The sequence below is a fragment of the Acidisoma silvae genome (genome assembly GCF_020618775.1).
GTDB classification, from domain to species: Bacteria; Pseudomonadota; Alphaproteobacteria; order Acetobacterales; family Acetobacteraceae; genus Acidisoma; species Acidisoma silvae.
This window is the reverse complement of record NZ_JAESVB010000015.1, coordinates 1-54,284: the sequence shown is the minus strand read 5'-3', so window position 1 is coordinate 54,284 and position 54,284 is coordinate 1. Positions and strand designations below refer to the sequence as shown.

At 58.9% G+C, this 54,284-nt stretch carries 60 protein-coding genes and 1 tRNA gene (1 of these 61 running past the window's edge); 34 read left to right on the top strand and 27 right to left on the bottom strand.

Going from position 1 to position 54,284, the window contains the following annotated elements:
* Window positions 1-51: the final stretch of a hypothetical protein gene (locus ASILVAE211_RS20715; protein WP_227323270.1), read on the top strand. Its footprint begins 201 nt before the window's first position; only the last 51 of its 252 coding nucleotides appear in the window; its start codon lies off the left edge, out of view; its stop codon occupies window positions 49-51.
* A 133-nt stretch (window positions 52-184) separates the two neighbouring features.
* On the opposite strand, the gene ASILVAE211_RS20710 is transcribed toward ASILVAE211_RS20715, so the two are convergent.
* Window positions 185-736, bottom strand: coding sequence for a 2,4'-dihydroxyacetophenone dioxygenase family protein (locus ASILVAE211_RS20710; RefSeq protein ID WP_227323269.1), 552 nt, complete (start codon window positions 734-736; stop codon window positions 185-187).
* A gap of 269 nt (window positions 737-1,005) precedes the next feature.
* Here ASILVAE211_RS20710 and ASILVAE211_RS20705 point away from each other — a divergent pair, with 269 nt between their 5' ends.
* Window positions 1,006-1,215 (top strand): cold-shock protein, encoded by a 210-nt coding sequence (locus ASILVAE211_RS20705; protein ID WP_227323268.1) that lies wholly within the window; start codon window positions 1,006-1,008, stop codon window positions 1,213-1,215.
* An 801-nt stretch (window positions 1,216-2,016) separates the two neighbouring features.
* On the top strand, window positions 2,017-2,940 hold the full coding sequence (locus tag ASILVAE211_RS20700) for a class I SAM-dependent methyltransferase (RefSeq protein ID WP_227323267.1): 924 nt from the start codon (window positions 2,017-2,019) through the stop codon (window positions 2,938-2,940).
* Between the two features lie 136 nt (window positions 2,941-3,076).
* On the opposite strand, the gene ASILVAE211_RS20695 is transcribed toward ASILVAE211_RS20700, so the two are convergent.
* From ASILVAE211_RS20695 to ASILVAE211_RS20685, 3 genes are all read right to left on the bottom strand, one after another.
* Window positions 3,077-3,442, bottom strand: coding sequence for a hypothetical protein (locus tag ASILVAE211_RS20695; RefSeq protein WP_227323266.1), 366 nt, complete (start codon window positions 3,440-3,442; stop codon window positions 3,077-3,079).
* Window positions 3,443-4,935: 1,493 nt separating this feature from the next.
* Entirely contained in the window at window positions 4,936-5,592 is a 657-nt protein-coding gene (locus ASILVAE211_RS20690) for a DUF4062 domain-containing protein (RefSeq protein WP_227323265.1), read from the bottom strand.
* Window positions 5,589-6,401, bottom strand: coding sequence for a TIGR02391 family protein (locus tag ASILVAE211_RS20685; protein ID WP_227323264.1), 813 nt, complete (start codon window positions 6,399-6,401; stop codon window positions 5,589-5,591). Before ASILVAE211_RS20685 ends, ASILVAE211_RS20690 begins: the two co-directional genes overlap by 4 nt.
* 389 nt (window positions 6,402-6,790) lie before the next feature.
* On the opposite strand from ASILVAE211_RS20685, the gene ASILVAE211_RS26390 reads away from it, so the two are divergent.
* The gene (locus ASILVAE211_RS26390) at window positions 6,791-8,047 is read left to right on the top strand and encodes a tyrosine-type recombinase/integrase (RefSeq protein WP_227323263.1); all 1,257 of its coding nucleotides are present in this window, start codon (window positions 6,791-6,793) and stop codon (window positions 8,045-8,047) included.
* Here ASILVAE211_RS26390 and ASILVAE211_RS26520 read toward each other — a convergent pair.
* The 5 genes from ASILVAE211_RS26520 to ASILVAE211_RS20655 form a co-directional block, all read right to left on the bottom strand.
* Window positions 8,022-8,225, bottom strand: coding sequence for a KTSC domain-containing protein (locus ASILVAE211_RS26520; protein WP_227323262.1), 204 nt, complete (start codon window positions 8,223-8,225; stop codon window positions 8,022-8,024). The genes ASILVAE211_RS26390 and ASILVAE211_RS26520 overlap by 26 nt on opposite strands.
* A gap of 24 nt (window positions 8,226-8,249) precedes the next feature.
* Window positions 8,250-9,056, bottom strand: coding sequence for a hypothetical protein (locus ASILVAE211_RS20670; RefSeq protein ID WP_227323261.1), 807 nt, complete (start codon window positions 9,054-9,056; stop codon window positions 8,250-8,252).
* Window positions 9,057-9,158: 102 nt separating this feature from the next.
* Window positions 9,159-10,469: a hypothetical protein gene (locus ASILVAE211_RS20665; RefSeq protein ID WP_227323260.1), complete on the bottom strand. Its 1,311-nt coding sequence runs from the start codon at window positions 10,467-10,469 to the stop codon at window positions 9,159-9,161.
* A gap of 755 nt (window positions 10,470-11,224) precedes the next feature.
* Window positions 11,225-12,442, bottom strand: coding sequence for a type I restriction endonuclease (locus tag ASILVAE211_RS20660; RefSeq protein ID WP_227323259.1), 1,218 nt, complete (start codon window positions 12,440-12,442; stop codon window positions 11,225-11,227).
* Window positions 12,443-12,561: 119 nt separating this feature from the next.
* Window positions 12,562-12,792, bottom strand: a complete 231-nt coding sequence (locus tag ASILVAE211_RS20655) for a helix-turn-helix domain-containing protein (protein ID WP_227323313.1) — start codon at window positions 12,790-12,792, stop codon at window positions 12,562-12,564.
* A gap of 144 nt (window positions 12,793-12,936) precedes the next feature.
* Between ASILVAE211_RS20655 and ASILVAE211_RS20650 the strand changes: the two genes are divergently transcribed.
* The 12 genes from ASILVAE211_RS20650 to ASILVAE211_RS20595 all read left to right on the top strand — a co-directional run bounded on the left by ASILVAE211_RS20650 (window position 12,937) and on the right by ASILVAE211_RS20595 (window position 19,035).
* Window positions 12,937-13,161 (top strand): hypothetical protein, encoded by a 225-nt coding sequence (locus tag ASILVAE211_RS20650; protein WP_227323258.1) that lies wholly within the window; start codon window positions 12,937-12,939, stop codon window positions 13,159-13,161.
* Window positions 13,158-13,505 carry a hypothetical protein gene (locus tag ASILVAE211_RS20645; protein ID WP_227323257.1) on the top strand — a complete coding sequence of 116 codons (348 nt, stop codon included), beginning with the start codon at window positions 13,158-13,160 and terminating at the stop codon, window positions 13,503-13,505. Before ASILVAE211_RS20650 ends, ASILVAE211_RS20645 begins: the two co-directional genes overlap by 4 nt.
* Window positions 13,502-13,723, top strand: coding sequence for a hypothetical protein (locus ASILVAE211_RS20640; protein ID WP_227323256.1), 222 nt, complete (start codon window positions 13,502-13,504; stop codon window positions 13,721-13,723). The genes ASILVAE211_RS20645 and ASILVAE211_RS20640 overlap by 4 nt, the downstream gene beginning before the upstream one ends.
* Window positions 13,720-14,004, top strand: coding sequence for a hypothetical protein (locus tag ASILVAE211_RS20635; RefSeq protein WP_227323255.1), 285 nt, complete (start codon window positions 13,720-13,722; stop codon window positions 14,002-14,004). The genes ASILVAE211_RS20640 and ASILVAE211_RS20635 overlap by 4 nt, the downstream gene beginning before the upstream one ends.
* Window positions 14,001-14,366, top strand: a complete 366-nt coding sequence (locus ASILVAE211_RS20630) for a hypothetical protein (protein ID WP_227323254.1) — start codon at window positions 14,001-14,003, stop codon at window positions 14,364-14,366. The genes ASILVAE211_RS20635 and ASILVAE211_RS20630 overlap by 4 nt, the downstream gene beginning before the upstream one ends.
* A complete protein-coding gene (locus tag ASILVAE211_RS20625) occupies window positions 14,363-14,620 on the top strand; it encodes a hypothetical protein (RefSeq protein WP_227323253.1) in 258 nt (85 codons plus the stop codon). The genes ASILVAE211_RS20630 and ASILVAE211_RS20625 overlap by 4 nt, the downstream gene beginning before the upstream one ends.
* Window positions 14,617-15,558: a hypothetical protein gene (locus ASILVAE211_RS20620; protein WP_227323252.1), complete on the top strand. Its 942-nt coding sequence runs from the start codon at window positions 14,617-14,619 to the stop codon at window positions 15,556-15,558. Before ASILVAE211_RS20625 ends, ASILVAE211_RS20620 begins: the two co-directional genes overlap by 4 nt.
* Before the next feature lie 118 nt (window positions 15,559-15,676).
* The gene (locus ASILVAE211_RS20615; protein ID WP_227323251.1) at window positions 15,677-15,943 is read left to right on the top strand and encodes a DNA-binding protein; all 267 of its coding nucleotides are present in this window, start codon (window positions 15,677-15,679) and stop codon (window positions 15,941-15,943) included.
* A gap of 126 nt (window positions 15,944-16,069) precedes the next feature.
* Complete coding sequence (locus ASILVAE211_RS20610) at window positions 16,070-16,267, top strand: hypothetical protein (RefSeq protein WP_227323250.1); 198 nt, start codon at window positions 16,070-16,072, stop codon at window positions 16,265-16,267.
* Complete coding sequence (locus ASILVAE211_RS20605; protein ID WP_227323249.1) at window positions 16,264-16,542, top strand: hypothetical protein; 279 nt, start codon at window positions 16,264-16,266, stop codon at window positions 16,540-16,542. The genes ASILVAE211_RS20610 and ASILVAE211_RS20605 overlap by 4 nt, the downstream gene beginning before the upstream one ends.
* The gene (locus ASILVAE211_RS20600; protein WP_227323248.1) at window positions 16,535-17,530 is read left to right on the top strand and encodes a hypothetical protein; all 996 of its coding nucleotides are present in this window, start codon (window positions 16,535-16,537) and stop codon (window positions 17,528-17,530) included. The genes ASILVAE211_RS20605 and ASILVAE211_RS20600 overlap by 8 nt, the downstream gene beginning before the upstream one ends.
* Window positions 17,530-19,035 (top strand): primase-helicase family protein, encoded by a 1,506-nt coding sequence (locus ASILVAE211_RS20595; protein ID WP_227323247.1) that lies wholly within the window; start codon window positions 17,530-17,532, stop codon window positions 19,033-19,035. Before ASILVAE211_RS20600 ends, ASILVAE211_RS20595 begins: the two co-directional genes overlap by 1 nt.
* Before the next feature lie 941 nt (window positions 19,036-19,976).
* Here ASILVAE211_RS20595 and ASILVAE211_RS20590 read toward each other — a convergent pair.
* Window positions 19,977-20,141: a hypothetical protein gene (locus ASILVAE211_RS20590; RefSeq protein WP_227323246.1), complete on the bottom strand. Its 165-nt coding sequence runs from the start codon at window positions 20,139-20,141 to the stop codon at window positions 19,977-19,979.
* Between the two features lie 253 nt (window positions 20,142-20,394).
* Here ASILVAE211_RS20590 and ASILVAE211_RS20585 point away from each other — a divergent pair, with 253 nt between their 5' ends.
* The 6 genes from ASILVAE211_RS20585 (at window position 20,395) to ASILVAE211_RS20560 (ending at window position 23,468) form a co-directional block, all read left to right on the top strand.
* The gene (locus ASILVAE211_RS20585; protein ID WP_227323245.1) at window positions 20,395-20,925 is read left to right on the top strand and encodes a hypothetical protein; all 531 of its coding nucleotides are present in this window, start codon (window positions 20,395-20,397) and stop codon (window positions 20,923-20,925) included.
* The gene (locus tag ASILVAE211_RS20580) at window positions 20,922-21,347 is read left to right on the top strand and encodes a hypothetical protein (protein ID WP_227323244.1); all 426 of its coding nucleotides are present in this window, start codon (window positions 20,922-20,924) and stop codon (window positions 21,345-21,347) included. Before ASILVAE211_RS20585 ends, ASILVAE211_RS20580 begins: the two co-directional genes overlap by 4 nt.
* Window positions 21,348-21,527: 180 nt before the next feature.
* A complete protein-coding gene (locus ASILVAE211_RS20575; RefSeq protein ID WP_227323243.1) occupies window positions 21,528-21,773 on the top strand; it encodes a hypothetical protein in 246 nt (81 codons plus the stop codon).
* A 21-nt stretch (window positions 21,774-21,794) separates the two neighbouring features.
* Window positions 21,795-21,992, top strand: coding sequence for a hypothetical protein (locus ASILVAE211_RS20570; protein ID WP_227323242.1), 198 nt, complete (start codon window positions 21,795-21,797; stop codon window positions 21,990-21,992).
* Window positions 21,993-21,994: 2 nt separating this feature from the next.
* Window positions 21,995-22,915 carry a hypothetical protein gene (locus ASILVAE211_RS20565; RefSeq protein ID WP_227323241.1) on the top strand — a complete coding sequence of 307 codons (921 nt, stop codon included), beginning with the start codon at window positions 21,995-21,997 and terminating at the stop codon, window positions 22,913-22,915.
* 94 nt (window positions 22,916-23,009) lie between these two features.
* Window positions 23,010-23,468, top strand: a complete 459-nt coding sequence (locus tag ASILVAE211_RS20560; protein ID WP_227323240.1) for an HAD domain-containing protein — start codon at window positions 23,010-23,012, stop codon at window positions 23,466-23,468.
* Window positions 23,469-23,641: 173 nt separating this feature from the next.
* On the opposite strand, the gene ASILVAE211_RS20555 is transcribed toward ASILVAE211_RS20560, so the two are convergent.
* The 3 genes from ASILVAE211_RS20555 to ASILVAE211_RS26515 all read right to left on the bottom strand — a co-directional run bounded on the left by ASILVAE211_RS20555 (window position 23,642) and on the right by ASILVAE211_RS26515 (window position 25,857).
* The gene (locus ASILVAE211_RS20555; protein WP_227323239.1) at window positions 23,642-24,322 is read right to left on the bottom strand and encodes a hypothetical protein; all 681 of its coding nucleotides are present in this window, start codon (window positions 24,320-24,322) and stop codon (window positions 23,642-23,644) included.
* Window positions 24,323-24,533: 211 nt separating this feature from the next.
* Window positions 24,534-25,400, bottom strand: coding sequence for a DUF4231 domain-containing protein (locus ASILVAE211_RS20550; RefSeq protein WP_227323238.1), 867 nt, complete (start codon window positions 25,398-25,400; stop codon window positions 24,534-24,536).
* Between the two features lie 10 nt (window positions 25,401-25,410).
* Entirely contained in the window at window positions 25,411-25,857 is a 447-nt protein-coding gene (locus ASILVAE211_RS26515; RefSeq protein WP_227323312.1) for a TIR domain-containing protein, read from the bottom strand.
* 190 nt (window positions 25,858-26,047) lie between these two features.
* Between ASILVAE211_RS26515 and ASILVAE211_RS20540 the strand changes: the two genes are divergently transcribed.
* Entirely contained in the window at window positions 26,048-26,251 is a 204-nt protein-coding gene (locus ASILVAE211_RS20540; protein WP_227323237.1) for a cold-shock protein, read from the top strand.
* Between the two features lie 34 nt (window positions 26,252-26,285).
* Here the strand turns inward: ASILVAE211_RS20540 and ASILVAE211_RS20535 are convergent, their stop codons facing one another.
* Window positions 26,286-27,071 carry a bestrophin-like domain gene (locus ASILVAE211_RS20535; protein ID WP_227323236.1) on the bottom strand — a complete coding sequence of 262 codons (786 nt, stop codon included), beginning with the start codon at window positions 27,069-27,071 and terminating at the stop codon, window positions 26,286-26,288.
* A gap of 355 nt (window positions 27,072-27,426) precedes the next feature.
* On the opposite strand from ASILVAE211_RS20535, the gene ASILVAE211_RS20530 reads away from it, so the two are divergent.
* Entirely contained in the window at window positions 27,427-27,612 is a 186-nt protein-coding gene (locus ASILVAE211_RS20530; protein WP_227323235.1) for a hypothetical protein, read from the top strand.
* A gap of 279 nt (window positions 27,613-27,891) precedes the next feature.
* Here the strand turns inward: ASILVAE211_RS20530 and ASILVAE211_RS26510 are convergent, their stop codons facing one another.
* The 4 genes from ASILVAE211_RS26510 to ASILVAE211_RS20515 form a co-directional block, all read right to left on the bottom strand.
* Window positions 27,892-28,062, bottom strand: coding sequence for an Rmf/CrpP family protein (locus ASILVAE211_RS26510; protein WP_406566083.1), 171 nt, complete (start codon window positions 28,060-28,062; stop codon window positions 27,892-27,894).
* A gap of 813 nt (window positions 28,063-28,875) precedes the next feature.
* Complete coding sequence (locus tag ASILVAE211_RS20525) at window positions 28,876-29,505, bottom strand: glutathione S-transferase family protein (RefSeq protein ID WP_227323234.1); 630 nt, start codon at window positions 29,503-29,505, stop codon at window positions 28,876-28,878.
* Between the two features lie 319 nt (window positions 29,506-29,824).
* Window positions 29,825-29,901, bottom strand: a tRNA-Arg gene (locus ASILVAE211_RS20520).
* A 52-nt stretch (window positions 29,902-29,953) separates the two neighbouring features.
* Window positions 29,954-30,958, bottom strand: a complete 1,005-nt coding sequence (locus ASILVAE211_RS20515; RefSeq protein ID WP_227323233.1) for an alpha/beta fold hydrolase — start codon at window positions 30,956-30,958, stop codon at window positions 29,954-29,956.
* 46 nt (window positions 30,959-31,004) lie between these two features.
* Between ASILVAE211_RS20515 and ASILVAE211_RS20510 the strand changes: the two genes are divergently transcribed.
* The 4 genes from ASILVAE211_RS20510 to ASILVAE211_RS20495 all read left to right on the top strand — a co-directional run bounded on the left by ASILVAE211_RS20510 (window position 31,005) and on the right by ASILVAE211_RS20495 (window position 36,878).
* The gene (locus tag ASILVAE211_RS20510; RefSeq protein ID WP_227323232.1) at window positions 31,005-31,208 is read left to right on the top strand and encodes a zinc-finger domain-containing protein; all 204 of its coding nucleotides are present in this window, start codon (window positions 31,005-31,007) and stop codon (window positions 31,206-31,208) included.
* A 24-nt stretch (window positions 31,209-31,232) separates the two neighbouring features.
* Entirely contained in the window at window positions 31,233-34,034 is a 2,802-nt protein-coding gene (gene polA / locus ASILVAE211_RS20505; RefSeq protein WP_227323231.1) for a DNA polymerase I, read from the top strand.
* Window positions 34,035-34,310: 276 nt separating this feature from the next.
* Window positions 34,311-34,856, top strand: a complete 546-nt coding sequence (locus tag ASILVAE211_RS20500) for a hypothetical protein (protein WP_227323230.1) — start codon at window positions 34,311-34,313, stop codon at window positions 34,854-34,856.
* Between the two features lie 531 nt (window positions 34,857-35,387).
* Entirely contained in the window at window positions 35,388-36,878 is a 1,491-nt protein-coding gene (locus ASILVAE211_RS20495; RefSeq protein WP_227323229.1) for an MFS transporter, read from the top strand.
* Between the two features lie 67 nt (window positions 36,879-36,945).
* On the opposite strand, the gene ASILVAE211_RS20490 is transcribed toward ASILVAE211_RS20495, so the two are convergent.
* Complete coding sequence (locus ASILVAE211_RS20490; protein ID WP_227323228.1) at window positions 36,946-37,365, bottom strand: GNAT family acetyltransferase; 420 nt, start codon at window positions 37,363-37,365, stop codon at window positions 36,946-36,948.
* Between the two features lie 33 nt (window positions 37,366-37,398).
* On the bottom strand, window positions 37,399-38,364 hold the full coding sequence (locus ASILVAE211_RS20485) for a LysR family transcriptional regulator (protein ID WP_227323227.1): 966 nt from the start codon (window positions 38,362-38,364) through the stop codon (window positions 37,399-37,401).
* Between the two features lie 121 nt (window positions 38,365-38,485).
* Between ASILVAE211_RS20485 and ASILVAE211_RS20480 the strand changes: the two genes are divergently transcribed.
* Window positions 38,486-39,337 (top strand): alpha/beta fold hydrolase, encoded by an 852-nt coding sequence (locus tag ASILVAE211_RS20480; protein WP_227323226.1) that lies wholly within the window; start codon window positions 38,486-38,488, stop codon window positions 39,335-39,337.
* 143 nt (window positions 39,338-39,480) lie between these two features.
* Here ASILVAE211_RS20480 and ASILVAE211_RS20475 read toward each other — a convergent pair whose 3' ends face one another.
* Window positions 39,481-40,050, bottom strand: a complete 570-nt coding sequence (locus ASILVAE211_RS20475) for a TetR/AcrR family transcriptional regulator (protein WP_227323225.1) — start codon at window positions 40,048-40,050, stop codon at window positions 39,481-39,483.
* Between the two features lie 116 nt (window positions 40,051-40,166).
* Between ASILVAE211_RS20475 and ASILVAE211_RS20470 the strand changes: the two genes are divergently transcribed.
* Window positions 40,167-41,195, top strand: coding sequence for an NADP-dependent oxidoreductase (locus ASILVAE211_RS20470; RefSeq protein ID WP_227323224.1), 1,029 nt, complete (start codon window positions 40,167-40,169; stop codon window positions 41,193-41,195).
* Window positions 41,196-41,331: 136 nt separating this feature from the next.
* Window positions 41,332-42,207: an MBL fold metallo-hydrolase gene (locus ASILVAE211_RS20465; protein WP_227323223.1), complete on the top strand. Its 876-nt coding sequence runs from the start codon at window positions 41,332-41,334 to the stop codon at window positions 42,205-42,207.
* 96 nt (window positions 42,208-42,303) lie between these two features.
* Here ASILVAE211_RS20465 and ASILVAE211_RS20460 read toward each other — a convergent pair whose 3' ends face one another.
* The 4 genes from ASILVAE211_RS20460 to ASILVAE211_RS20445 all read right to left on the bottom strand — a co-directional run bounded on the left by ASILVAE211_RS20460 (window position 42,304) and on the right by ASILVAE211_RS20445 (window position 47,421).
* Window positions 42,304-43,659 (bottom strand): APC family permease, encoded by a 1,356-nt coding sequence (locus tag ASILVAE211_RS20460; RefSeq protein WP_227323222.1) that lies wholly within the window; start codon window positions 43,657-43,659, stop codon window positions 42,304-42,306.
* 62 nt (window positions 43,660-43,721) lie between these two features.
* The gene (locus ASILVAE211_RS20455; RefSeq protein WP_227323221.1) at window positions 43,722-45,062 is read right to left on the bottom strand and encodes an aspartate aminotransferase family protein; all 1,341 of its coding nucleotides are present in this window, start codon (window positions 45,060-45,062) and stop codon (window positions 43,722-43,724) included.
* Window positions 45,063-45,106: 44 nt separating this feature from the next.
* Window positions 45,107-46,621: an amidase gene (locus ASILVAE211_RS20450; RefSeq protein WP_227323220.1), complete on the bottom strand. Its 1,515-nt coding sequence runs from the start codon at window positions 46,619-46,621 to the stop codon at window positions 45,107-45,109.
* Window positions 46,618-47,421: a GntR family transcriptional regulator gene (locus tag ASILVAE211_RS20445; protein ID WP_227323219.1), complete on the bottom strand. Its 804-nt coding sequence runs from the start codon at window positions 47,419-47,421 to the stop codon at window positions 46,618-46,620. Before ASILVAE211_RS20445 ends, ASILVAE211_RS20450 begins: the two co-directional genes overlap by 4 nt.
* A gap of 236 nt (window positions 47,422-47,657) precedes the next feature.
* On the opposite strand from ASILVAE211_RS20445, the gene ASILVAE211_RS20440 reads away from it, so the two are divergent.
* Window positions 47,658-48,245, top strand: coding sequence for an RRP8 family class I SAM-dependent methyltransferase (locus ASILVAE211_RS20440; protein WP_227323218.1), 588 nt, complete (start codon window positions 47,658-47,660; stop codon window positions 48,243-48,245).
* Between the two features lie 72 nt (window positions 48,246-48,317).
* Entirely contained in the window at window positions 48,318-48,692 is a 375-nt protein-coding gene (locus ASILVAE211_RS20435; protein ID WP_227323217.1) for a hypothetical protein, read from the top strand.
* Window positions 48,693-48,753: 61 nt separating this feature from the next.
* Here the strand turns inward: ASILVAE211_RS20435 and ASILVAE211_RS20430 are convergent, their stop codons facing one another.
* Window positions 48,754-49,452: a hypothetical protein gene (locus ASILVAE211_RS20430; RefSeq protein ID WP_227323216.1), complete on the bottom strand. Its 699-nt coding sequence runs from the start codon at window positions 49,450-49,452 to the stop codon at window positions 48,754-48,756.
* 156 nt (window positions 49,453-49,608) lie between these two features.
* On the opposite strand from ASILVAE211_RS20430, the gene ASILVAE211_RS20425 reads away from it, so the two are divergent.
* Window positions 49,609-50,271: a hypothetical protein gene (locus ASILVAE211_RS20425; RefSeq protein ID WP_227323215.1), complete on the top strand. Its 663-nt coding sequence runs from the start codon at window positions 49,609-49,611 to the stop codon at window positions 50,269-50,271.
* Between the two features lie 109 nt (window positions 50,272-50,380).
* Here ASILVAE211_RS20425 and ASILVAE211_RS20420 read toward each other — a convergent pair whose 3' ends face one another.
* Window positions 50,381-54,130, bottom strand: coding sequence for a glycosyltransferase (locus ASILVAE211_RS20420; RefSeq protein WP_227323214.1), 3,750 nt, complete (start codon window positions 54,128-54,130; stop codon window positions 50,381-50,383).
* Between the last annotated feature and the right edge of the window lie 154 nt (window positions 54,131-54,284).

The following is a 54,284-nucleotide window of genomic DNA, read 5'->3' as shown; positions in this document are numbered from 1 at the left end:
GGCGGTCTGTCGAAGCAAAACAAATCGACGCTGACCGGGGCCTCAAACTAAGTCTTCTGGCTGAGTGGTCAATGAAAGCCCGGTCGGGTCAGCGGCCGGGCTTTCGTCGTTCTGGAAAAAAGCGAGTTTCCGGCAGGAACGATAGCGGATCATGCTCTTTTAATTGGACTGGGCGTCGCTGCTGTCAGCGAATGAACTGGTCCACGAAGTCAGCGCCCAGACCCACGCTCTCGTAATGGGCGCGGCACATATCGATCTTGGTAAAGACGTCTTCATAGCCGATGTTGTTGCCCCATGGGTCGACGTAATACATGCAGCCATTGACCTGGAAATAGGTGATCATTTCCGCCACGCCCTCATCGACCACCAGCGTATGCGTCTCGCCCGGCGGTTCGAAAGCGTAGGATCCTTCGCTCGCAACCCAGTCATGTTCCAGGTAGCGCCAACTGCCCTTGAGAACGAAGGCATGAACAGGCCCGGGATGGCGGTGGCGGCTGAGAACGCCCGATTTGCGGACGCGCAGCAGATTCATCCAATAGCCGCCGGACCGATTGAGGCAGAGCGGCCGGAAGGACACGCTTTCGGCCTGGGGTACCCATAGGCGCTCATCCTCGGGAATGGCGGGGGCGACCACAAGATCGGGCAGAATGCCGCGGGGCTGTGGCTTTTGATAGGGCATGCGGCGCAGGGTTTCCGCGTCCAAAGCCTGGTCTTGGGTCGGTTCTGAACGGTCCATTGACGGCTTCCCTGGTGCTTTTTGGGGCGTGACGATCCCAGACTATGGGAATCATATCCGCAATACCGATACTGAGGCCCTGTCCCCTTCTGTCAACGCCGGCTGGGCTTCATGGGCCATTGCCGACATAGCGTCTGGCAGAAACAATTTTATTTTGAACGGGGCTGGCGCTGCTTTGGCCACAATAGCTATTGACGGGCACCGCTCAAAATATGAGCGTGCCAGCCCCCCCTCATGGGGGCTTGTTAATGGTCTACTAGGAAAACGTCATGGCGATCGGCAGTGTTAAGTGGTTCAACGCGACCAAGGGTTTCGGCTTCATTCAGCCCCAGGATGGCGGCGCAGACGTCTTCGTGCACATTTCTGCGGTGCAGCAGGCAGGCCTTTCCGGCCTGAATGAGGGCCAGCAGGTCAGCTTCGATGCGGTGAAGAACAGCCGCAGCGGCAAGGTTGCCGCCGAGAATCTGAAGGCTATCTAAGTCCAGACTATCCCCGGCGCTTGGCGAAAGCCGAGCGCCGGCTCTCTGGAGCACGTTCTTGCTTGATGAGAGCGTGGTTCACTACCGCCGTGAGAGGGCGGTGTCCTTCCCTTGGCTTGAAGATTCGAAGGGTCGCCGGGCGACAGCGATTGCCGGGGCTGATCCGGGTGGCGAGGCGGTTGCCACGACGGAAAAGCGTCGCGACGGCCAAAAGTGGACGAACTCGCTGTAATACAAGCACAATTATCCACCGTTCAACCGGGTTACCCACAGACTTATCCCTAGAAACTGGGGATAACACGCGGTCGTGCGTTCATGGCCTTCGGCCGAGCGCCAGCAAGCGCAGACCGATCCGATCGGGCGGAGGGTAGACGGCCGGGCGCGCTGATCGCCGCGCCAGTCACTGGATCACCGACTGCGATGATCTCTGATCTGAATCACGCCGGCCGCCAGAAGGCCAAGGATGGGATACAAAGAGAGCAGAAGCAAAAGAGCCCGAAAGAGGTTCATTTTTGTTTTTCCTCCACTTTTCGAGCGTGAAACTTTTCGACGGTTCTTTCTATATCGAACTGAGATGTCTCGCTGTTGTGATCGAAAAGATCGGCTTGGTCTTTTGCTGCGGTGCGACAGGCGCGATGCTTGCGCCAAGTATCTGCGCGCTCTGGACAAGCTTACAGCGTTGCCCTTCCTGATCGCGCATGTTTAGCTTTGATCATGAATGTCCAAGTGGTCGGCGTAATAATCAGCGACGGCAATCCAGATCCGGCGCTGTTCGCCGGCGCCGCCGGGCGCTGAGTGGCAATGCCGGCTGACATCGCAGCGGCGTTTCACTGGCTGCTGGGCCGCGCCGCCACGGCGGATGAGGCGCAAGCCTGGGCGGCGGTGCCGGAAGCAGTCCTTCGGGAACGGCTGATGGCAACGCAGGCCTTCGCGACAGCATTGCCATCGTCCGCCATCCGCATGCGCGACGAGCGTCAGGCGGTCGAATGGGACGTGTCGTTGGATATCGTGGCCGGGCTGCTGGCACAGGTGCAGGCGCATTGGACGCGGCTGGGCGAGACGATGCCGCATTGGTCGGTGGCGGCGGAGCCGGCCTTCCTGCCGGACCAGATCGATGGCAATCGGGCCGCGTTTCTGGCCTCCGGTGTGCAGGATGTGGCACATCTGGTGGCGATTTTGGCTCGCCATGGCTGGCAGCCGGGTGCTTTTCCGCGGGTGATGGATTTCGGCTGCGGCGTGGGGCGAATGACCGCGCCGATGGCGGATGTATTCGGCGCGGTCGCTGCGTGTGACGTGTCGCCGAGCCATTTGGCGCTGGCACGCGTCGCCTGTGGCAGCCGGGTGCAGTTCAGCCTGGTGAACGCACTGGATTTCGGCATGGCGGCGCCGTTCGATCTTTGGTTCAGCACGCGAACCTTGCAGCACAATCCGCCGCCGGTCGCGGCGCTGATCCTGCGCCGGGCGTTCAGCCTGCTGGCACCGGGTGGCGTGGCGGTGTTCCAGCTGCCGACGGCTCTGGTCGGGTATTCCTATGACAGTGCCGCGGCGCTGTCGGGCTCGAAGCCGGAGGAGGTCTTTCCGATCCATGTGCTGCCGCAGGCCGCGGTCTTCGCGCTGGCGGCGGAAGCGGGGTGCAGTCTGGTCGAAGTCCTGGAGGATTCAATCGTCTGGCCACCGACGCTGTGCCGTTCGAATAGCTTCGTCATCCGAAAGCCGCGAAGTTAGTTATCGGTTAAGCCCGGCCCTTGTCTAAAAGCGTTCGATGCTGACACCGCCGGGTGGTTTCTTTTTCTCAGTAATCAGGCGCCGCCCGCCCGAAGCACCCTGTTATGCCAGACTGGCTCATAGGGCTCCTGCCAGCTCAGGTGAAGACGGTCGTAAAATCTGGACGCAATTTGAATCGCTTTGGCACAATCGGTATATTCTGGGCGACCGGCATACGCGGGTCACGAGAGATTGGCATACGAAGAATGAAATTTCTTATACTGACCAAACAATCACCACCGTCGAAGCTAAATGAAAAAGGCGTTGCCCACCCAGGTGAGGAAACGTCAGTGGTAAGCTGGCCGCCGAGGAGCATCTGGCTTCTAAGGGGGATATCTTTCTGAATTTTATGAGGATTAAAGAATTGTTCCCGCATCATTAACCCACTGGGCAAAAGTGTAATCTGGTAGCCAAACTTAGAAACCATCGCTAAATAGGCAAGAATTAGGGCTGCTATTATCATGGGTTCGGAAGGCCTTCCCCGGAACGCAGCGCCAGTTGCCATTTCTCTAATCGGCCGGTCAAAATGCTTGCCCTTCCAACTATTGCAGCCGTTCTTATGTAAAAGGCTCCCTTTATATCTGAGCGGCTTTTTACACAGAAGGAGGTTCCCCGATCTAACGTTTGTGGGGGTGCTGGGATTTTGCCTTACATGTAAGGGATCGAGCTTTACAGCCTGCTGTGGAATAAGGTGTTCAAGGTCGAAATGTTCACGCTCGAGAAATCGACCGCATGTGCAGCACATGAGGAGATTGGTATCGAGTAAGCGTGGAACGTAACGAGCCAAGTCATTTCTCATAGAGAGCCAGAGATTGTCTGTTATCCCTGGCCGCATTACATTCGGCGCCACTTCCATCTAATATTGGTTCCTAGAGTTGGCGTGTCGGCCGATGGCCAGTTTGCAGGCAGCGCATTTGATGAAAATGCTTTTGCGTCCTAGACCGTGGGAAAGATGCCGTGACCAGCGAGGAGGCGCACAAGAGGTTCTGCTAGGGCTTTCTTAAGCCTGTTTTGAAATCCACCAGAACCGTATTGAGTCATATATCGAACGACCTTACCAAGTTCTTCATCATTCAAATCCACGGTTAGGTTTCCGTCAGCGAGCTAGGCTCGAAGCACCTCATGAAGCTTTTGGTGCCCACCCTCCCCATGGGGTTCTAGGAGATAAGCTGCCTGATCTTCTTTTAAAGTAAGAGTTACATGCTTGGGCTCTCTGGTCATATTGGCCTCCCTAAATCGTTCGGTTTCGCGAATCGCGCATTCCGATATTATTCTGGATTAAGAAGGTAGTGAGTCAGCTAGCCCCATTTGGGTTTAAAATGAGGGATCTCCTCACAAAATACGTACGTCCCGTTCTAAATCCCAAACGCAGCCACCAGGAGCGAAATTCTGCGGGCGGCGGGTCTTGGCACGCAGTTTTTCAGCAGGAAAATGGTCCAGCCACTTGCTGCGTAGCTGTGACACATCTCAACGTAGGCTTCGCTGGCCGTGTAAGGCGATAGTCTTTCGTTGCTGATAAAAAGCGAGGTTGCCAGCTATGCCGCTTGCAGGGTGTTTGTGTTACCGCAGTGAACGTTTAAACGTTGCTACTCGTTTCGACCATAGCTATGAGAGGTTTGGCGTCTCTAACAGAAAGTATCTCAATTAATGTAGTGCGCCCCAATGATGTAAGCTCTAAAAATTCAGAGAGGCCGCCTGTTGTCGATTCAGCTTGCTTCGATAGGACAAGACCAAGTCCAATAAAGTGAATTTTAATAATATCCAAATCACTTTGGTAAATAGAGTGAATATCGCGATCAGAATTTTCTCGTAACCAAGTTCTAAGAGAAATTGACACTACGCCTGGTGCAGATGGACGCATCAAAGAAGGACCAATCGCAGAAAAAATCTGAGACCATGTAAAGGACTCAACCTTGTCTCTCTTTATAAAACGCGTTCCGTTGTTGCGGTTGGTGATTACGCGGATAGTTGTGAGGTTTGAAAATGAAGCGAGGCCGTCAAGCTTTGGCTGGAGCAAGCTTTCCAGAGACTAACTTTATTCAGCAATTCGTCCTTTTCATTTCGTATAAAATTAATTTGAGATAGAAGGTCGCTGCTGGCGGCTGCATCGCCGCGAATCCAACCCATACGTGGGCTGTCAATGAAGGCGCGGCTGAGGGATTTTAGAACGCGGCTTTCCAATTGTTCGCGGTTGGTCCAAAATTGGACCAACCTTCCTGAAGAAACTTTTTTTCTAAAGGAGGTAAGTTGAATTTGCCTTGCGTTGTCGAGCTCAGATTTGTTTAGTGAGATTTCGCCGGGCTCTCCGTGTATAAAAGCTAAAACGGTCAGTCCCTGACTAACGGCGTAATCGTATTCAAGCTCGGTAAAGCTTATCCCGTCATCTGAAACCGATCCATAACGGCCACCGACTATCAAAACATAGTAGTCACATTCATCAATTATTTTCTTAATGTAAGAAAACTGATCTGTGTCAGCGGCGGGAAATAACTCCATCCCAGCAGGTATATGACCCAAATCCAGGACATTACGAATAGTGTCCTGGCGCTCGTCCACTAAATCCTTAAATGTAGACGAAACAAATATTTGATATTTTCTTTTATCAGAGGTCATTTCGGCTTCTGAGAGGTTTCATCTAGTAATTTTGCTAATAAGCTAATAAATGCAATAAATTCCAGTGCACGCTCGGGATCGTCATTAATGAAGCCGTGGGCTCTGGGATTTCTAAGGCCTGCAACCGCTCCGCTGAAGAGCATCATAAATCCCTTCTGCTCATCTTTATCAGATTGATCAGCAAGGTCGTTAAATTTTAACGCAGGATTTGAGGGGTTAAAGGCTCTTTCCATCAAGAATGAGCCATCTTGCTCTAATCCGCTTCTGAGCCGGACAAGAGCATTGAGAGCTTTTACTGACGCTTCGACCGCGTCTGCATAGTGGCCGCTTAAATACCGACTTGAAGCAACTCGAGCGACTTCTTTATGCAAATCCAGACCGCGATATGCTTGGATCGCTGAAGTTGTAGACTCCCCGGTTTGGCCGGTCTGCGGCAGCTTCTCTTCTAAAAGTTCTATAGCCGTCGTTAAGCGCGATTTTGCCTGATCGACTTTTTCTCTTACTTCATTGAGATTACCACGGAGTGACGTGTCCATACCGTCCCAAAAAATAGAAAACTGTGGCGCGAGCTTGCCAGGACTATATTCGTAATATTCTATGGAATCTGCTCCGTAGACGTCCCTAAGGGTCGAAGCGATCTTGTGGGAAAAACCCTCGAGTTTGGGCTCATCGTCGTTGGACAGCAAATTTACGTTCAACGCTTCCAGTTCATCCAGCCGTTTATGTAGCTTGGGGATCGCTGCACGAATCTGCATCTCTGATAATACCGCAGGATGCCGCGAGTTCGACCCCGCATTTTGTTTGGCCATTTGCAACCTCCCCACCCGATTCGCGCGGATTTCGCTCACGGGAATCTTATCGCCCCACGACCCAGCTGCAAAGTGTGCCGTCTACAGCGCGTCCGACGGGGCTAAACTCGAATTTTGTCTGAGTTAGTAGCTAAAGAGTTTTCTATGGCTCCACGAAGTGGGCCTAACTCTTTGAAATCCCTGGCGGACCCGGCGCGATTCGAACGCGCGACCTTTGCCTTCGGAGGGTTTCTTGGATGGATTGATCCGATTTGCCATCCGTTGATGGCGTCGACAAATATCGGAAATCATTAGAGATATGGTTTGATTGGCATTGCGGGCAGGTGATCTGATTTGCGTGAACCTGCTACCTATGTGTTACCTAGATAATCTAGGTAACGGGGAAAGCTGTGGCGGACCGGAAGAGAATAGGCGTTAGAGAAATCAAGGCGCTGCAGCCGAACGAAGAAGTATGGGACGCCACGGTAACCGGCTTCGGCGCCAGGCGACAAAGGAGCGCAGCGGTTGCTTATGTCCTTCTCTACCGGACCAAGGAAGGGCGGCAACGGCGTTTAACGATCGGGCGACACGGCGCGCCCTGGACACCTGACGAGGCCCGTGAGGAAGCGCAGCGCATGCTGGGCGTGGTAGCGCAGGGCGGCGATCCTGCGGCAGTTAAGAAGGCAAAGCGCTCGGCGGCGACAGTCACCGAGCTGTGTGACCTGTATCTAGAGGAAGCGGAGGCAGGCAGGATCCTGACAAGGCGTGGGGTCGCGAAGAAGTCGACCACGCTCGGGACAGACCGTAGCCGCGTCACCGCGCACATTAAGCCGCTCATTGGCTCGATGAAGGTGCCTGCCGTGACCCGGCAGGACGTCGAGACCTTCATGCACAAGATCGCTGAGGGTGAGAGCAAGGTCAGAAAGCCGACTGGCAAGAAGCGTGGATTGTCGAACGTCCGGGGCGGAAAGGGGGCGTCCAGCCGCACAATTGGACTGTTAGGTGCCATCTTCACCTTCGCCGTGCGCGAGGGCCTGAGGACCGACAATCCGGTGCGAGGTGTCGTGCGCTATGCCGACGGACAGAAAGAAAGGCGCCTGTCAGACGACGAGTACCGCGCCCTCGGTGAGGGCTTGGTGGCAGGTTCGGATATCTGGCCGCCCGCACTCGCCGCAACGTGGTTCCTGGCGCTGACGGGCTGGCGCAGCGGCGAGGCGATCGGGCTGCGATGGAAGGATGTTGACCTTACCCGCCGCACCGCGACCCTGCCTGACACCAAGACCGGCACTTCAATGCGGCCACTATCTCAAGCCGCCTGCAATGTCCTAGCGGCGCAGGATCGAAAAGGGGCCGATGCCCTCGTGTTTCCGCCGAGCAAGGGGAAGGGCACGATGTCGGGCTTCCCTGGGTTTGTCGCGAGGGTGGCGAAGCTCGGCGAGCTACCAGCCGACATCACCCCGCACGTGCTGCGCCACAGCTTCGCTAGCGTTGCGGCTGACCTGGGCTATTCCGAGCCAACCATCGCCGCACTGATCGGTCACAAGGGCATGACCATCACCAGCCGGTATGTGCACTCGGCGGATGCGGTGTTGCTGGCGGCGGCCGATAAGGTAGCGGAGAAGGTGGCGGGGATGATGGTTGCTAACCAACCGAATAGTAAGGCTTGATTTGGGTGTCCACATAGCGGCCCGCGGAAGGCGCCTGTAAGAGCCCCTGATAAACTGAGGCAGGAACGTTGTAGTATGTATAGTGCTTCCAGCCGTCACGAAACTGGATGACTAGCCGACGAGTTGTCGGGTCATAGTCAGCGCTCGCAATGGCTTTGGAGTTGGGGAAGGTCGGCATTTCTTTTTGCCTCAGAGATATGAGCTAGCTCGCTTCAACCTGAAGATTTTTGTTGTCGTCTACCCAAATCAGAAAATGCTTCTCTACTGCTGCGCAGCCATCAGCGCTTGCTTCGATTACAAGCTTGAGGGGAGCGTTCGACGCAGGAGGCGAAATATCAGTGGGACGACTACCCCATCCAGGCGCTATGGGAGCTGCAAGTCGCAGCAGTTCAGAACCTGGAGTGCCAGGTTGCGCCCCAACGATTTTGTCAAAGTAAGTCACGATACATACGTCAGCCGGTTGGCCTTTTTGAAGGGTAGATCCGGGCTTTAAAATTCTGAAAGACCCATCGGGAAGAGATGGAGAAGCGTTTTTTATGCGTACGACCGCGTTCGTGATGTATCCGTTGCCTGTGTTACGAAGTCGCACCATTCCTTCATACCGGTAGCCTCCGTGATCGAGCATTGTCTTGCGCACGGAGCCGCCGCTCGGCGCAGGCTCAAACTTTAATGCATCTCCTTTAGTATTGTCCGCATTCCCAGACACTTCCAATTCAAGATCAGAAATTTTCTCTTGTTGATCGCGATAAATCCAGTACGGCGAGAAGATTAATCTTACTAGCAAGACGCACGCTAGAATTATAACGCCTCCGTGCCAGCTGACATATTTGTCGGCAAACTTTGAATATGGTGCGTTCTGCGGCACGAATGCGACAGCGATAAGAAGGACGAAGAACACCGCTTGCGCCCAGTCCAGCGCCTCTGAACTTGCGCGGCAAATAACAAGCCAGAGGTATCCCCCAATGGTGTTGGGACGGCGGCTGGCTGTCCCCGAAAGTAAATTAGTCACGAGACCTTCCTCAACCTGACACCAGGCCCTTCGCCATTTTCCGCGACGAAAATCACGCCCGCGGCTTCGAGGGCCGATAGCCGAGGCTGTTCCTAGACGCGCTCACTGTGCCGCTCGTACATCTGTGAATTTAAAGATGAAGTCTGGACTATCCATAGAGCCGGCCTGGGTAAGGCTTGATTCCGTGATGCACGAATTTTGATCCGGCAAGAAACGGCCGCTGACGATAACGGGCCGAGATTCGTGCATGCTCGCTAATCCGTCGAAGAATGGCTCTGACGGCTTGATAAGAGTGTCGGAGCCCATGTCCGAGAGAGCATTGTTGTAGGTGTCGAGCTTGGTGTGGGGCCCTATGCGAACCTCCAGGACCCCAAGGCCGTCGTGATTGGAGGATAGCGTCTCGATCGTCGCCGGCCAGTCGGTCACTTCCAAAGAGGTGAGCAACTTACAGATTGCGGCGCTCCTACGGGCTACCTCTGCCCCTTTGGCAAAATCTGAAGAAGCTTGGTCATAGGCATCAGCATATTGCGCGACGATTGCCTCAAGGGCGCCGGCCGTCGGTGCCTGCGGTGTAGCATCGGTCGGCGGGGTGTCGGCTACACCGGCCGTAATTGGCGCATCAGCGGCGGGGGAGTCTGATGGAGATACCGGAGCAGCTTCGGCAACGCTGGGCGCTGCTTGGGCTGGCTCGCTTTGGCCGCCCGAACCGCCGCCTGCGGTCTCGTTTCGCATGTAGAAGTGGCTGGTGCAAAGGGCCAACTGCTCATAGCTCGTGGGCTGAGCACCCCCAGGCGGAACGGCTGTGCAGATCTGCTTTTGAGGTGGCGCTAGGTCATCCCAATACATCCGGGCGGTCTGCCAGAAGTCGGTTTCCTGGGGACTATTGTCGGTCTGATAGACCGGCATCGCATTTGGATCCGACGGCGGTGCCGACGCTGCGGCGGTAGCGGGCGCATTGACGCCGGGCGGACCCGGGGCGACTATTGGTATGGCGGGAACGGAGGGTGGCGGCGTGACTGACGTGCTCCCCATAGCGTGTTGCGCAGACGCGATCTCATAAGCGCTGGGCGCGTGCCATGGCGGCGGCAGCTGGGTGAAGGCATGGGCCTCGGTGCATTGGCCGAGGGCGGAGATGGCCGCGGAAGAGCCAGCAAGGTTGATCGAGCGGCGTGGGTGCCCCGGCTCGGCAATCAGCATGGAGCGGCCAGCGGTGAAGCCATGAAGGAACTGGGAAAAGTTTGACCCGTCGAGCGGGATGGCGATCGAGTTACCCGAAGCCATTCCTGTGAATGTTTGGAGGCCGTGATCGTAATAAATCTCTACACTTTGTGTCCCATCAGCGGGAAACGTGTAGGAGCCCACGATTGCCAATGTAAAGATGGTCGGCTGCGCGATGTCGGCCAATAGTTCCATAGACCATGAATTGCCCAGATCGGCACTTATGCCGCAGGTTGCCGAACCCGATGCTGACGGGGAATTCGTTTGCACCCATTGCGGGGGTGCCTGCGGCACAAGCGCCGGATCAGATGTCGTAGCGGTTTGGTCGGGCGCAGCTGGCGCAGGAACCGCGGGCGCGGCTGCTGGCAAGGTCAATTGCGAAGGTGGGAAATAGGCGCCGGATGGCGGGGCGCTAGCTGTTCCGGTCTGGGCGATCGCGACAACGGGCAGCGCCACTGTCGCTATAAGGGCTAGGCCAAATTGAAGCCGCATGGCCGCCTCTCTGTCTGAATGGCTATCTCACCACGCCGTAATTACAGAGTCGAGATGGTTTGCTACAGGCATCGCCAAAAAACCAGATGGTATCTACCCGAAACGTTTAGACCCGCTTGCGCAGCCGCACGCTCGGTTCTTTGCCATCTCCAGCGATGAACTCGACGCCGGCAGCCTCAGATCCCAGCCGCTCCGCCCTGACAGGCTGGGCACTTGCGATGGTGGAAGTCAGATCCGTTTGCGCCATAACGGGTGCCGCAATCCTGGCATTCAAGTTCCCAGATATACTGGTTGTGGTCATTTCCTGGCCGATCGGTGCGAGCAAGCAACTTCTGCCGGTTGCGGTTGAGATCGCCGATCTGTCGCGTCGATGTCGTCACACAGACAATCGTTCTTTTTGATAAAATTTTGCCCTAAGCTAACGCCGGTCGTTCATCTTAAAAAACCAACATTAGATTCTATCCAGCGCTGGCGTCCGGATGTCCCCCTTTAATCGACCTAAGGACGGGTTGGCCCCCAAAAACAACTCCTGCCTCCGTCGCACGCTGAGTGAATGACTTCAGCAAGAGATCATCGAGCGCCGGAGAAGCTGCGTAGGGGACATCTTCAACGTTGAGTGCAGGAAAGTTTAGAAGCGGAAGACCGTCTTTTCTCTCCCGATAGTCGAAAAGGGAACCGGCGTTAAGTCCACCGTAATATACTCGAAGCGACTTCTTGTATTTTCGAAAGGCAATTTTGCTAACCTCGCCGAACAGTATGTCGTCGCGAACGAGATAGAAAAGTCTGTTCTTGCTATATTCTAGCGCCGCCAATTCGCCCCCCGAGGGGGGAAGTGAACCACCTTCAGTTTCCAAAGAAATCGCTTGCTCGGCCGTGCCGGTAGCCGGGGGCTCTTGATAATCAGGAGGAGCCTTAACAACGTCCTTGGGAGCAAAACCCAGTCTTGCTAGCGCTTCGCGTGCTACGAACGCTTCCATAGCCGTCTGAACAATGTCTCTGTTTGCGTCGACAACCTTTTGAGTAAGCTTTCCCATCTTCTTACCCATTTCAGTTCGGTCTAGTACAAACCGAATGAAGTCATCTGGAGGGCTCGTCTTAAAGGCCTTGATGAGCTGAACGATTGACTCAAACATTAGCTTGCGTTTGGCTTCGGCCCCTACATCTTCAGGGTTGAACAACCCACTTCGGACCGCAGAAACGCCTTCTAGCGTCAAATCGTCAATCGATCCTGATTTTGCAATTTCTGAGAGATCGACGCGCAGAAATGCTACCTCATCCATCATGTTTGGCTTGTCGGAATCTGCATAAAGCTCATAACGCAGACCATCTGTAAGGATGCCGAGCTTCACGGTAGGAGAAGCATTGAAGTAGCTTCGAAGCTGACCGCGGTCATCCTTCATCGCGGCACCGACGCGTTTAGACTCAATGGCAATAACCGGTTGCCCTTGGTTCAGTATCGCGTAATCCACTTTGTTTTGATACTTGTCTGAGAAATCAGCGTGGTGTTCGGGTGAAACCTCATCAGGGTTTGTGACGTCATAACCCAGAACGGTGAGGAAGGGTTGCACGAGGGAAGCATTCGTACTCGCCTCCGATTCGACCTTGGGAGCACGATTAACCGCCAATTTAGCATGGGCGAGAATACGATTTCGAAACTCTTCTAGATCAGGAGACATTTTTGCTTCCCACCAAACGTCGCAGCCGAGCGGCGTTTTTAGGACTAAAGCGCCTTATGGATTATATTGCAACGAGAACGTATCGGTCATCTTGATTATAGTCTGCGCACCGCGGTGGATTATCCCAATTTCCTCAGCCGCACCCCGGGTCCACCGCCGTTCTCGGCAATGAACTCGACGCCTGCGGTTTCCAGAGCGGCGCGGATGGCGGCGAGGGTGGAGGCGCGCGTCTCCCCTTCCTCGGCCTCAAACCTCACGATGGTTCGCTTAGCAACGCCGCATTCTGCCGAAAGCCGATCGCGCGACCAATCCAGCAAGCCCCTGGCTGCCCGGCTCTGTGCGGGTGAAATTGCACTAATGGTGACTTTTTCCTTGCGCGGATAATGGCAAGTATGTCACCAATAGTGCCGTTCCGCAAGGAATGACGGCTGGACGAGGTGGTGGAACACCTCGCCCAGCCTAACCGCAACCCGCTTCTCTGAAGGAAGACGGATATGGCTGACCGCGCCTATACCACGCCCAGAAGATTAACCGCCACCGCCACCGGCGCGGAGACACCCCCGCCCAGAAGATCCGAATGCCTCGCCCATCGGACGGGCGAGGCCAGCCTCATGACCGGCCTATGGCTAATCGATAGCCTTCTCCTCGCCGCCGTCTTCACGCCCGGCGTCGTCACTGGGCTGTCAGCGTCCCTCGTGATGAGTGGGGGCGCGATATGACCGCCGCGAAGCCCCCGCGCGGGAGGAAACCTCCCGCAAGAAGACCCGACACCGACACCGTCGAACATCCATTCGCATTTCTGCCATTTGTCAGAAACCTCGATCCTCCTGGATCTGGCCGTGACTGGTGGACGCCTATTTCAACCGGCAACTACGAGCACGACTGCATTTTAGGTCGTCATCTTGGGCAGGTTGCCATCAAGACGATGCGGGAGCGCGGCCATTGTTACCTTCTGGCTTGGGCCGTTGAAGGCATGATTAAGCGCGGCGAGCGTAACGGTATCTGCAACGGTTTTTTGTGGGAGTTCGGAGAGGCGGTTTTGCGCGCGGGAGATCGGCCATGAGCAGATATCAGCATGAGGACTTGGCCACTCTGCAAAAGCGGACCTGGAAGGTATCTGCGCTTTCCAGCGCGCTTCGGGAGCTTTTGGAAGACCGTGAGATCGAGGACGACGGTCCAGTGCTCGGCGTGATTGAAACACTCGAACATGATGCCGGCGAGATTAACGAAATCATCAATGCGATGATCAACGGCGGCTCGATGCTGGAGGTGCGGATATGACCCGCGCAGAAGCCGAAGAGCTGATCCAGCGTGCGATCGATGAGCTTAACGCCATCGACGGCGATACGGACCTTGAGCCGGAGGGAGACTGCTGCGCCGCCGGCGATGACGCGCCGTTGGCAAGCGCGATACCGTGGCCCGAATCTGGGATCGGCGCCGATGACGATGCCGAGGACAGTTACGACCGGGAGGAGGACCATTGCGATACCGAGCCTGACGGATGGCCGATCGTCAACGGGCCGCAGGACGGATGCGAGATCCGGTTCGGAGACCGGCCATGACCCGGCACCGCAAATCCCCCCGCCGCGCCGATGCTCGCCTGCTCGAGCTTGTCGCCCGGTTTCGCCGGCTGCGAAAGCAGATGGATGTCTTGTGGCGCCGGGAAGAACTCTGCGCCGACGCTGACTGGGAACAGGTGAGGAATACCATCCGAGCGGAGACATTCGAGTTCGTGGACCGCTGCTGGGCCATTCGAACAGCCGTCGCAAACCTGCCCGCTAGGACGCCTGAGGGCCTGAAGGCGAAGGCTTGGCTTGCCCTCTGGGAGACCTGTGACGGCGCACCAGAGGAAGGGCCGCCCGATCACCCTGACGTGGCAATCGCTTGGTCCCTGGCGCGGGATATCGCGGAGAAGCGGCCATGACCCGGCTCGTCGCTTGTTTCATCGACACAATGCGGCCCGTCACGCCGGCTGAGCGGGAGGCGTGGGCCGTCTTCCTAAGCCTGCACCGTGACCACTGGCGGCCGGCCCGGACTATGTTCCGAAACGTATTCTCTGGCGTTGCACCAGCCGAGGCCCTGCTGGGGTTCCAAGTAGCAACCTGTATCAATGATCAGGATGTGACTCGGCGGCTGGAGGCCGTGCTGGTCGGGCTGGAGAAGGAGGCGCGGTCGTGAGTGCCGCCGTCTCCTTCCATCAAACGCCAGCATGCGTCATCATGCCATGGCAAAACTATGGGGTGCGCTCTAAGCGCAATCGAGTGATGGCCGACGACGACGAAGCCACGCCCAGCACGGAATGGTCGCTGCCTACGCTTCCAGAACCTGAAGGTTCTTCGGAAAGCTTCGCGGCTTATGTCGAGCGCGTCATTTTTTCCGCTCTACTCCGCCCGGCAGCCAGGCGGGCACGAGAGGTAGGCATATTTCTGCCTGCCCACTTCACGCTCCGATCAGTCTGCGCTCTGCACGAAGGTGCCGATTATGTTCACACGCGGGCCGCCGATTACCTTCGACCGGTATTGGATCATCTGTGGCTAGCGAACCATCCGGGGCGGCTGCCTCTAGCGGTGCGGATGGCCAAGCTGAAACCGATCGATCTAGATTTTGAAGCATCCGATCCTGTGATCGAGCCGCCGGACTTTGCCGCATGGCGGCTCGCAGCACTCCGGCGAGATCTCCTCATGGCGGCATTATGCGAGAAGCTGCGAGCGGGCGAGTTCCTTTGTACGGGCATAGCGCCAAATGACCTTACAAGGACGCCGATCGCTATTGGGCAAGCGTGGTGGGGAGATGACAGTTTTCACGTCAATGCCCGCCAGGGTGAGAGCGCGGCCGACTCCGCGGCGGTGATGCCGCCTCTTCGCGGTTTCATGCTTCGGAGCGCGGCGGCAGTCATGAGCTCTGCATTGGTGCCCACTGCCGGCAATGAACTGAAGGCGCCAAGCCACCGTATGCTGGCTGCGTTAGAGGAACTGCTGGCAAGTGGCACGACCTTCAGGGACGTGACGGAAGCGCATAGCGCCGTGATGCGACATCTAGAAATCAAAGATGCCCCTCGGGGCTATACCTACAAGAACTTCTACAGGTTAGCCGCCGGCAGATTGAGGCGGGACTAGAGTTCTAATCTTCTAAAGTTCTAATTGGAACTCAATTAGAACTTGAGAACTCGCTTTCTCAATAACCAACATTCATCTTGCCCCTGCAACGCGAAATAAATCGCAACAGGGGATGTAGATGCACATCGTAGAGAACATCGAAATGGAGAAGACGGTCGTTATTCCGGCCAATCCCGACGCGCGCCTGACGCGTGACGAGGCGGCGAAATTTCTGACGGATTTGGGATTTCAGACGAAGCCCGCGACGCTGGCGACGATTGCCACTCGTGGCGGTGGCCCGACGTTTCAGCATTTTGGGAAGCGCCCGCTGTATCGCCGGGAGGATTTGCTGGCCTGGGCGCATTCGAAGCTGAGCGCGCCGAAGCACAACACGAGCTGCAACTAGAAACCGCCGCCAGGGTCACGACTCCCTAGCGGCGGCACATTCATAGGCATCAGACGACCACACGCCTGATGTAGCGGATGTGTCCCCGGGGATCAAGATCTTTGGCGCCCTCGATGAGGTCGACCGATGTCATTTGATAGTTATTCCGCCTTCAAGAAGTCCGATCCGTTCGCTAATCCGCGCTTCATTCGTCCGAATTTGGAGCGTGACTATAGCCCGGCCGAGCTTGATCGGTTGGCGGATGCGGAGCTTGCCCACGGGCACGTCGCTCGTGCCGAGCAGCTGGCCTGGCGTGCGGCCGCTCTGCGGGAGGCGCGCGCATGAGCGGAACGATCAATCGCGCCGCGCAGGTGACGCACTGCCGCACTCTGGTGGAACGGGCAACCCGGCAGGTCGAGGCGCTTCTGCGCCAGACCGATGCCGATGACGCAAATGGGTTTGCGCTTCCGCTGATGATGCATTTGATCGCAGAAATTCTGGTCGACAAGCATGGCGATGATGGGATTGGCGTTTTTCTCAGCGCTGCCCATTTCGCAGCTGGGCAGATTTCCAAAAGCGACCGCCTGACCGAACCGAAGGTGGAGGCGCCAATTGAGTGATTTTATCACCGTCTTACGCTGCGCGGCGACCCTGCGCCTGGCGAAGCTGATCACTCAGGACGCAATTGTGCCATATGATAACACGAAGACCTATGACGCCTGGACGTTCCCGATCTCTGACATCGAAGCGCTGCGGGCAATTCTGGCCCGCTTGATCTCGGCTCCACGCTGCTGCGTCGTCCGCGGAGAACTGATCGATGGGCCTGTGGTCAAGCGCATCGTGCGCCGCGTCTACCCTGATGCAGATACAGGGGAAGTCCCGACGCTCAGGGACGTGCCGCGCCGCTGGCTGGCGTTGGACATGGAAGGGATCGACCGGCCTGACGCCGTGGTTGCCGCAGACATTGAGGCATGCGCCCGTATCGCCATTTCCCGGCTGCCGAATGCTTTCCACGGTGCCGGCTGCGTAGCTCAAGCGACTGCTGGGCATGGCATCAAGACCGGTATCCGCCTTCGGCTCTGGTTCTGGCTCAGCCGGCACACGACGGGGATGGAGTTGAAGCAGTGGCTCAAAGGTCATCCGGCAGACCCGGCCATCTTCGGCGCCGCACAGCCGATCTTTACTGCGGCGCCTGTCTTTGCGCAGGGAATGACTGATCACATTTCTGAGCGGCTGGTGATGTTGCCCGGCGCTGAGATAGTCGAGGTGCCGCCCCCCGAGGCCCTGGCGCCACCGCCGCGCCCTGCGCCCAAGCCGCTGCCGGAAACGAACAGCCTTGCAGCCAGTAAGTATGCGATGGCTGCGCTGAGAAACGCAGCCAGCCGTGTGATCAACGCCCCTGTCGCCAGCCGGCACCCGACGTGCCGGTCTCAGACTATGAGCTTGGCGCGCCTCGTAGACGCGGGGTTGCTGGCCCGCAGCGACGTCGAAGCCGTCATGATCTCGGCACTGGAGCAGGCAGGGAAGCCACGGCGTGAAGGCGAGCGGCTTGTTGCCTGGGCTCTGGATCATGCTTCCAGCACGCCGTTGCCGGAAGGGGTCGCCTGATGGACGCCATTTTCTCAGATCCCGAAGACGTCGCAGACTTCGTCAAAAAGGCTGGCGCTCCAGCCGCGCCTAAAGACTGTGACGCAGAAACCCTTGCTGTGGTGAAGCGTCTGAACAAGAAATACAGTCTCGTCAACGAGGGCGGAAAAGCCGTCATCTTCCAGACTGCTTACGACCCGCTGCTGAAGCGCCGCCGTATTGATCGTCTTTCATCGCGCGATCTCCAGACGCTCTATTTGAATGAGAAGGTCGAGACCGGGGTCGATGATCAGAAGCGGCCTGTCTACAAGACCGTAGCGAATATCTGGCTCAACCATCCCGAACGCCGCCAGTTCATCGATGGCGTGACCTTCGATCCTACGACCACGAAATCCGAAGCCGGTGTGCTCAACCTCTGGGAAGGTTTCGCTATTACGCCGGCGCTAGGCGATTGGTCTCTGCTGCGGTCACATATTCACCAAATCATCTGCGACGGTGACCGCGGGCATTTCGATTACCTCATGGGTTGGATGGCCCGCATGGTGCAGCGCCCAGCCGAGCAGGGCGAAGTCGCTGTTGTGATGAAGGGCGGTGAAGGCACCGGAAAGGGCACGCTCGCCAAAGCGCTCCTCAAGATCATGGGTCAGCACGGCATCGCCATTAGCAACGCAAAGCATCTCACCGGAAACTTTAATGGCCACCTCCGCGACGCCATCATGCTCTTTGCGGATGAGGCGTTCTTCGCGGGCGATCGCGCGCATGTGGGTGTGCTGAAGTCGATCATCACCGAGCCCTATCTGACGGTCGAGGCGAAGTTTCAAAATGCTGTCCAGATGCCCAACTTCCTGCATCTGATGATGGCTTCGAATGAGGAATGGGTGGTGCCGGCATCGCTGGATGCACGACGGTTCTTCGTGCTTGAGGTGGTCGATGCCGCCAAGAACAACCACGAGTATTTCGCCGCGATCTGGGCGCAAATGGAAGCTGGCGGTTATGGTGCCATGCTTCATGATCTGCTCGCGCTGGATCTCACGCACTTCAACGTCCGCGCCGTGCCGGTCACTGAAGGCCTCCAGCAGCAGCGCAAGCTCAGCCTGCCAATACCCGAGGCCTGGTGGCAAGACTGCCTAGCCCGCGGTTATGTCTTTCGGTCGCGCCTCGGCCTGGAGAAGCACTTTGCTCAGTGGCATGATGTCATTTCGACCGAGCTGCTTTTCGCCAGCTACGCCGAGTTCGCCAAAGAACGGCACGAGCGACGTCCGATGACCCGAGAGCAATTCGGGCACTTCATGCGCCGGATGGGCGGCAATCCCGTTCGGCCGCGCAAGGGTTTTGGCGGCGAGCACATCGTCGATGAGACGAATGCGTTCGGGGGCTCTGCGAGGACTGCCAAGCCGATCGAGATGACACGACCCTTTAGCTACAAGACAGGCAATCTCGGGGATGCGAGAGCAGCATTCTGCGAGGCAACGAAACTGGAAGTGACATGGGGAACTGACGAGATGTTTCCAGAGGCCGCAGAATGACCGGTCTGAGCCCAGACCATGGTCTGGGTTCGTTGGAAAAATCTTCAATGATTTCAACGTGCGGTCTGGGTGGTCTTGGTGGACGGGGTGTTTTTCGACAAATCGCTGAACATCGATTTACCCCCATCTCATCACGACGGTGTTTTTACACGTATGGTTCTATTTCCACCCAGACCACCCAGACCGGTATAGATATAATCAGCAAATTTCATGACCTGGGTATATTTTGAACACAGACCACCCAGAGCAGCGCCTAGGCTCATTCACATCCAACGTAGACTTGGCCAGCTACGAAGCCGACGAACGCGACGCCATTCAACGCGAAGCCGGACTGGCGACACGTCAGACGATCCCGAACAGTCGGATGGTGCCGGGGCTGATCCGGACCGCAGATCGTATTTACGCGACGAACGCTTCGGCTTGTTCTGGGGCCGGCATCATGAATGCGGGGAGGGCAGGTGTTTGCTCTTTCGGCTCACCAACGGACTTCAAGAAGTCACATGAGACGCAGACCAGCACGTCTGACGACACAAGGTGCGGCCCGCTCATCATGACCCACAGGGGATCAGAGCAATGAGGACAGGTGTGAACGAAGTCCATTCGATCTACCCAATAGGTTGCAAGCAGGGCAGCCATCACCCAAAAGACGCACATCTTCAATCGTTCTTAATGCTGAGAAACGGCGATTTTCTGTCGATTTTGAAGGGTGTGTCTTTGGAGCCACGGTGTCGGTGCCTGCAAGACCCCAGCCGGCGAAGCCGGGATGCATCGCGGTGGTGACGAATGACACTGCAGGCGGCGAGGTGGCCGCGATGACCGTCACCAGCGCGACAGCCACCAATGCAGGACAAAATCCGACCCGATTACGGCTGCAAACAGGATATCCCAGCGTTTTTGAAAGAAGGCGGCCAGCTTCGTTCGGGGCGGCTGTTGGGATAAGGTCACTCGCCCACGACGCTGGCGACTTCATCGGGGCCGTTGACGTGTTCGAACGCATGGTCAGCAACGGCAAACAGGTCCGTCAGTTTGTCTGCTTTTGCGGCAGTGTCGGTCGGTTCGCCTTTATCGTCGAAATGCGCCAGCGACGAGGCTTGAAACTCGCTCATGTCGGGCTCCTAGGGTCTGTGAGTGACCCTAATAACAGACATTCATGTCAGGCTGATTGCAAAAGCGGTCACCGATGCGCGAGCCGCGTCACGGTCTCGCGGGGTAGGTGCCGGCCGAAGGTCACCCCCACCCCCGACCGCCCCGCAGCCCCCGGGGGGGGGTAACGGGTCCCTGGAAGCCCCTCTTTTCATCGCGGGCATTGCGCGAGCCCGATGCAAAACTAGCTGAACCCCATTTTAGGTGTCCGCACTCATGAAGCGTCCGCAGTCAAAAGTAGAAGGAATTTCCATTCGGGAGTTCGCGCGCCGAGACGGCTGCAGCGAAAGACTGGTTCGACGTCACGTAGATCGTGGCGCGATAACGAAGTTTCCCGATGGCAGCATCGACCCGACATTCGTGGGCACCGGCTGGCGATCATCCGCCCGCCGCCAAGGGCGCGCCGACCGGCCTGCGGACACTTCCGAGAAATTGAAACCTGTCCGCACCAAACTGTCCGCATTTGTCGCACCGATTGAAGCGACCACCTTCGCCATCGCAGCCGACGCCTGGGCCATGGATCTTGCGGTCATTCTCCTGCGCCAAGGCATTCCGAAGGAAGCCGCCCAAGGCATCTGCGCGGCTTGGCTGGCCGCTGCGCGCCAGGGAGCCGTCGACTGCCTGAAGGACGTCCCTGCGCCGCCTGGCTGTGGCTCCTGGGCTGAGCACCCGCTTTTTACTGCGCCCTGGCCCAATGCCAGCAGCGGCACCTGGGCGGACTTCGAGGCGGAGGCCGCTGTTCTTTGAGCCAGCCCACAAGCCCACCGCCGACCCCGGCAGACGAGATCGCTACGATCTTGGCGAAACTTGCTCCAGCCGACGCTGCAAAGGTCTGGAAGCACATGCCCGCCTGGATGCAGCGCCGCCAGGGCCAGCACCGGTTCGATCGCCGGGATGCTGCCTACCGTGCGGCGTCCGAGGTGCTCGATGCCATCGAGGGCGCACCGTCCCGGTTGACCTCGTCTTTCCGGGCCAAGCGGCTCGCCGCGAAACTGGGTGGCTACCGCGACAGCTGGGAATGGAAAACCTTCTCCCACTCGCCGGAGCTGCCACCGGGAAGCGACTTGCTGAAAACCGCCCTACATCGGATCTACAAGATCGGCGATGGAAGCTTTCTGAAGGCGCGCCAGATCGAGAACATTCTCGAAGGCCGCCGGAGCGGGAATTGAGAGCGCTGCGGGCCGGATTCGAGACCGGATCATAGTGCGCGGGCGAGAGGTAACTTCTCCCGCGTGCGTGTCCCCATCCACGCCGCCGCAGCCAGCGTAATATAGCCGCCCGGTTGCGCAATAAATTGAGCGATAAATTGCGCAGACATCGTGTCATACCAGTCTCATTGGAGGATTGTGATGATGCGCGTATCCGAATTGCTGGCCCTTCCCGACGATGCAGCGAATTTCTGGCTTGATGTCGAGCGCCAGGCCGTGACCGAAGCGCTGAACAAGGCGCTGGATCATCGCGCCTCTCTGCTTCTGCAGGACGAGACCGACGAAATGATTGCCGCATCTGATGCCGAAATGGATCGACTTCATCTGACGCTTGAACGGCTCGATGCCGTCGAGACCGCGCGCAGCAATTCCCCGCCCCTATCCTGACCCCCGAAAGAAATAAACGTCATGCCGGATTTAGATTTTAGCCACCTCGCGAACGCCAGCTCCGAACAGGTCACGGAGATGCGCGTCGCCGTTCTGGGAACCGCAGAAATTGACCGGATGGTCGGTCATATGCGCGCCAGCCGTGAGACCGCAGAGAGCAAGGCAACCCCGACTGTCAATCGGATGGTGGCCCACATGCGCAAATCGCGGGGGATTTAAGCATGGGCATTCTCAACCGACAGGTTAAGCCGGATCGTGCCGTCGAAACGATGACCTCCTCCGTCGACCTGCCCGCCGAGATGCGGGCTGCGATGGCCGCGGTGACGGGCACGCTAGACGCGCGCCGCGCGGTGGACGACGCCATTGCCCGAAACCTCGCTGAGCAGAGCACGGCCGCTGCCGAACTGGAGCAGGCAAGCGCTGCACTGACAGAACTCGACCTAGCTGCGGCCCTGGAGACCGATTTGGCTGTGCTCAAGACCTTGGAACCGAAGGTCGATGCCGCCCGCCGCGCGCACGACGAGGCGGCGCAGAAGGTGGCCCGTATCGCGCGCCTGAGGGTTGCTCTTGCCGAGAAGGCCCGTGAGATCGATGGCCGCCTCGCTGGAGACCGGACCCTGTTCCAGATCGAAGCCCAAGCCTACGGGCAGCAGCTCATCGCGGTTCTGGGCACCGAATTGCGCGAGGCGGCAAAGCCGCTGCTGGCGGTTTTGCTAAAGCTGCACGCGGCGACCTACGGCCTGGGCAGCGGCCGATCGATGGTCGGGTTGCTGGAGGAAGTCCGACTGCCGTCCGCGGTTTGGGGCGAGCAGCCTCTTATCGCCGGATCCCGCTCCGTCGGGGACGACGGCACTCCGATCGACTTGGCGCAGGCTTGGCAAGATGCGCCAGAGGCCGCAGCCCTGGCTGGTGCTATGCAGTCCTACGCTGAACTCCGCCGGCGCCTGGCCGCGCACCAGGATTATCGCGAGCCCACTCCTCCCCCGCGGGTTCACGAGCAGCCGACTTATCAGAGCAAGGATTCGATCGAGCGGGCTCGCAGGACTGAAATCGAAAACGAGCGCCGGCGCGCTGCAGCTGAAGCCGCCCGACCGAAGGCGCAGCCGAATTCCTGGACCGGCAATATTGGGAGCGTTGGTTGATGGGCGGCGCCACCAAGACCACTTTCGTTTTCGGGGGCATCGCCTACACCATTGCACCGGCCGGGCGTTCCCTGCGCGGCAAGTTGGAATTTGCATGATGACGCCGATCATCTTTCTAGACATCGATGGCGTGCTGACAATCCGTGAGATGCATCGCGTTTTCCGGTCAGGAAATCGCTATCCGAATCTGATCAAAGGGCAGCGCGGCTTTTCGCGGGCGGCGGTCGCCAATCTCAATCGACTGGTGTCGCGTGTTGCAGCGCAGATTGTCGTCTCAAGCAGCTGGCGAATGGACCCTAATTGCCGGCAGCGATTGCTAGAAGCCGGCATTGGTCCGGCATTCCACGATGATTGGTGCACGGACACTGACGGTCCCGACCGTGGCTCGGAGATTAGCCGATGGCTGTCACGGAATGGCTCGCCGCCCTATGTCCTGCTCGACGATTGGCCCCATGAGCTATCGACGCATGCGCACAGGCTCGTGAATACGGACTTCAGAGTGGGGCTACAGGCGCGCGACTTGGCTCGTGCGTTGGACGTGCTCAGGGCCTGAAGGCAGCGCCAATCCAGCCCAGGCGTCACGGCCAGGGTGAAGACGGTGACCGCGATGCCGATGGCGGGTGGGGTTGAGGGGGCTGAGACGACGGCGCAATCTACTGCAGGACGTCGCAAGCCCACAGATTTGTTGGTCAACTTGATCTGATACAAGAAATTTTGGAGCTTTAGCTATGTCGTTTTATTCTTGCGCCGACGTTTGGGAAATATCTCTTTCGCAGCCAGTGATTGAAGCTGGCGTCGACGAGCTGAAAGGTTACTATCTAGATTTAGTCGCACCTCATCCGGAGGGCCTTCACGCCATAGTAGTTTCCGCAATCTTTCGTCGGATGCTATCGGAACAGCAGTACGCACCTGCGTCTGAAACTGACCAAACCTTTCTAAGAGTGCCATAGATTCTTCAACAGTCATTTTAAGATCTTCAATCGAAAGCTGTTTGGTTTCGAAGACTATCTTATTCGCAATCGTTGCCACACGACGATTGAAGGGCCGCCTCGATTGCGTGCCTACCAGCATCACATCATGGACGGCACGATTGCGCTCCTCCTGCACGACTTGCATGTCACTTCCAAATTTGTTGAGCTCAGTAAGCTTCGCTTGAGGCCAGCCGCGAGCCTCCAGAAGCGCCTTGAGACATCTTATGCGAACCTGCGGTCCATTCAACTGAGTCGTTAAGCAAGCCCCGAGAGTCTGTTCGACATCCATTAGATCCCAAATTAGCTGGTCAATGCGATGCTCAAGTGCTGCCCATATACTCGCGATCCTACCAATCAGCTCATAGAATGGCGGCAAAACTTCTTCCAGAAGGCTCTTTGCGTCGTCTGGCGCAAGGTGGTGCGCTGGCTTCTTCATGGCTTTCCCAACTTTTTGCAAAGTGCCTGGCAGTCTCATCCCGGCCGTGCATTATGCGTTAGAGATGCCCGCGATCGGTGGGGGCTCGAAGGCGTGGCCGTCTTAGCGGCGGGGCTGGACGTTTACAGGATGGAGGCGGATATGGCTGACGCTGCAGCTTTGTGAGCGCGACCCTGATCCCCTGCCTACGCAAATTTTAAGTTGAAATTGACTAACTTGTTTGCCTGGCGACCCATTGCGTATGCTCTCGGGAAAAAGCTTGTTCCGATTCATTTATAAAACTTGAGAGGCTAGTTTCATCTGTAACCTCATCAATTTTTCCTTGTAGTATTCCTATTTCATGGGCCGTGAGCGTATAAGAAGAGGCGAGTTCATTGAACTTCTTGACCTGTGTCCAACCAATGATGCTTGATGCAACCACAATTACGGGTTCAATGGGCCATACATCCACTGAATTGTATACGATTCTAAATATGACGAGTCCTAGAGCTATTGCATAGGCGCAACCCGCAACAAAAAACCATCGTTTACTTGCGGACTTGTTTGCGGAAGCTTTTTTAGCATACCATTTCCGTTGTTCTGCAATCCGGTGCTTTTGATAGACGCTCTTTCTTTCTTCTAAGCTCAGACTTCTAGTGACTTCCATCGTCTGAGTAATTTGATCAGCCGCAGCTTTGTCGGGAGGTAATCGATCTCCAATATGCCGATTGCTTTCCAAAATCGCCCTGAGATAGTTTCGGAATTCTGATCTCGGAATTAAGACTGAATGCGCGTCTGCGAATGGTTCGGCACGCATGCAATAGCGCCAACAAGAAGTCTTTATCGACTCTGCTAGCGCGCGCCCTTTATACCAATCTTGTTCTGGCTTGAGCCAACTCCGGGTGATAAGAACTACAAATGATCCGAGAAAAACGAACGCATACACGCCGTAATATAAGCGCGAATCATTTAGCTCCATCGAAAAAACAGCAGCGATAAATAAAAGCAGATATTCCCCAAATATCAAGCGGAGATAGTTTACCTGAGAATTAGAGGAGAGTTTACTTGCGGTATCATACAGAGCAGGATAGTCGAACATATTTTTGTGCTCACGGAACGAGGCGTCGGATAGCCTCTACGATCGAGGCGGAGTTCCAATTAACCATTTCGTCGGCATAAGAAATGACCTGCTCTGGTGTTCTCTGAGCGCCCCAACGCCTTATGCCTAGAATTGGTTTTCCCAGCGATTTTGCATACTCCATTTCGAATTGAATCCAGTCGCTGTGGTTTATGTACATGCCAGAAACGACGACGACACATTGGACGGGCCTGATCTGGTTCCTGAGAGCATCTTTCAAAGCACTGTTGCTCATTCTAGGGTACGCACCATCGACAGGAACCGAATAATTGCTCCAACTCAGATTTGGCGCATTGTTAAGGAATTGAACTGCTCTCAGGTATCGCTCGCTATAGCCCCAGGCATGGCTAACGAAGAGACGATAGTTGTGAAGATACGGCACCGCTGGCTCCTTTCTATCCGACTCGGTTAGTCGCATAACCATTTTGGACTAAAACCCGACAGAGTCAGCTAGCCCTATTTGAGGCTAAGGCGAGGGCTGGCTCAAAAAAGCAGATTGTGGGTGAGGCTTGTGGAAGCATCTTGACGCTTCACACATAAAGCCTGAGCTTTCGCGCCTCGCACAATGCGAGTGGCTTAAGTTTTAGTTGTCTACTAGGAAAAATGTGATGGCGATCGGTACAGTTAAGTGGTTCAACGCCACGAAGGGTTTTGGTTTCATCCAGCCGCAGGACGGTGGCAAGGACGTGTTCGTGCATATCTCAGCGGTCCAGCAGGCCGGGATGCGCGGTCTCGATGAGAACCAGAAAATTAGCTACGACATCGTGAAGGACCGGGGCAAGGAATCGGCAGGCAACCTCAAGGCCATCTAGTCGCGATGGCCGCAAGGGCCGTCCTCACCGACCCTTACTTCCCCAATAGGTCCAAGGCATGCTGCAACGGATCGGCGGAAAGACGAATAGGCGGGCTCGACAATGTGATACCGCCCTCAAACGGCGCTTCCATATCCAGCATCAGCTTCAGGGCCGCCGCGACCGCGAAAGCACAGAGCGCCATGGCAATGATCGCCGTCAGATTGCGGGGCGCGAAAAGCCCGTAGCTGAGGAACAGAACAATAAGCCAAAGCAGAACCGCGCCCAGGAAGGGCGCCTGAAACGCACTCATCTCCTCCGCCACCAACAGCCAGCGGGCGGAACTGATGTCGGTTGACGCTTGCAGCGCCTGGGCCGCGAGCCAGGTCTGGCGGGCGTCGGTGGGCTTCAGCGCGATGACGCTGTCCTGTATCTGGCTCAACACATCATTCGTGGCGGCGTTTTCGACCGTTCTGTTGCGGCGCTGTTTCGCGAAAAGATCGCCCATGGTCATCGCCGCATAGGTCTTCAAATCCTGCCGGATCGGGTCGGCTGCCGGGCCGTAGCGATGCAGAATATTGTCCATCTTCACGATATCGATCGACAAGTCCGCCACATTGGCATTGCGCGCGGTGAAGGACGTGTTGGCTGTGGAGACCAAAAGCCCGATGACCAAAGCCGACATGGTGCCGACCACCGCCATGGATGCGGTGACGACCGCCTTGGTCTCCGCACTCAAATGCGCTTCCGGCAAAACGCGCGACATCAGCATGCCGATCATGGCACTGCCGAAGATGACGACCATGATGATCAGTGCGATTAAAGGCGAGTGCAGGACCATAGCCGGAAAGCTTTCTGGGATCGGGTGTCGCGCCAAACGTGGTCCAGGACATGCCCGTCGTCAACGCCGCGAAAGACAATGAATAGAGCGCGCTAGCAACGCCCGATACGCTTTACCCTCAGGCGCCACTGACTTTTGTAAGCGCCGGTCCCGGGTGTTAGACCGCCTGGGACGCGGGTGCTCCGTACAAGCTGCCCCGGTCCGCAAGTAACTTGACCTATCGGCTGGTGACCTGCCGCCAATTCGCGCTACGATAGGTGCATTAGGGAAACATGCCGCGCCGCGATCCCTATTCCTGACCCGCAAAACGGGCTTGAGCGTTCTCAGCAACGCTTAGGGAATAAAGGCATTTCTCGTGAAAATTCCCCCGCCTTTTATATCGCGCAGGCTTGTAGCAACGGTTGTATTTGTCGAAGGACAGGACGCCTTTGATAAGGGCCTGTCTTTGACAGAAAACCCTTACCGCAAAGACAATCCCCTTGCTCGCAACGCATGGGAAGATGGCTGGATCACTGCCGCGCGTGAAGCTTCGGTTAAGTAGGTTGCCAGGCGGCATGGCGTGGATCTGGGAGCCGCCTCAGCCGGTTGAAAAAGGGGTTCCTGGCCCTCCGATCACCTGCTCCAGCCGCCAATCTCGAATGGCATCGAGGACCTTTTGGGCACCGTGCTCTCTGGCCCGGGCTTCGACTTCCGCCAGCCATTCCATTCGCTTTTCGGGAGGAATGTCCTCCAAGGCACTTGCGACAGCCTCTTTGCTAAGGCTGTCCTCAGGTCGATCTGACGAATAAGCCATGATCTCTGGCCCAATTACGCGCGCGGATCAGCTAGCGTCTTCAGGAGCGGTTGGGCTCGGCTGCATCCAGCCGCTTTTCCATTGGTAGCTTGAAGGGGAATCCGCGGGATAAGGGCAAGCAGTTACGGGTTGGCCATCCTCATAGGCCTTTCGGCCTTCCGTCCGGATCTTAAGATCGGCGTCACTATCGTTGTTCATGGCCGCGACATCCTCCTGTAACAGGGGGCACGTCGGTATCCCGGTCCAAGAAATCTAATCAACTTCTGGCCAGGAATTGCTCTTCGGGTCAGCCTCTTTCTCGATCATGCCCATCTGTCCCTAGCCGCGGCAGTGCCATTGGCTACGTAAGCCGATGGCCCACCGTTTTGGGCACGGGAGGAAACCTGACAGTTAACGCCCCGTCCGCGGCGCTCCCCACGGCATTGACCGGATTTCCGCCAAAGCTGGTAGCAACCGGGGTGCTCACAGTATGGTCACGTAATTGCGATCTACCGCAATGAGCCGGGTAGCATCAGGAGGCGCCGCGGACAGGCAGCGATGTGCTGCAACGCGCCTGTGCTAGGGATGAGCCGGCGACTCATGAAGCAATCGCCGCCGCGGCAGGACCTACCTGATGTTGCATTGCAGCATTTAGCAACAAACGCTTTCGGCATGATCTTTCTGGCATAGCGGGGAAATTAAGCCGCAGATGCCTCTGTGTTACGGTCTCAACTGCAATATGGAGGCGACCGATGTCTAACCGGCGAGAGCTTTACCGCAGCCCACAGGGCGACACCTGGTATTTGGGCCGTGAACCTGCTGACGGGCGCGCATTTATCATCCACCAGCCCAATGGACCGTCAGGCGGCCAACTGTCTCACATCGAGCTTGGGGATTTTTTACGAGCGGGGGCAGGCGGCCCCGAACATCAGGCGCTGTTCCGCCTAATCGGGTCGCTGGTCGACGTCCCACCTTTTGCGGAGCCAGACTAAGGTGCCCCGAGTATGGGCGGGGCGCTTTAGCCAGGTGGTCTTACGGCGCGGTCGCTTTGAAGCTTTCGAGTGTTGAAACAGCGCCCCACCACGCCTTGAGGGGCTCAGCATCCAAGAATTCCGCCTTATGCGGCGTCAACGCCATATAGGCCATGATTGGCGCGAGATAGAGATCGGCGAGGCTGAGGCTGTCCCCCGCAAGCCAGGGCGAATCCCCTTTGATCCGCCCGATCTCACGCACGGCCAGATGGCCCTTCTCAAGCGCCGCGTGATGCGTCTCCTCGTTCTGGCCGCCGATGAAATCCGGGAACAGGTGATAGCCTACGGCGGTCAGCAGTGGCCCATAGGCATAGGAATCGATGATATTCGTCAGCATATCCATCCGCGCCGTGTCTTTGGCGGATGCCGGCACCAGGGACGGGCCGGGCAGAACCGTGTTCAGATAACGTCCGATAGCGGCCGTTTCGAGAACGCGGAACCAGTCGACCTCCACGACCGGCACCTTGCCGAAGGGGTGGATCGCCAGATGTTCAGGCTTCTTAGGCTCGCCCTTCAGCACATTGACCGGGATCTGCTCATAATCGGAGACGCCCTTTTCGGCGAGCAGCATGCGGATGGTGCGGACATAGGTGGAACCGCTGAAGCCCCAAAGTGTGATTTTGCTGGTCATTTTCGCCTCGATGGTTTGTGGGCTCTCTGACTACCGACGGTCGACGCAAACAGCCAAAGACTGCTGCTAAGGTGGCACAGTCCTATGCTTCGGCGAATTGCGTTTGCGTGAGCCTATTTGACTCTGGTGTCAGGCCAGATCGATGACCGTCCCAGAACGGCTAGCGACCGGAATAGTCCGCGCATCAGGCAGCTGCGGCCACCGCCGCGAGAGGGCGGTGTCTTACAGCAAACTTGGGGGATCTACGGTCTTGTTACCTATCTGCTACCTAGAGCTTCCCAGGTAACAAGCAGAAAATCTCGTAACTATCTGATTTCCTTGGCGGACCCGGCGCGATTCGAACGCGCGACCTTTGCCTTCGGAGGGCAACGCTCTATCCAGCTGAGCTACGGGTCCATGCCATGGGCGTGCAGCCCTCTTAGCCGGATCGGGCTGGCGTGAAAAGGGGTCAGGAGGCGGGCTGGCCCGCAATCCAGTCCCGCGCCCGTGCGTCCGCGCCGGAGGGCAGGGGGGCTGCCGGATCCCGCAGCCAATGGGCGATATCGGCCGTCACGGTCGGGCCTTCATGGTCGCGCTGCAGCAGGTGATAGCCTTTCGGGTAGAAAGCCAGGGTCACCGCGGCGTCACCGCTGGCCGCCGCCGCGCGCCAGGCCGCCGCCATGGCCGGCTTCGGCACCAGCTCGTCATGCCCGCCATACAGGAACAGCGCCGGCGCGCTGATATGCCCGGCGCCGGCCAGGGCCTGATCCATCAGGTCCACCAATCCCTTCACGGTCGCGACCCGCGTATCCGTCACCGTCAGCGGGTCACGCGACAGGCGATCCCAGGCGGTTTCGTTATCCGTCGGGACCACGCCGGTGCCGCCGCCGGTCAGGCGCATATTCGGCACCGTGCTATCCGCCAGCCAAAGCACCGAGCGGTAGAGAATATTCATCTGGCGGCGGCCCCAGACGGCGGGGGAGGAGAAAACATAGCCGTCGACCTGTGGGGCGTCGGGGCTGGCGGCCAGCGCCAGCAGCACGGCGCCACCCATGCTCTCGCCCATCAGATAGAGCTTCGCGCCCGGGTTTTGCTGCCGCACCGTCAGCGCCATGGCCCGCGCGTCGCTCAGCATCTGCGCCGTGCCGGGCCAATAGCCCCGACCCGGCGTCGCGCCGAATCCGCGCTCGTCCGGTGCGATGACGGCGATGCCCTGGGCGGCCAGCAGCGGGCCCGGCACCTCCCAGGCGTCACGGCTGTCGTCGATGCCGTGCAGAGCCAGCACGACGATCGCGGGCTTGCCCAGCGGCCACCATTCGCGAAAGGGCAAGTGCGCGCCATCGGCCATGGTGAAGACGCCGTCCGTCACCACCGGCGGCACCGGGGGCATGGCGGCCTGCCGATGCGGCGTGGCGCAGGCGGCCAGCATCACGGCGAGGCCAAGGATCAGGGCAGGGGGGATGGTTCGACGCACCCGGCATGGCTATCATCGGGCCATCCTGCGCCAAAGGGGAAAAGAGATGAGCCAGACGATGTTGAAGCCGGTCGAGGTCGAGCAGGTCCACACCCATGTGGTCAGCTGCGAGGGAACCGTTGGCCAGCTTGGCCACCCCAAGGTCTTTCTGCGCCTGCCGCAGCATCTCGGCGGCCCCGCCCAGGCGGTCTGCCCCTATTGCTCGCGCCTCTTCCTGCTGAGCGACGATGCCGTCGCCGAGGGGCATTGAGCCGCGTTCCGGGATAGAAAGACCATGAGCGATGCCGACTCAAAGCTGCATCTGATCCTGATTGACGGATCGGGCTTCATCTTCCGCGCCTATCACGCCATTCCGCCGATGAACCGGCCGGACGGTACGCAGGTCAATGCCGTTTACGGCTTCACCAATATGCTGGCGCGGCTGCTGAAGGATCATGTCGGCACGCATTTCGCGGTCATTTTCGATGCCGGGCGGCTTACCTTCCGCAACCGGCTCTATCCCGATTACAAGGCCCATCGCCCGCCCGCGCCGGATGACCTCATCCCGCAATTCGCGCTCGTGCGGCAGGCGACCGCCGCCTTCGGCGTGCCGGGCATCGAGCTGGATGACTGGGAGGCCGATGACCTTATCGCCTCCTATGCCGCCGAAGTGCGGCGCCTGGGTGGCCGCTGCACCATCGTCTCCTCCGACAAGGATCTGATGCAGCTCATCGGCGACGGCGTCGATATGTTGGACCCGATGAAGCAGAAGCCCATCGGGGCGGCGGAAGTCATGGAGAAATTCGGCGTCACGCCGGACCGCGTCATCGACGTGCAGGCGCTGATCGGCGATTCGGTCGATAACGTGCCGGGCGTGCCGGGCATCGGCCCCAAGACGGCAGCAGCGCTGATGGCCGAATACGGCTCGCTGGAAGCCATTCTGGCCGCCGCACTGGGCGACATGAAGGCCTCCAAGCGGCGCGACGCCCTGGTGGAACATGCCGAGGCCGCGCGCATTTCCCGCAAACTGGTGGAACTCTCCGCTTCCGTGCCTTTGCCGCAGCCGGTGGCCGAACTCGGCGCGCGGGACTGGGAGGCCGAAAAGCTGCTGCCCTTCCTGATGGAGCAGGGGTTCCGCTCCATCGCGACCCGCCTGGGCATGGAAGCCGGCAAGACAGCCGCGCGTCCGCAGGCGGCAGCCCCCGGCGATCGCAGCGCGCCCTTCGGCGCGCCGGCGCCGCAGCCCGAAGCCGCCACGGCGCCGGACGGCGAGGCGGCCAAGGCCGCCTTCGGTCCCTATCAGGCGGTCAGCACGCGGGAAGCGCTGACCGCCTTCCTGGCGGAAGCGACCCAAGGCGGCATCATCGCCATCGGCGTCGAGACGGACGGGGTGGAGGCTATTCGCGCCGCCCTGGTCGGCATCGCATTGGCCAGCGGCCCCGGCCGGGCGGTCTATGTGCCTTTCGGCCAGGATCTGCTGGCGGGGCCAGGGCTGGACCCGGAAGACGCCATCGCCGCGCTGCTGCCGGTGCTGGCCGACCCTGGCGTGCTGAAGGTTTTCCATAACGCGAAATTCGATCTGGCTGTGCTGGAACGCGCCGGCGTTCCGGCCGGCACGGCGCCGCTGGACGACACGATGCTGATTTCCTACGCCCAGGATGCCGGGCGGCACGGCCATTCGGTGGCCGAACTCTCTGCACTGCATCTGGGCCATACGCCCATCGGCTTCGAGGGGGCGACCGGCACCGGGCGCGGGCGCCTGACCTTCGCCGCCGTGCCGTTGGAACAGGCCACGGCCTATGCGGCGGAAGACGCCGACCTCACGCTGCGCCTGTGGCACGCGCTCAGGCCCGGCCTGCGGCAGACGAAATCGCTGTCGCTTTATGAGCTGATGGAACGGCGGCTGGTGCCTATTCTGCTCGCCATGGAGCAGGAGGGCGTCTCGGTCGATGCCAATGAACTGCGCCGCCTCTCGGCCGATTTCGCCGAGCGCATGGCGACGCAGGAAGTGGAAATCCACAAGCTGGCCGGGCGGCCCTTCAATCTCGGCAGCCCCAAGCAGCTGGGCGAAATCCTGTTCGATGAAATGAAGCTGCCCGGTGGCAAGCGCAGCAAGACCGGCGCCTGGGGCACCGATGCCTCCGTCTTGCAGGACTTGGCGGAGCAGGGTCACGCTCTGCCCGAACGCCTGTTGCAGTGGCGGCAATTGGCCAAGCTGAAATCGACCTATACCGATGCGCTGGTCGAGGAGATCGATCCGGTAACCAGGCGCGTGCATACGCGCTTCGCTATGGCTGCCACCACCACGGGCCGGCTGTCCTCCACCGAACCCAACTTGCAGAATATCCCCATCCGCACGGAGGAGGGCGGGCGCATCCGCCGCGCCTTCGTGTCCGAGCCCGGGCATCTGCTGGTCAGCGCCGACTATTCGCAGATCGAGCTGCGCCTGCTGGCCCATGTCGCCGATCTGCCGGTGCTGCGCGAAAGCTTCCGCAATGGCGAGGATATTCACGCCCGTACGGCGTCGGAGGTTTTCGGCGTGCCGATGGCGGGGATGGACCCGCTGACCCGCCGCCGCGCCAAAGCCATCAATTTCGGCATCATCTACGGCATCAGCGCCTTCGGCCTGGCGCGCCAGTTGCAGATCGAGCCGGGCCAGGCCAAGCGCTATATCGAGGCCTATTTCGAGCGCTATCCCGGCATCCGCGACTATATGGAAAGCACCAAGGAGGAGGCGCGGGCGAATGGTTTCGTGCTGACGCCCTTCGGCCGCCGCTGCTGGATTCCGGGCATTGCCGACAAAAACGGCGCGCGCCGGGCCTATGCCGAGCGTCAGGCCATCAATGCGCCCTTGCAGGGGGGCGGGGCCGATATCATCAAGCGCGCCATGGTCAAGCTGCCGGCGGCGCTGCGCGATGCCGGGCTTGCGGCACGCATGCTGCTACAGGTTCACGATGAGTTGATGTTTGAAACGCCGGAATCCGAGGCTCAGGCAACGGCCGCCGTCATCCAGGACGTGATGCAGAACGCGGCGGAACTGAGCGTGCCCTTGGTGGTGGAAACCGGTATCGGCGCAAGCTGGGCCGAGGCGCACTAATCTCAAACCGCTTTTCGTTGCCTCGTAAAAATGAAATGGACTCGTCGGGCGATTTTGCCCGACGAATTCCCGCAAGCGGACTCAGGCTCATGTTGCAGCGCAGCATCAGTCAAGACATAGCGTGTCACAAAAACTTGTCTGGCAATTAGCATCTAGACCCAAATAGGGCTTTCGTTGTTCTGATTTTTTAAAAAATACGGGTTTGTGATTGTGCGTTGCGCCATTGAGTCGTTACATAAAATTTAGCGGGTCAGTTAAGCGGGCAGCCGGATGGCGATGGCTAAAGTAGCGAATTGTGTGTGGTGTGAGACGGTGGTGCGGGCCGATGCGAAGGTCTGCCCGGAATGCGGGTTGGAAAGCCCCGTTCTGAAGGTCGAAACCGTTTCTCAGCCGGCGCGCAACCGCCGTATCGGCGGACGTGGCATCGCACTGGCCGTGCTCGTGGTTCCTCTGATGCTGTCTGCCGCCTATGCCGCGCGCCTGAACACGGGCACCGGCAGCAAGGCGGCGGCCGATGCCCTGTCTATGTCGGCACCGGCGACAGTCACCGACCCGCTACAGCGCGCCGTGTGGACGGATGGCGTCAAGTCGGTTCAGACCGCGCTGAACAATCCGAATTTCGATCAGTTCTCCGGCAGCTTCGTGCATGCCAGCGCCGGCCGCGTGGTGGCCTTCTGCGGCTCCCTGCCCAGCAGCAACCTGGGCCAGCAGCGCTTCGTCTCCATCTTCGGCCAGCGCTACTCCACCGTGCTGGAAGGCAATGACGGGTCGTTCGACGTGCTGTGGAACCGCGTCTGCGGCAGCACGTCCCAGCAGGCCTGACCGTCCGCGCGGCGATCACCGCTCTGTCATGATCGGCCTTCGACGGCGTTTCCCCTTAGGAAGTCTTTCGCTTCGCCAGTACGCGGACAACCGGCAATTGGCCAGGGCCGATGTGTTTTGAGGGCTTTGTCCGAAAATCGCCGAGGTCGGCATAAAAGCGCGCGCTGCAAGACACACAGCATTGCCATTGCATTGAACGGCCGCAGCGACCCTAGAAAACGTGATGATCCATCTCGACTCAGAAACGTTGCGCCTTCATTTTAGTATGGTATTAGTTTTTATGACCTAGTTCTAAGGGTCTGACTTCAGCTGCGGCGACGCCATTGGCTGGGTAAGTCGTCGGCCGTTTTACGGCGCAGGCAGACATCGTGACGGACATTAACCTGTTTGTCTTCCTGTCCGCAGCCACTCGCCGGTGGGCAAGATGCCTTTGCCATCAGGGACCGGAGCGCGGCAAAAGCGTCATCATTAAATAACGTCAATCTTCCGTGCTGAAGATTAAAACGGTCGTCCGTTGCAATGGGACGAACGATGAGCCAGGTCACTTCCAAGTTAAAGACGGGCAAAACCGTCCAAGATTATATCGATGAAATTCCCGTCTGGCCTGACGGCACCCAGCTGACCAAGCTGCCGCTGACCGGCATGCAGTGGCGAATCTGGAGTCTGGCAGTCGCCGGCAAGTTCTTTGAAGGCCTCGTCGTCTTCATGACGGGCGTGGCGCTGCCGCTGCTCGACAAGACCTTCCATCTCGGCGCCTATCAGAACAGCATCGTCACGGCCGCCACCCTCTTCGGCATCCTCATCGGCGCCACGCTGCTCGGCGGCATGGCCGATATTTTCGGCCGCAAGACCATGTTCATCGCCGAGATGATCCTCTTCGTCGTCTTTCTGGTGGCCATGACGCTGTCGCAAAGCTTCGCGATGCTGGCGGTCTGCCTCTTCGGCATCGGTCTGGCGCTTGGCTGCGACTATCCGACCGCGCATATGGTGATCTCCGAAGCGGTGCCCAGCCGTGGCCGTGGCGGCCTGGTTCTGGGCGCCTTCGCCTTCCAGGCCATTGGCGCCATGTGCGGCGCCGGCCTCGGCATTTTGATCCTCTCCGTCTATCCGCAGCTGGATGCCTGGCGCTGGATGTTCGCCGCCGCGATCATTCCGGCCATCATCGTCGTCACCGGCCGCTTCTTCGTCTGCGACAGCGCCCATTGGCTGGTGTCGCGCGGACGCCTGAAGGAAGCCGAGGCTGAGACCCACAAGCTGCTGAAGCGCGAACCGCAATATCCGAAGGTCGTCGCGCTGCAAGACCCGCATGTCTCCGAACATAGCGGCGTCCGGGAAGAGCCGAAGCGCCATGTCGGCGTCCTGTTCAACAAGGAAAACCGCCGCGCGACCTATCTCGCGTCCATCCCCTGGTTCCTGCAGGATCTCAGCACCTACGGCATCGGTATCTTCACGCCGGTCATCCTGGCCGCCACCCTCGGCACCGTGGCTGCGACGAGCGATACGAGTGGCATCGTCAACAAGGTGCTGATGTCCGCCAAGGGCACCCTGATGCTGGACGTGCTGCTGGTGGTGGGTATTCTGGCCGCGGTTCTGCTGGTGGAGCGCGCCGGTCGCATCCAGCTTCAGATCGTCGGCTTCATCGGCTGCGCCGCCGGTCTGGCGCTGGCCGCTCTGTCCCTGATCGGTGGCGGGCATGACATGCCGCTGCTCTTCCTGGGCTTCATGCTCTTCAACTTCATGACCAACATGGGCCCGAACGCGCAGACCTATCTGCTGGCGGGTGAAGTCTTCCCGACCGCCATTCGCGGCTATGGCGCGGGTTTCGCCGCGTCCTTCGCCAAGATCGGCGCGGTCGCGACCGCCTTCCTGTTCCCCATCCTGCTGAAGTCGATCGGGACGCAGGCCCTGCTCATCGGGCTGATCGTCGCCTCTCTGCTCGGCGCGGTCGCGACCTGGGCCTTCCGGATCGAGACGCGCGGCGTGCTGAAGGATAAGCCGACCTCCGACGTTCCGCTGACCTGATTTCAGCGAGGCTGAACCGAAAACCCCCGCGCTGGTCGCGGGGGTTTTTGTTTTTGGGGAAGGCCGGTCAGCCCAGCGCTTTGCTCAGCACCACGCGCGGCGACACGTCAAAACCCAGATGCTCGTAGAAGGCCACCACCTTGGTATTGGTGTCCCGCACCAGAAGCTGCACCTTCCAGACGCCAAGCCTGCGCAGCCAGTCCTCGGCGGCGGCTACCATCTGCCGGCCCGCGCCGCTGCCCTGATGATCGGGCGAGACCGCGACGTAATAGAGCCAGCCGCGATGGCCGTCATGCCCCACCATGACGCTGCCGGCGATCTGCCCCTCCGCATCCGTGCCGACCAGAACCGTTGAGGTCTCACCAGCCAAAGCGAAGCGGAAATCGGCGCCAGGATCATTATAGCTCACCACCAGACCGCAGGCGCGCCATAGATCGGCCAGGGCCTGTTCCTCCTCGGGCAAAGCAGGTCGGATGGTCAGGGTCATGGCATTCGCTCCTTGGGCTTTAGCCGAGGCTGATTAGCCAGGATCGCTGCTCGGGAGAAGCGGCGCGCCAGCCGGCGGCAGCCAGTCGACCACGGCGGCCACCTGCGCCAGTTCCCGCCGCAGGATCGGCACGGCGTAATCCACGAAGCCGCGCACCGGGCTCCAGCGGCGGGGATGCGGGCGAAACACCATATTGACCGGGATCGCGTCCGGCTCGAAGGGCGCCAGCACGCGCAGCAACCGGCCCGTCGCGAGGTCGTCGGCCACCTGATAGGACATGCCGCGCACCAGGCCCGCGCCGCGCCGCGCCGCATCCAGCCCTGCCGCGACGCTGTTGATGGACAGGCGCGTTTGCACGGAGATCGACCGCATCCGCGCCCCGCTTGGGTCGTGACGGAGATTCCATAGCTCACGATTGCCCTCCGGGTTCGTGCCGATACAGACGTGACGGGAGAGATCGGCCGGCTGCTGAGGCTGGCCATGCTTTGCCAGATAGGCAGGGGAAGCGCAGATCACCTGCCTGACCGTGCCGAGTTTCACCGCAACCAGGCTGCTTTCCGGCAGATGCGCCAGGCGGATGGCGATATCGACGCCTTCGCCCAGCATATCCACCACCTGGTTCAGCAGCAGCGCGCGGGCCTGCACCTCCGGGTGCAGATCGACGAAGCTTTCCAGCACGGGCGTGACCTTCAAGCGCCCAAAGAGTTCCGGTGCCGTCAGCACCAGATGGCCGCTGATGGTCGTGCCGGTCTGCTCGGCCTGGATGTCGCGCAGCTTGCCCAGAACATCGCGCCAGACGGCGGCATGGCGCGCGCCCGCTTCGGTCAGACGAAGGCCGCGCGTAGAGCGCAGCAGCAGCGTCTCTCCGGCGGCAGCCTCAAGCACGGCGATGGCACGGGTGGCGGCCGCCGCCGACCGCCCGAAGCGGCGCGCGGCGGCGGCGAGTGACCCTTCGTCGATCGCCGCGACCGCCATTGCCATCGCGTCCAGCCTGTCCATGCTTTCACTTTCTGAAATCAAGCCTGGCAATCAACGCGCATTCTGCCGAATGGTGCAAGTGACTAGGTTTCCTCCACGGCAGGCCGCTCGGACGGCGGCCCGTAGAGGGAAAGGAAAAGCCATGGTTCAGATACATTATCGCGCCCAGCAGGTCGGCCCTGTGGAGGTCTTCTACCGCGAGGCTGGCGCAGCCGATGCGCCCGTCATTCTGCTGCTGCACGGCTTCCCGACATCCAGCCATATGTTCCGCGACCTGATCCCGGAACTGGCAAGCCAGTACCGCGTCATTGCGCCGGACCTGCCGGGCTTTGGTCTGACCAAGGCGCCGCCGCGCGGGGTCTTCGACTATAGTTTCGACAATCTCGCTGAGGTGGTCGGCAAGTTCGTGGATGCCATCGGGCTGGCCCGCTTTGCCATCTATATTTTCGACTATGGCGCGCCGACGGGGTTACGTCTGGCCTGCGCGCAGCCCGAGCGCATCACCGCCATCATTACCCAGAACGGCAATGCCTATATCGAAGGGTTGAGCGATGACTGGGAGCCCTGGCAGCGGTACTGGCGTGATCCGACGCCGGCCAATCGTGAGGCCTGCCGCGCGGCGCTGACCGATGAGGCGCTAAAATTCCAGCATGAGCATGGCGCGCCCACGGGGCGTGTGGCGCCGGATGCCTATCTGCTCGACCAGTTCTTTATGCACCGGGCCGAGGCGGATGAAATCCAGCTCGATCTTATTCTGTCCTATCGCACCAATGTGGCGCTCTATCCGGCCTTCCAGGACTATTTCCGCACCCATCGGCCGCGCCTGCTGGCAGTTTGGGGCAAGAACGATGTCTTCTTCCTGCCGGCCGGTGCCGAAGCCTTCAGGCGGGATCTTCCGGATGCCGAAATCCATCTTCTGGATGCCGGGCATTTCGCGCTGGAGACGCATCATGCCAAAATTGCGGCGCATATCCACCGCTTCCTGGGGGCGTAAGGCGGTAAGGGGACTCGTCATCCCCGCGAAAGCGGGGATCTTCTTGCTGAGGCACGACCGCGATGAGAAGATGCCCGCTTTCGCGGGCATGACGAGCTTGGAAACAGAACCGATGAATGACAGCGCAACATCGGCGCTGCCGTTCAGGCGTGCTTCCGCAGTCCTGAAGCGAGGGCCAGGAAACTTTCGATTGCGCGGGCGGAGACGGCGCGCGGGTCTTCGGCGCTCGCAATCCAGAGTGACGCGCTCAGCGCCGCACCATTGACAAGACGGGCGGCGGCGTCCGGGTCCACCGGTTTTGCCAGGCCCTCGTCGATCAGCCGGCGGATGCTGCGCGCGGTGCTGTCGACGCAGGCGGTCTGGCCGACCCAGCCCGAGGGGTCGCCCAGCACGGCCGGGCCGTCCAGCAGCATGATGCGCCGGATCTCCGGCTCCATCGACATTTCGATCCAGGCCACGGATTCGTCGATAAAGGCGTCCCAGGCGGTATCGGCCTGGGCGATGATGACCCGCAGGCGTGCGGCGATCTCAGAATCAATCTCCGCGATGACGGCCGCCAGCAGGCCCTTCTTGTCGCCGAAATGGTGATACAGCGCGCCGCGCGTCAGCCCGGCTTCCGCCGTCAGATCGTCCATCGAGGCCCCCGCATAGCCTTTTGCCGCGAAGGCCCGCCTGCCGGCGGCCATCAGCTTGGCGCGCGTTTCCACAATCATATCCGCGCGCCGCTGGGACGTTTTCGCAATTGACATACGCCTCGTATGTCTCCATCTGGTTCGCATACGCTTCGTATGTGAAGCGCTTTCCACTGACGTCATACCGGGGTTTGATCATGTCTGAAAACCTTAACCAGCGGATCGTCCTGGCCGCGCGCCCGCAGGGCCTGCCGGTGCCGGGCGATTTCCGGCTGGAAGAGACGCCAGTCCCGCAGCCCGGCGCGGGCGAGGTGCTTATGGAAACGCTGTTTCTCTCGCTGGACCCTTATATGCGCGGCCGCATGGGCCTCGTGAAATCCTATGCCCAGCCGGTCGCGATCGGCGGCGTCATGGTCGGCGGCACGGTCTCGAAAGTCGTGCAGTCACGCCACCCGGACTGGCAGGAGGGGGATATCGCCGTCGCCTATGCCGGCTGGCAGCGCTTCGCCCTGTCGGACGGCAGCGGCTTGCGGCGGCTGGACCCGGCGGCGCCGCTCTCGGCGGCGCTGGGCGCGCTCGGCATGCCGGGCTTCACCGCCTATGCCGGGCTGCGCAATATCGGCAAGCCAAAGCCGGGCGAGACGGTGGCGGTGGCAGCCGCCACCGGGCCGGTGGGGTCCGCCGTCGGGCAGATCGCCCGCATCCATGGTGCGCGCGCCGTCGGCATCACCACGGGCGCGCATAAGCTGGCTTTTGCACGGGACGAGCTGGGTTTCGATGCGGTGGTCGATCACAAGGCACCGGATTTCACCGCTCAGCTCGCTGCCGCCTGCCCGCAGGGGATCGACGTCTATTTCGAGAATGTCGGCGGCACGGTCTGGGACGGCGTCTTTCCGCTGCTCAATCCCTTCGCCCGCGTGCCGGTCTGCGGTCTCATCGCGCAATACAATCACCCAGGCGAACCACAGCCGGGGCCGGACCGCCTGGCCGTGACGATGCGCGAAATCCTGTCCCGCAGCCTGACCCTGCGCGGTTTTGTCATGACGGAATTCTGGGACAGCCAACAGGATGACTTTCTGCGCGACGCCACGGCTTGGGCAGCAGACGGGCGTCTCCGCTGGCGGGAGGATATCGTGCAGGGGCTGGAAAATGCGCCGGAGGCCTTCATCGGTCTGCTGCAAGGCCGGAATTTCGGCAAGCTGGTCGTCCAACTCGGCGCGGCCTGAAGCCGGTCTGTGAACAATGCGAGGGTGGTCTCGCATTCCCTTGTGCAGCGCAGTATATGCCTGCGCGTGGTCAGGGCTTATGTCTTGGCACCGCGCGCCGGTGGGCATCGGCCCCCGGCTTTGAGGAGAGAGATCGATGACAGAGACCAGTGCTCAGACGCCCGCTTTCTATAAGTGGATGGTCGGCGATATCGAGGCGATTGCGCTGCATGACGGCTGGGTGGCGTTCGACCGTCCGGAAGGCTTCGTGCCGGGCGTCAGCGATGACGAGGTGGGCGAAGCCTATGCGGCGGCCGGCATGGCCCGCGACAAGGTAACGCTGACCTTCACGCCGATGGCGCTGCGCACCGCCGGCAAGACCGTTCTGATCGACACCGGTTTCGGTGAATCCGGCCCGCCGACGGCCGGCCGCCTGTTCGGCAATCTCGCCGCCGCCGGCATCAAGGGCGAAGAGGTGACGGATATCGTCATCAGCCATTTCCACCCCGATCATGTGCTGGGCCTCTTCCGCAAGGACGGCACGGCTTTCTACCCGAAGGCGCAGATCCATGTTCCGGCCAAGGAATGGGATTTCTGGATGGACGACGCCAAGATGGCGGCCGCACCCGAAGCAGCCAAGGGCAATTTCGAAATGTGCCGCCAGGTTTTCGGCCAGATCGCCGATGCCGTGAAGCAGTATGAATGGGACGCGGAAATCCTGCCGGGTCTGACGGCGGTTTGCGCGGCCGGCCATACGCCGGGCATGTCGGCCATTCGCATCACCTCGGGCGATGAAAGCATGATCTTCGTCGCCGACATCACCAACAATCCGCTGATCTTCGCGCGTCATGCGGACTGGAAGCTGATGTTCGACATGGACGGGGACGCGACGGTCGCGACGCGCAAGCGCATCCTCGATCAGGCGGTCGCCGAGAAGACCCGCGTGTCCTTCTATCATGGCTCGTTCCCCTCGACCGGCTTCATCGTCAAGGGCGCGACCGGCTACGAATTCCTGCCGGCCTTCTGGGCCTGATACGAAAAAGGGTGGATCGCGTCAGCGATCCACCCGTCGTCGATACTGGTAAAGAGGGTTTGCCGTCTTCGGCAAACCCTCTTTTCATTGGGGCGGTTACTCGGCCGCCACTGCGTCGGCATGGCCGACATTGGGCTTGGCCAAGGTGATCAGCCAGCCGATCACGAACCAGGCGACGACGATATAAGGCCACAGATTGCCGGGGTAAGCCGGCACCGGATAGATGCTGCTATACAACGGCCACAGCAGCGCGATGCTGCCGATCAGCCCGAACAGGCCCCAGAGCAGATTGCCATGGCTGAAGGCATGGATCGTTTCGGCAATGGTCACGCCGAGATAGATCAGGATCAGGGCCAGCACGCCGATGGTGGAGATATCGCCGTAATAGGCGCTGGCGCCGATGAAGCTGCCCCAGAGCACGATGCCCGCACCGGCAATGATGCCGGACGCGATGACGGCGCGCCCCGGCGTGCCATGGGTCGGGTGAACCTTGGCCGTCCAGGGGCAGAAGCCGCCACGGCCGAGGGCGAACATCATGCGCGCGGCCGCGCTCATGCAGCCGAGGCAGGCCGAGAAGGCGCTGATGGCGGCGGCAACGGAGAGGGCGGAGGCAAAGTCGCGGGAAATGAAGCGCTCGCCCAGCGTGTTCAGCGGCGCCGGGTCATTCGCCAGATCCTTCATATGGCCCAGGCCGAAGCCGATGACCTGGGTGTAGGAGGCGAAGGCGAAGAAGATGCCGCCCAGCACGATGGTGCCGAGCATGGCGAGGGGGATGTTGCGGCGCGGATTATTGGTCTCTTCCGCCAGCGTCGCGACACCTTCGAAACCGGCGAAGGACAGCAGGGCGAAAACCAGGCCGGCGCCGATGCCGCCCCAGCCGATGCCTTTGGCGGGCGAGAAGGGCACGGCGGAGAGCTGGTTCTGGCTGCCCGCCTTGAACAGGATGGCGATGCCCAGCACGATGATGGCGAGGATGGAAATGCCTTCCAGGATCAGCATCAAACGCGTCGCGAACTGCATGTCGCGATAGGCGAGCGTACAGGCAAGGAACAGCGCCGCCAGGCTGATGATTTCGGACAGCCAGGAGATATGGATGCCGTAATTGGAGGCCGCCGCATCAAGAAAGCTGCCGACGAGCACGACAGTGCCGCTGCCGAAGGTGAGATAGACCATCATCATCGCCCAGCCGGCGACGAAGCCGGCCCGCTTGCCGAAGGAGGCGCCGATATAGGCATAGGCGGCGCCCGTCTTGGGCACGCGGCGGCTGAAGGCCACGAAGGACAGGCTGACGATGCCCATGACGATGGCGCCGATGATGAAGGTCAGCGGCGTCGCCGTACCGGCGGAGCCGGCCGTCAGCCCGACATTGAAGGCCATCGCCATGGTCGGCGCGATAATGGCGATGGAAAGCCCAATGACCTCCCACAGCCCAAGATTCCGCTTCAGATCCACGTAAAACTCCTGATGTTGACGACGATGGGCCGCGCAAGCGCGGCCCTGGTGCGTGCCGGCCCTTACTGGGCGGCTTTGAAGGCGATGCAGGCGCGCTCGGCCGCTTCCAGCGTCAAGGCGAGATCCGCCTTGTCGTGCCGGATGGAGACGAAACGGCGCATATTGGGGATGACGAAGATACCCTGGCGCAGCAGTTCGGTATCGAAGGCGGCCTGGCGCTTCAGGTCGGTGGCGAGGATATCGCCCCAGTTCTGCGGCACTTTGTCGCCCGAAATCAGGTGCCACATCGGGCCGTCGCCGATGACGCGGATGCCCATCTTGTGCTGGTCGAAGAGGTGCTGCAATGCGCGGCGCAGTTCGTCGGCATAGGCAAACAGCGCTTCATAGACGCCGGGTTCGCGCAGCACGGACAGGGTTGCCAGCGAGGCCGCGCAACCCAGCGGATGACCCTGCAAGGTGCCGTTCTGATACACATAGTCGCCCGTCGCGCGGCGCGCCGGGTCGGCCTGGTCCATGATATCGGCGCGGCCGGCAACGGCCCCCACCGGCAGGCCGCCGCCGATGATCTTGCCATAGGTCGCCATGTCCGGCACGACGCCGAAATAGCCCTGCGCGCCGCTCAGCCCGTAGCGGAAACCCGTGACCACTTCATCCATGATCATGACGATGCCGTGCTGGCGCGTCAGTTCGCGCACGCCTTGCAGGAAGCCGGCCTGGGGCGAGATGATGCGCTGGATCGGCTCCACGATAATGGCCGCGATATCCTGGCCGTGCTGATCCAGAATGCTTTTCAACGCGTCGAGATCATTATAGGGGCAGACGAGCATCAGCTCCTGCACCGCCTGCGGAATGCCGTTGGTATCCGGCATCGGGTTCGGATAATTCGCTGTGTGGCTCGGCGTCGTGCTCAGCTGCGCATAGTCGTGCGTGCCGTGATAGGCGCCTTCGAATTTCAGGATTTTCGCGCGGCCGGTGAAGCCACGGGCGAGGCGGATGGCATGGAAGGTCGATTCCGAACCCGAGGTCGTGAAGCGGATGCGCTCGGCGCAGGGGATCAGCGGCACCAGCTCGCGCGCAAGCTGCACCGACAGATCGTTCAGATAGGCGAAGAAATGCGTGCCGCGGCTGACCTGCTCGGTCACTGCCGCCTGGATGGCGGGATGCGCGTGACCCAGAACCAGCGTGCCGGCGCCCAGGATATAGTCGATATACATATTGCCCGAGGCATCCCAGAAGCGGCTGCCGTCGCCATGGCTGAAGACGAAGCGCACGTCGTCCGGCAGGGCATTGCCGCCGAGCGCGCCGCCCGGCAGGAAGCGCGCGGCAGTGTCGAAAGCATCCTTCTCGGACGCACTTTGCGGCTTGCCGGCGCGGCCAAGAAGCGGGGAGGCAGTGTCAGTCATGGTCTTGTTACCTGTGTGAAAGGATCGGTGTCGCGGCTTTTGGCTCAGCAGTCTGTCCAATGGGCGCTGCGTTCGAGGGCGGCCGCTGCGCGGTAGATATTGGCTTCGTCGAACATGCGGCCGACGATCATGAGCCCCACCGGCAGCCCGTCCACCAGGCCGCAGGGCGTGGACAAAGCGGGGTGGCCGGTAAGATCGAACTGCGCGGTATTGCAGACCATTTCCGAAGACCGCTGGAAGGACAAAGCCAGAGAGGCATCGGGCGGCGGCAATGGTTGCGCTATCATGGGCAGCGTCGGCATGACCAGCACATCATGCTGCGCCAGCGCCGCGTTATAGGCGGCGGCCAGGCGGGCGCGCAGCGCATGCGCCCGGGCGTAGCTGCGGCCCTGATCCAGCCGCGTCATATAGGCGCCGGCCAGGACCGCGATCTTGACGAGATCGTGCAGCGCGTCGGCATTCTGCCGCCACCCGGCCTGGGCCGCCATGAAGGCCGGCGAATAGGGACCGCGCCCCTGCGCGCCGACGCCATTGGCCTGAAAGATCTGCCCGAACAGGCCTTCAATCTCGACGGGCGCCGTAAAGGCGCGGCCGTCCTTGTGCAGCGGCACGCTGACGGGTTCGACGATAGCGCCGAAGGCCTGCAACCGGCCGATGCCGGCGAGGACGGAATTGCGCACGCGCTCATCCATCTCCGGCCAGTCGAAGCCTTCCGTCAGCACGCCGATGCGCAGGCCCTGCACCCCGGCCTCGAGCAGCGCCGTATAGTCGCCGCCGCCGAAATTGCACTGGCGCGGGTCGGCGCCGTCATCGCCGGCGATGACGGTCAGCAGGCGCGCATTCTCGGCGACCGTCCGCGTCATCGGCCCCAGATGGTCCAGCGAGGTCTCGATGGAGGCGGCACCGGTGTAAGGCACCAGGCCCCAGCTCGGCTTCATGCCGTTGATGCCGCAATAGGCGGCGGGAATGCGGATGGACCCGCCCTGGTCGCCGCCGATGGCCATATCGACCGCGCCCGAGGCAACCAGCGCGCCGGAACCGGAGGACGACCCGCCGGCGGAATAGCCTAAACGACGCGGATTATGGACAGGGCCGAAGGCGCTGGTATGGCTGCCGCCGGAGACGCAGAAATCCTCGCATTGCGCCTTGCCCAGGATGGTCGCCCCGGCATCGAGCATGCGCGTCACGACCGTCGCGTCCATATCCGCGACATGACCGTCAAAGAGTTTGGACCCGTTGCTCATCGGCGCGCCGGCCAGAAGGATGGTGTCTTTCAGCGCCACCGTGCAGCCTTGCAGCGGGCCGGTGGCCGCGCCTTGCACCACCATCCGCCAGGCCCAGGCATTATGCGGATTGTCGGCGGGCTCCGGCCGCATGGGGGCCGAGCGATCATAGGCCGCGACAGGCCAGTCCGGGTCAGGCTGCGCCATCACGGTATCGAAACCGCTGAGATGCGCGTCGATGATCGCCAGGATCTCCGCTCCGCTGGCTTGCGGCAAGGTCATGCCCAGGCCGTCGGCGAGCGTGGCGATATCGGCCTCTGTCGGGCGTTGGATCATGATGGGGCACTCGTGCGAAAGAATTGCGCCAGGGAATTGGGTTCCTCCGGCGGGGTCAGCCGGTCCTGCGGCACCTGCGCCGCCGCTTCCTGGGTTTTGAAATTGTCCCAGCCGTGGCGGACGATGCCGCGCACCACGACTTCGGACGCATCGATGAAGGCGAGCAGGGCGGCGCGCGCTTCCTCCCGCCGGCCCGCACGGATGAAGGCGCAGATATCGCGGTTGCGCGGCACCCAGCGCGACTGAAAGACGCTGTCTCCACGGGCCTCGGCCAAAGCCAAACTGAGTTGCGCGGAGAGGACGTGAAAGAACCCGTCCAGCTTGGCGCTGCCGATCAGCGCCACGATCGCCTGATGGAAATGCAGCGACGCCGTGCCGGCCGCCTTCCAATCGTTTCGGGCGATGGCCGCCGCCGCAGCCTCGATCTCGTCCGATAGGCGGTTCAACTGCGCGGCCGGGGCGTTATGGCTTTCCAGCACGGCATGGATCTGAATGGCGCGGCGGGCGCGGAAAATGTCACTGACATCTTCGTCGGTCATGATGGGCACGACCGCGCCCTTATACAGAACCTGGTTGACAAGCCCCTCATGCGTCAACTGGCGCAGGGCTTCGCGCAGCGTATTGCGCGAGACCTTGAGTTCGGCGGCCAGCAGCGTTTCGCGCAGCGGCGTGCCGGAGCGCAGATCGCCGGAGACGATGCGGTCTCGCAGCAGGCCGGCGGCGCGCAGGGCGGCGGATTCCTGGCCCGGCTGGCCGTCGGCATCCTCTGTCAGGTCGGAAGTCTGCTGTGTCGTCGTCATCGTGAGCGGCACGCATAAGGGCAATCATGCGGCAGGTCGAGTAAAATCGTTCAACGATCCTAAAATTATGTCTAAAAACGCGCCATATTCATTCTTATGGCCGATGCCCTGCCGCCTGTGGCTAATTTTTAGTCACCCTCCGGCGGCGGCAAATCTGCCGAACTCCGCGTATTTCCTGGTCCGTTACGATTGAGAACGGATAGGCTGTGGCATTGGCCAGACAGGGGAGGGCGCGCGTGATTCCGTTCTACGAGCTGAGTCTGGAGGCGCGGTTGGCGTTGACCGAGGCCGCGATGGCGGAAAAGCGGACGCTGACCGAGCGCTGGCTGGCGCTGGCGACCGAGGAGGCGTCGCACTGGGACGCGCGGGCCGCCATGGCGGCCGCATTATTGGCCGATGCGCCATCGGTCGCCGATTTCGGCTGCGGCACCATGGGTCTGGCGCGCCATCTGCGGCCCGATCAGCGCTATATCCCGCTGGACGTGACGGCGCGGGACCATCGGACGCTGGTCTGCGACCTCAATGCTGCGCCGCCGCCTGAGACGGGTGCGGTGGCGGCGGCCTGTCTCGGTCTCCTCGAATATATCCATGACCCGCTGGCGCTGCTGCGGGCTTTGCATGGGCAATACCCGGTTCTCGTGGTCAGCTATTGCGTGACCGACGCGCCCGGTGCGCTGGCCGACCGTCGCGCCCATGCCTGGGTAAATGATTTTTCGGAAGCCGAAATGACGGCCGTCTTCCGCGCGTCCGGCTGGAAGCCGGATGCCGGGCGCATGGTGGGAGACCTCCAGAACCTCTGGCGTCTCACAAAGAACCCGTTCTAACCGCGCTAAATCATTGCCAATCAGACATTTGTCCGTCACGGTACCGTTATTGGAGCCGTCGCGGAGGGGCCGATGTCCCAGGTGAAGCTGACTTTGTCGGATGATAAAGCGTCGCTGACCATCGGTGACGGTGAGGGCACATCCCTGACCCTCCCGGCCGAGGTGGTATCGCGCCTGCTGCCGGCGCTTATCTTTCTGCGCTCGCAGATGGAACCGCCATTGCCTTATCGAAACCTGAAACCGGGAGACCCGGTGGTGGAGGCGCCCGGCATGCGCTGGTTCGTCGGCCCGCATGAGGTGGACGGCCTGCTGCGCGTGGCCCTGCACCACCCCGGACTGGGATGGTTGTCCACACCACTCAGCCATCCCGCCGCAGAAACGTTTCTGGGCGTCTTCAAGGAGCAGATGGCGCGCCTGGGGGACTACACACCGCCGACGGTGCAGTAGAAGAAAGTAATTTAGTAAAACCAAAAAGATAAATTTTCTAAATTCCAGAAATTATTTGTGTCTATCCTACAATAACTTTTTCCTTGATGAAGTCATTAAGTAATGGGTGCCACAATTTTTGAGTTTGAGAGATATTGGCATGGTGATCTGCTTTGTCATTCGCAATGAAATGTTCTAATATTAAGTTGCCGCGATCGACCATTTTTTTATCAATTCTTAAAAAATGCACTTTGTTAAAAACATTAATTGCCTGACTCAATTGATCATTAAAGTAAATAACTTGAGCTGCTCTTGTGGCGTCATCAATGCAAACTCTTGTTGCCGTATCTTGAATTAGGTCAGGTTCGCAATTAATCTGTAAAGCTGTAGATTTAAAGAAATAATTATTCCTAAGAGGGGAAATCTGTGGGCCAAGTATAAAAATATTTTCGATCGCCATATCGAGTGATTGTAATCTATATACAAAATTTACATATATCTCGATTCTTTTTTGGATGAAATCGCTAATGTCCAGAGATGGATTAGAACAAAGATCGCGAATTAGCGTAAAATCTAAATCAACGTGGCCTAGCATTAAAAAAATTTGTTTTCTTAGTTTGTTAGACACAGATAGGTCAATAATTTTTGCGTGTCCTGTCGTCGAATTGTTGTTTGAAAGCCCCTTAATTGTAGCGCCTGAGAAAATATAGTGAGCAAATATACCCCAGGATGTTCCTACAAACTGGCGAGAATGAGAATCTCCAAAAAACATATGAATCATTGTGAGCATCTCCAAAGGTAACGAACCTTAAAGCAGAATACGTGGGCAATTGCATCTGATAGAATCGGAGCAATTTTTGCGGCTATTATAGACATAGGGCATTTACGGCAGTATAAAAATCTAGAGATCACTTGTGGTTTATTTTTAAGGTTTGTCATGGAAAAAATTAAAGCTTTTCAAACCGCAAATGCGGAAAACTATGCTCAAATGTTAGATATTACTTCAAAAAACAATCGTTCTTATTTTGATTCAATTGGAGTGCCTTTTGAAACTTTTGTAGGGCTCAAAAGAGGATATTACCCGTGGCATGCTTGTTTTAACAGAATAGTTTACCTGAAAGAACAGTTGGAATTAGGCTACAATGGGTGGATATTTTATCTTGATGCCGATGCTTTTGTATACGACCACTCATTTAATTTAATGAAATTTCTTAAGAATACACCTGGAAATGCTATTTTTTCTCCTGGTGGTTTGACAGGTCATAAATGGGATGTGAATGATGGTGTATTTCTTATAGACCTTGCTTCCGATCGGGGCAGACGTCTGGCTGAAGCTTGGTATCGCCACTTTATGTCTACCCCTGATTCTCAACTGCAAAATGCAAAAGAATGGCAAATGGTCCCAAGTGATCAACCGCGTCTCCATCAAATTTTGCAAACCAATCCAGATTTATTGGAAGGGGTTACTCTCGTTGCGAGGGAGTTATTCAACAACGAAAAAGCAAGTTTTATTCGCCAGGTTTTAAGATCAAATGCAAAATCTTTTGATGAAAGAATGGAAAGAATAAAAGAAGAAGTGGGAAATATTATTTCAAAATAATTTTTATTATTTAAGTAAATTGAGATTATTTTGATGTAAGACATGATTGCAATTTATAAAATAAATTGAGCTAGAGGAAAATTAGTCTACTAGCTTGACTAATTTTCCCTTATCTGATCAAAAGTTCGCCAATTGTAAAAGAATCATCAGAATTTTTTTCGACGGAAGTGATTTCTTGATCAATCAAGACTAAGACATAGAAAAAAGGATCTAGGGTCTTTTGGATTTCGTGAGCGAGTTCCTCAGGGCTAAGAAAATTAGAAACCCATCGCTCGACAATATGCTGCGGAATTTTTGTGCTGAGCGCATCTTCTATCTGCTCGATAGGTTCTTCTCGCCGCACGTACGGTTTCAAAAAAACCGTCATTTCGCTGCGTTCTGATTGCCCAGAAACGATGTTCCACATTCGTGACAACTGATTGTCATGAATAATGCGCTTCGCAGCGCCTAGCCGTGTCAACCGCGACGTATCGATGGCCCATTTGTAGAAGTTTAAACCGCTGTCATCGACTTCTCTATTCAGCAAAACGGAATACATCGTGCGGCAGAATTCCTCGTTGCTCAGATCGTCATAAGCATCAAGATTCAACACCTGCGGTCCCGCATCCTTGACGATCCTTGCGGGTTCGGCTGCTTCGCCGATCGGCTCAGGATCGCTGATGGTTTCCAGAAGAAACTCTATTTCTCGCGAATTTTTCTTAAACTTCAGCTCAGACAGATCGAAATTCCATGCGGCCTTGTCGCCTGCGACAAATTCCAGACTGAGGCTGGCGGTCTGTGGCGTCAGGTAGCCCGGTATCGAGACGCACATCAGCCCATAACTTCCAGGCGCAATTTTGGAGCAGCAGGACAGAACATGGCCGCGCCCCATAGCGTCGCCGGCGACGTTGAGCACGGAAATGGAGACGCTCGGCTTGTCCTCTGCGCCAGTCAGAAAAATAGGCGCGTTATGCGTATTGTAGAGTGTAATCAGGAATAATTTTTCTGCCTCATCCGCGGCTGTGAAAGGGCCGCGTGCCAGAACCAACTGTAGCGCGGCCGCTTTGCCGGACGGCTGGTGGGCCAGAGGCAGTTCGAGAGCGGCGCGCGGCTGAAGCAGATCCAGACGCAGGCGTTCGCCCATCCAACTCACACCCTCCTGAACCATCTCAACGCCGACATAGCGGCCTTCGCGGGCCAGCCAATCGCTGGCGATCCGGATCGGGAAAAATACTTCCTGTCCTGGCGCGACAACAAAGGGGATATGGGTGCGTGGATTGTCGAAATCCAAGCAATTGCCATTAGCCGTATAGATATGCGATCCCATGTTGACGTCAAAACCGCCACCGGCCCGTCCATAGCTGGACCAGATCATGTCGCTATCGTTTCTGAGGGCGATGACAAATCGGATCTCATCGCCATTCTCGGACAGCAGCGGACCTTCCATGCAGCGCATCGTATGGGCACGGCCACTATCGGCCAGCGGCACGGTCATTTCTACCCTGCCGATATCGGATAGTCGCGTATTGGGCAGCATCTCGCGTGGTTCGTACTGTTTGTACCACCAGCCTTCGAATATGACCTGCTGAACCTGCATCGCGCTCTCGGTCCAGGTCGGCCAAGGGGCCGGCCGGGAATCACGATCCATGAAACCATCGCGAAGCACATTGGCAATGCAACGTGCCAGATCATCCGGGTCGCTGGGTTTGAAATAGGCGGAGGCGGGGGCAGCGAAGCTGACTTCCCGGAACACGGGGATATCGGCCAGAATGACAGGGCAGCCCAACGCGCCGGCCTCTGCCACCGGCAGTCCGAACCCTTCCAGATAGGAGGTCATGATCAGCGCCTGGGCGAAGCCATAGGCCGCGCGCAGTTCCCCGTCACTGATTCCGGTCTTCACGAACAAACGTTTATTGGCTTCCGAGTGATGCGCCAGTCGCGACCGCAGCAGGCGCGTGTCCCAGCCCGGCTTGCCGATGATCAGCAGATTGACATCCACCCCATCTCGCCACAGCTGCTCGAAAGCGTCGAGCGCGACCCAATGGGCCTTCCTGGGCTCGATGGTGCCGACCATGAGAAAGGTCGGGCGACTGCCGGTGAAATCCAACCAGGCCGGGTCGGGCTCGACATCGGCGAAGTCACCACCCAGAGAAAAATAGCCGATTTTCATCGGGCGCGGCAATTGAATGGCCTCAATCAAGCCGTACACTTCGTCAGCGACCGCTCGCGAAACACAGATGATGCCGGTGGAATAGCCAAGGATGAATTCAAACCAGCGCCGGAAAGCCGGCGGCATGCCGGCATCGGTGAAAGCAGGCATGGTGAGAGGGCCGATGTCATGAATGCCATGGATCACCTCCTGGCCCATCACAAGAGCATCCAGCAGCCTGCGTTTCTGGCCTTCAATGAAGGTCCAGGAACTGTCGAGCAGAAAATAGGTGTCGTTATCTTCAAATCCCAGGCGGGCGCGCGGGTCCAAGGCGAGGGAATTTTTTTCCACTTTCGATAAGCTATACCAGCCAAGCTCATCACGGCAGTAGCTGAGCTCGGTTTGCGCCAAGGCTGTGCCGGTTTCATTGAGCGTCGCCATTCCCTGGGAGAGTTTATGGATGACGCGCTGGATACCGGACATGACAGGGCTCTGAAGCGTTGAGCTGACGTCCATCAATAGCCGTCGACCGGGGGGCGAAAACCTACCCTCGCTGTTTGGGCGCTCTGATAGCACCGGTGGATTGCTTGTTGCTTTTGCTCCTAAATAGGTTTGAAGGGTATCGAGCATAATGGTGGCAGTCTTGTCCCACCTAAAAAGCTTTGCGCGCTCATATCCGTGTGCAACCGAAATCTCTCTAAATTCTGTATCATTGATGATCCGAGAAATCTGGCGGGATAGGTCTCTGGGATCATAAGGATCAAAAAGGGTTGCTTCGTAGCCAACCACCTCCGCTACCGCGCCACCACGCGCTGACAGAAAAGGAGAACCGGCGGCCATTGCCTCAAGCGCTGTAAGGCCGAACCCTTCCATAAGAGAGGGCTGTACAGTAACAGCCGCACCTGTATACAAAGCCGCCAGCTGCGCATCGGAAATCCAACCCGTGGAGATCAAATTCGATGCGGGCAGTCCCGCTTTTTCCCAGGTTTGGCGTAGCGGGTTGATATATTGGGAGCCATTGTCCCCGGCGATAACCAGCTTCAGCGTGCCCGCGATTGCTTCCGGAACTTGAGCCATGCCGCGGACGAGAAGCGGGACATTCTTGCGCCAGTCCATGCCTCCAACATATAGAACATATCGACCAAGGTCAGGCGCTAGCCCAAGTTGTCCAGAAGCATTGCTGATCAAACTGGAAAATGATGGCGAAAGACCGGCGCTGATCGAGATGCTATTTGTCTTGCCAAAAATGTCCTTATATTCAGAGTTGGTAAATTCAGAATTGCAAAGTACCAGATCAAAATTCGTGATCGCATTGAATCGTCGCTCATAGGTCTTCCGGTCCGCGTCATTGTGCAAATATGCGGCCGGGAAGCGATGCGGGATCGCGTCATGAAAAACGCAGGCGGTCAGCGCTTCGATATTTTTGGTTCTGATGAATGGTGTCGACCGGTCCCAACTGCCCTCAAAGGGGCTGGGGGAGAGTGCCACATCCGGCGCAAGCGCGTTCACATGCGCCGCCAGGATTTGTTCGTCGGTCATCCGCTCGGTGCAATATCCCCGGCGAAGTTCCCCATCCGGGGCAAGGCCATACCAGATTGCCGTGTCAATGCCCGGCATCAGGCGGCGCAGATAGTTCCGCGCCGCAATGGCCTCTTCCTTCATATTGCCATTCAGAGAGACAATCAGCTTAACTTTGCCTGTCTCATGAAGGGCGCAAAGAAGATCCGCCACGTAACGACCAATTCCTCGGACGTTACTGGCAGTTTGAAAGCATTGCCCATCAACCCAAATGCGCAAAATTGCCTCATTTCTTTAGGCAGGCCTATCGACGCTCGGAAAGGCTCATCGTCAGCATTGCGGTGTTATTAAAAATTTATCGAAACGT

Bases quoted from the DNA above. Each gene is read 5' to 3' on its own strand.
- ASILVAE211_RS20710 (WP_227323269.1), bottom strand. From the start codon at position 736: ATGGACCGTTCAGAACCGACCCAAGACCAGGCTTTGGACGCGGAAACC.
- ASILVAE211_RS20705 (WP_227323268.1), top strand. From the start codon at position 1,006: ATGGCGATCGGCAGTGTTAAGTGGTTCAACGCGACCAAGGGTTTCGGC.
- ASILVAE211_RS20700 (WP_227323267.1), top strand. From the start codon at position 2,017: ATGCCGGCTGACATCGCAGCGGCGTTTCACTGGCTGCTGGGCCGCGCC.
- ASILVAE211_RS20695 (WP_227323266.1), bottom strand. From the start codon at position 3,442: ATGATAATAGCAGCCCTAATTCTTGCCTATTTAGCGATGGTTTCTAAG.
- ASILVAE211_RS20690 (WP_227323265.1), bottom strand. From the start codon at position 5,592: ATGACCTCTGATAAAAGAAAATATCAAATATTTGTTTCGTCTACATTT.
- ASILVAE211_RS20685 (WP_227323264.1), bottom strand. From the start codon at position 6,401: ATGGCCAAACAAAATGCGGGGTCGAACTCGCGGCATCCTGCGGTATTA.
- ASILVAE211_RS26520 (WP_227323262.1), bottom strand. From the start codon at position 8,225: ATGCCGACCTTCCCCAACTCCAAAGCCATTGCGAGCGCTGACTATGAC.
- ASILVAE211_RS20665 (WP_227323260.1), bottom strand. From the start codon at position 10,469: ATGGAACTATTGGCCGACATCGCGCAGCCGACCATCTTTACATTGGCA.
- ASILVAE211_RS20660 (WP_227323259.1), bottom strand. From the start codon at position 12,442: ATGTCTCCTGATCTAGAAGAGTTTCGAAATCGTATTCTCGCCCATGCT.
- ASILVAE211_RS20650 (WP_227323258.1), top strand. From the start codon at position 12,937: ATGGCTGACCGCGCCTATACCACGCCCAGAAGATTAACCGCCACCGCC.
- ASILVAE211_RS20645 (WP_227323257.1), top strand. From the start codon at position 13,158: ATGACCGCCGCGAAGCCCCCGCGCGGGAGGAAACCTCCCGCAAGAAGA.
- ASILVAE211_RS20640 (WP_227323256.1), top strand. From the start codon at position 13,502: ATGAGCAGATATCAGCATGAGGACTTGGCCACTCTGCAAAAGCGGACC.
- ASILVAE211_RS20635 (WP_227323255.1), top strand. From the start codon at position 13,720: ATGACCCGCGCAGAAGCCGAAGAGCTGATCCAGCGTGCGATCGATGAG.
- ASILVAE211_RS20630 (WP_227323254.1), top strand. From the start codon at position 14,001: ATGACCCGGCACCGCAAATCCCCCCGCCGCGCCGATGCTCGCCTGCTC.
- ASILVAE211_RS20625 (WP_227323253.1), top strand. From the start codon at position 14,363: ATGACCCGGCTCGTCGCTTGTTTCATCGACACAATGCGGCCCGTCACG.
- ASILVAE211_RS20615 (WP_227323251.1), top strand. From the start codon at position 15,677: ATGCACATCGTAGAGAACATCGAAATGGAGAAGACGGTCGTTATTCCG.
- ASILVAE211_RS20610 (WP_227323250.1), top strand. From the start codon at position 16,070: ATGTCATTTGATAGTTATTCCGCCTTCAAGAAGTCCGATCCGTTCGCT.
- ASILVAE211_RS20605 (WP_227323249.1), top strand. From the start codon at position 16,264: ATGAGCGGAACGATCAATCGCGCCGCGCAGGTGACGCACTGCCGCACT.
- ASILVAE211_RS20595 (WP_227323247.1), top strand. From the start codon at position 17,530: ATGGACGCCATTTTCTCAGATCCCGAAGACGTCGCAGACTTCGTCAAA.
- ASILVAE211_RS20590 (WP_227323246.1), bottom strand. From the start codon at position 20,141: ATGAGCGAGTTTCAAGCCTCGTCGCTGGCGCATTTCGACGATAAAGGC.
- ASILVAE211_RS20585 (WP_227323245.1), top strand. From the start codon at position 20,395: ATGAAGCGTCCGCAGTCAAAAGTAGAAGGAATTTCCATTCGGGAGTTC.
- ASILVAE211_RS20575 (WP_227323243.1), top strand. From the start codon at position 21,528: ATGATGCGCGTATCCGAATTGCTGGCCCTTCCCGACGATGCAGCGAAT.
- ASILVAE211_RS20570 (WP_227323242.1), top strand. From the start codon at position 21,795: ATGCCGGATTTAGATTTTAGCCACCTCGCGAACGCCAGCTCCGAACAG.
- ASILVAE211_RS20565 (WP_227323241.1), top strand. From the start codon at position 21,995: ATGGGCATTCTCAACCGACAGGTTAAGCCGGATCGTGCCGTCGAAACG.
- ASILVAE211_RS20560 (WP_227323240.1), top strand. From the start codon at position 23,010: ATGATGACGCCGATCATCTTTCTAGACATCGATGGCGTGCTGACAATC.
- ASILVAE211_RS20555 (WP_227323239.1), bottom strand. From the start codon at position 24,322: ATGAAGAAGCCAGCGCACCACCTTGCGCCAGACGACGCAAAGAGCCTT.
- ASILVAE211_RS20550 (WP_227323238.1), bottom strand. From the start codon at position 25,400: ATGTTCGACTATCCTGCTCTGTATGATACCGCAAGTAAACTCTCCTCT.
- ASILVAE211_RS26515 (WP_227323312.1), bottom strand. From the start codon at position 25,857: ATGCGACTAACCGAGTCGGATAGAAAGGAGCCAGCGGTGCCGTATCTT.
- ASILVAE211_RS20540 (WP_227323237.1), top strand. From the start codon at position 26,048: ATGGCGATCGGTACAGTTAAGTGGTTCAACGCCACGAAGGGTTTTGGT.
- ASILVAE211_RS20535 (WP_227323236.1), bottom strand. From the start codon at position 27,071: ATGGTCCTGCACTCGCCTTTAATCGCACTGATCATCATGGTCGTCATC.
- ASILVAE211_RS26510 (WP_406566083.1), bottom strand. From the start codon at position 28,062: ATGAACAACGATAGTGACGCCGATCTTAAGATCCGGACGGAAGGCCGA.
- ASILVAE211_RS20525 (WP_227323234.1), bottom strand. From the start codon at position 29,505: ATGACCAGCAAAATCACACTTTGGGGCTTCAGCGGTTCCACCTATGTC.
- ASILVAE211_RS20510 (WP_227323232.1), top strand. From the start codon at position 31,005: ATGAGCCAGACGATGTTGAAGCCGGTCGAGGTCGAGCAGGTCCACACC.
- polA (WP_227323231.1), top strand. From the start codon at position 31,233: ATGAGCGATGCCGACTCAAAGCTGCATCTGATCCTGATTGACGGATCG.
- ASILVAE211_RS20500 (WP_227323230.1), top strand. From the start codon at position 34,311: ATGGCTAAAGTAGCGAATTGTGTGTGGTGTGAGACGGTGGTGCGGGCC.
- ASILVAE211_RS20495 (WP_227323229.1), top strand. From the start codon at position 35,388: ATGAGCCAGGTCACTTCCAAGTTAAAGACGGGCAAAACCGTCCAAGAT.
- ASILVAE211_RS20490 (WP_227323228.1), bottom strand. From the start codon at position 37,365: ATGACCCTGACCATCCGACCTGCTTTGCCCGAGGAGGAACAGGCCCTG.
- ASILVAE211_RS20485 (WP_227323227.1), bottom strand. From the start codon at position 38,364: ATGGACAGGCTGGACGCGATGGCAATGGCGGTCGCGGCGATCGACGAA.
- ASILVAE211_RS20480 (WP_227323226.1), top strand. From the start codon at position 38,486: ATGGTTCAGATACATTATCGCGCCCAGCAGGTCGGCCCTGTGGAGGTC.
- ASILVAE211_RS20475 (WP_227323225.1), bottom strand. From the start codon at position 40,050: ATGATTGTGGAAACGCGCGCCAAGCTGATGGCCGCCGGCAGGCGGGCC.
- ASILVAE211_RS20470 (WP_227323224.1), top strand. From the start codon at position 40,167: ATGTCTGAAAACCTTAACCAGCGGATCGTCCTGGCCGCGCGCCCGCAG.
- ASILVAE211_RS20465 (WP_227323223.1), top strand. From the start codon at position 41,332: ATGACAGAGACCAGTGCTCAGACGCCCGCTTTCTATAAGTGGATGGTC.
- ASILVAE211_RS20455 (WP_227323221.1), bottom strand. From the start codon at position 45,062: ATGACTGACACTGCCTCCCCGCTTCTTGGCCGCGCCGGCAAGCCGCAA.
- ASILVAE211_RS20450 (WP_227323220.1), bottom strand. From the start codon at position 46,621: ATGATCCAACGCCCGACAGAGGCCGATATCGCCACGCTCGCCGACGGC.
- ASILVAE211_RS20445 (WP_227323219.1), bottom strand. From the start codon at position 47,421: ATGACGACGACACAGCAGACTTCCGACCTGACAGAGGATGCCGACGGC.
- ASILVAE211_RS20435 (WP_227323217.1), top strand. From the start codon at position 48,318: ATGTCCCAGGTGAAGCTGACTTTGTCGGATGATAAAGCGTCGCTGACC.
- ASILVAE211_RS20430 (WP_227323216.1), bottom strand. From the start codon at position 49,452: ATGATTCATATGTTTTTTGGAGATTCTCATTCTCGCCAGTTTGTAGGA.
- ASILVAE211_RS20425 (WP_227323215.1), top strand. From the start codon at position 49,609: ATGGAAAAAATTAAAGCTTTTCAAACCGCAAATGCGGAAAACTATGCT.